This window comes from Stenotrophomonas sp. LARHCG68 (genome assembly GCF_052871705.1).
On the sequence record NZ_JBIXJV010000001.1, the window covers coordinates 454,948 to 510,067 of the forward strand.

Sequence of the window (55,120 nt, forward strand, 5' to 3'; positions counted from 1 at the left end):
GCGCTGGCGCCGCCCAGGGTGGTGAAGTACGCGCTGAGCGTTTCAGGATTCACGACCGCATCGAACACCGCGCTGACCGGCTTGGCGACGCGTGCGGATACCCGGAATTCAGGCTTCATGGCACTGCTCCTCTTGCACTGGGTGGCTATGTGTTATAAATATATAACATGATGGATGGCGATGCGGAAGACGCGGTTTTCAAGGCGCTGGCCCACCCCCGGCGGCGGGCGCTGCTCGACTGCCTGAAGGCGCAGCCACGCACCACCGGCATGCTGTGCGAGGCATTCGACGACATGGACCGCTGCACGGTCATGCAGCACCTGAAGGTGCTGGAAGCGGCCGACCTGGTGATCGTCCAGCGCGAAGGGCGCGAACGCTGGAACCACCTCAATCCGCTGCCCATCAAGCACATCCACGAGCGCTGGATCAGCCAGTACGCCACCCATGCGCTGACCCTGCTGGACCGGCTCAAATCCGGGTTGGAAGGCTGAGGGTCTCAGCCCGCGTTGAACCGCCGCCGGTACTCGCCCGGGGTCAGGCCGACGATGCGGTGGAACACCTTGCGGAACGAGCCCGGGTCGCTGTAGCCGACGTCCCAGGCCACGCGTTCCAGTGGCAGCCGCGTGGACTGCAGCAGGTCGCGTGCATGGGCCACGCGCACGCGCTGCCCGTACTCGGTGGCGGTCATGCCGGTGGCCTTCTGGAAGCGGCGCAGGAAGGTGCGCTCCTCCAGCCCGGCGCGGCGCGCAAGCTCGGGCAGGGCTGCCGCCTTGGCATGTGTTTCGTGCAGCCATTGCTGTACTGCCAGCACCGCTGCATCGCCATGCGAGACGCGGGGCGCGAAGCTGCTGTAGTAGCGCTGCTGGCGTCCGAGCGGATCAACCAGCAGGGTGCGTGCGGTGTCCAGCATCACCGCCACGCCGAAGTAGCGCTCCACCAGGCGCAGGCCCAGGTCGATCCAGGCCATCGCCCCGCCGGCGGTCAGGATGTCGCCGTCGTCGATGACCAGTTGGTCGGTGTCCAGCCGCACCGCAGGGAAGCGGCTGGCGAAGCTGTCGTTGAACGCCCAGTTGGTGGTGATGGTGCGGCCATCGATGCGCCCGGTTTCGCCCAGCAGGTAGGCCCCGGCGCAGACCGAGGCGAGCGTGCTGCCGGTGTCATGCAGGCCACGCAGCCAATCGAGGTAGGGCGCGGCCGCCTCGGTGGTGAGTGGTTCCTCCAGGCTCGGCGGCAGGATCAATACGTCCGGTCGCAGGCTGCACTGCGCGGGGGAAGGTGCGTCCGGCGCTGGGCGCTGCCCCGGTACGGCGATATGCCATTGCGTGACATGCAGCTGCGGCGGTCCTGCGGGCGCGTGACGGTGGGCGATCCTGCCGGCCAGGGCGAGCAGGTCGGCCAACCCGAGTACGGCTGCCAGTTGTGCGCCGGGGTAGCGCAGTATCCCGATCTCGATGTGGCGGTCGTGGTGCATCTGTCGGTGCAGCCCTCAAGAATGTCGGTGACGCCCCTTCGCTGCGTGCGGCCGGCGGCGGAAAATTCTCCCACGTTTTCCATACGTGAACCGGAAGCCCCATGCACAAGCGCGCCATCATCGTCATTGATCTGCAGAACGAATACCTGCCCACCGGCAAGCTGCCGCTCACCGGCATCGACGCCGCCGTCGCCCACGCGGTGACGGTCATCGCCGAAGCCCGCCGCACCGGCATCCCGGTGCTGCATGTCCGCCACGAATCGGCCAGCAACGAAGCGCCAATCTTCGTGCCGGGCTCGGATGGGGTGGAGATACAGGCCGCCGTCGCCCCGCGGGAAGGCGAGCCGGTGATCACCAAGCACTTCGTCAATGCGTTCCGCGACACCGATCTGAAGCAGCAGCTGGATGCCCGCGGCGTTGACGAGGTGGTCGTCATCGGTGCGATGAGCCATATGTGCGTGGACGCCTGCGTGCGGGCCGCCGCCGACTTCGGCTACACGGTCACCGTGCTGCACGATGCCTGCGCCACGCTGGACCTGGCGTTCAACGGCGTCACCGCCCCGGCGGCGCAGGTGCATGCGGCGATGATGGCGGCCTTCGCCTTCGGTTATGCGCGCGTGACCTCGACGGACGCCTGGCTCGCTGGCTGATCCCAGTGAGCGCGAATGCGGTGCAACCGTTTGATTGGAAACGACTTCATTAATCTTCATCCGCACATCAGGCATTTCATTCGGGGCCATGGTCGGCTGGGCGCTCCCTACCTGGAGCGCCTCCATGCCCCGCCTGATCCGCCTCGCCCTGCTTGCCGTCCTTGCTTCCTTCGCTCCCTCCCTGGCCGCCTACGCCGCGGCCTCCACGCCCCCTGACTGGGCCGTCGCCGACCCCGCCAGCCAGGGGCTGGATGCCACCCGCCTTGCCGCGCTGGATGTCGCGATCCGTGGCGGCGAGGCGCCCGACACCACCAGCGTGCTGGTCGTCCACCGCGGCAAGCTGGTGCACGAGGCCTACTTCAACGGTGCCGACCGCACGACCCTGCACAACACCCGCTCGCTGACCAAGAGCGTGACCGCGATGCTGGTCGGGGCGGCCATCGACCGTGGTTTGATCGCCGGGGTCGATGCGAAGGTGCTGGGCTTCTTCCCCGAGCGCACGCCCGCGCACCCGGGCAGGTTCAAGGACGCCACCACCGTCGAGGACCTGCTGAGCATGAGCGCGCAGTGGGAATGTGATGACAACAACGAATACTCGGCCGGGCATGAGGAGCGCATGTATGTCAGCGCCGATTGGACCGGCTTCACCCTGGACCTGCCCGAACGCGGCTACGCGCCGTGGGTGAAGCGACCAGCGGACAGCCCGCACGGCCGTGCGTTCGCCTACTGCACCGCCAATTCGTTCCTGCTCGGCGCCATCGTCGAGCGCGCCAGCGCGATGCCATTGGAGCGCTTCGCGGCAGACGCGCTGGAGCGCCCGCTGGGCATCAGCGGCTCGGTCTGGCAACACGCCTCCGAAGGCGTCGGCATGGGCGGCGGTGGCACCGAGTACCGCAGCCGCGATCTGGCCAGGCTCGGCCAGTTGTTGGCCGACGGTGGTCGCTGGAACGGACGACAGGTGCTGTCGCCGGGCTGGGTGCAGGCGATGATGCAGGTGCGCGCACAGACCCCGTTCGACGCCGATTACGGCTACCAGATGTGGCGCTTCACCATCACCATGGGCACGCAGGAGCTGCATGCGTGGACGATGTCAGGCAATGGTGGCAATGCGGTGTTCGTGGTGCCGGACAAGCAACTGGTGGTCGTGGTCACGCGCACCCGCTACAACCAGCGCGGCATGCACCAGGAAACCCGCAAGCTGCTGCAGGACTACATCCTCAGCGCGTTGCCGTGACGTCCTTGGCGTCGGCCGGCAACCGCCCGGACGCGTTGATGCGTGCCCGCTCGGCGGCGACGGCGGACGTGATCGTTGCCAGCACCGGCGTGAAGCCGGGGTCGCTGCGCAGGCCCGCGAGCAGCGGTGACACGCGCAGGTAGTTGGCATCGCGGTAGCCCGCGGCAACGGCTGCCTGCAGCGCTGCCAATGCAGCGCTGCGGTCACCGGCCAGATCAGCCAGCAGGGCGGCGTCGATGCCATCGAAGGCATCGCTGCCCTGCAGGCCCTCGCGCAGGGCGTTGGATTGCACCAACAGTTCGGCCGACGTAGGCCGGACGGCGGCACCGGTGATCCAGGCGACCGTCCGCGGCAGGCTGGCGTGCGGCTTCAGTGCCCGTGCCTTGCCTGCTTCCACCTGCGCGCCGTGGGCATCGCCCTGCAGCAGTGCCAGTTCCGCACCGAGCAGGTGCAACCCGGCATGCGCGGTGCCACGCGCCCGTGCTTCGGCCAGTGCCGCACGGGCCTCCTCCATGCGCCCATGTTCGAACAGGAACGTGGGCCAGGCCTGGTTGGAGAACACGTTGTCCGGGTACAGCTGGAAGCTGCGCCGGTAGCGTGCTTCGGCTGCGGCGGCGTACCCGAGCAGGTCGAGGTTTGAGGCCACCTGCAGCTCCCAGAAGCGCACCTGCCCGGGATGCCGCACGGCGAGATTGGCGTCGAGTGCATCGGCCAGGCGACCCTGCCGGGCGTACAGGTAGGCCGCCGAGGCGCGACTGGCATCGGCGTCGGGATCCAGTTGCACGCTGCGCTCGTAGCCGGCGATGGCCGCATCGACCGCGCCGCGGCAGTCATGGGCATAGGCCAGCACCGCATGCGCGGCAGCCAGCCGCGGCTGGCGGGCGATCACCGCTTCGGCCATCGCCTGGGCCTGGTCGGCATCGTCGCGGCTGCCGCTGTACAGGCACAGGCGCGCGGCAAGGGTGCGTGCCGCGCCCAACGTGGCCAGGGCGTCATCCGGCGCTTCCTGCAGGCGTTGGCGGTACAACGCAAGCGCGCGTTCGTTGTTGTCACGCTGGCCGATGCCGGCGTAGTAGTCGGCGCGCTGCAGCAGCGGGGACTGCACTTGGTTGCCGGCGTTGGGCCATTGCCACCAGGCGATGCCTGCTGCCGCCAGCAGCACGATGGCACCGGCAATGATCAGGCCGCGTCGCGCGTGCGCGGGGGCCGGCGGTGGTGGTGCATCGAGCGAAGGTTCGCTGCACAGCTGGTAGCCCTGGCCGCGCACCGAGCGCAGGTAGCGCGGTTGCCGGCCGTCCTCGCCCAGTGCCTGCCGCAGCAGGCGCACGCGCTGGGTCACGGTTTCCTCGTTGACATGCGCCGGTGCCCAGACCTGCGCGATCAGCTCATCGAAACCCACCACGCGCGTGCCCTGCGTGATCAGGTAGTGCAGCAGGCGGAAGCTGAGCCCGCTCACGTCCAGCAGCTGCCCGTCCTCACGCGTCACCCGCTGGCGTGCCACGTCGATGCGCAGGTCGTCGAGCCGGTACTGCGGGGGCGGGGCGTCTGGCATCGGGAGCGGTGGGGTATCCGGGAGCGGCAAGAGTATCAGCAGCGTGGTGGCGCTTCGGGCAGGTACATGCAGCTTGCCCGGTCGGCATCGATACCCGGCATCCGCGGGCATCCTGTCGTGGTTGTCGCAGTACCGGGTCGCCAACCCCGGAAACCCCGGCGTATTGCACGCGGCACTGGCCTATCATCGGTCGACTTGCCCGGGGCACGCGCAGTGGGCCGGTACCCATGTCGATACACAGGATGACAATGCAGTGCTCAAGGTGATTGCCCAGGACTTCATCAAGCCCGAACACATCGCGACGGTCGCACCGCTCTATCGCGAGCTGGTCGAGCGCACCCGCCAGGAGCCACTGTGTATCTCCTACGCGCTGTACGTCGACGAAAAGGATCCGGGGCATTTCGTCTTCATCGAAGAGTGGCCGGACCGTGCAGCGCTGGACGCGCATTGCAGTACGGAGCACTTCCGGCGGCTGGTGCCCTTGATCGACCAATACCAGCGTGCCCCGGGAACCTATCTTCTGATGGACGCGTTCCGGTGATCCCGCCAGGTGCGCCACCCGGGCATGCGTGCTTGCAGGCCGGTGCGCCACATCAGGGGATGGGCGCCCGGTGGTGCCTGCGTGCGGTGGGCGGTTAGTCCTTCTTGCCCCCGAAGTCGATCGGTTTGTCATCTTCGGCACGATTGGACGACCAGACCTGCGCGGAGCGGCACTTGCTTTCCCGGGCGGCGACCTGGGGCGGGAGGTCCTTCACGAAAACCGAGTCATTGCAGGCTTGGTTCATTGCTGAGTCGTCGTAAGTAGCACAGGCCACCGACGCGCTGGAAAGGGCGATTGCAACGATGCAGTTGACGATAGCGGCGTGCTTCATGCGGTGTTGTTCCGGACGGAGAGGGCTGATGCACCAGGTCAGCGCGGTATGACGTGCCAACCATGTATATCCCGCGCATTTGTCGGCAGGAATGTGATGGAAGTCATGTTCTACCGGTGACATGGCAGCCCGGATCCGCGGCCCGGCACGCATGCCAGCCCACGGTGCACGCGGCCTGCGCCAGGAACGGATGCGATTCCGGCAGCGGCGTGGACGGGCACACGCGCCCGGCCCAGCTGATTACTTGCGTTTGTGCGACCTGGCGGGCGTGGCGCTGTCACCGGCTGCGGTGGGCGGCGCCTGCGGGTTGGCCGCGGATTTGTCCGGCGAGGTCTTCATCCGGAAGGGCGTATTGCCGAGCACCTCGATCTTTCCACCGGCGCTTCGGAATGCGGCCATGTCTTCGGCGATGCGCTCACGACTCAGGTCGTGCTTCTGCACGTTCGGGCTGAAGAACGGAGTGGTCTTCACTGCGGGGTAGCGGGCCGACTTGCGGGGAGGTGTCGCCATGGAGTGCTCCTCATATAAGTTGCAATGCGATCGTGCGAGCGCCCTGCCGGGCATGTTCGTCGCGCTCGGCGCGACAGTAGGGGCCGCCCATCACGAAGGATCGGCAGGCGGTTGGCCTGCTGGCGTAGATGCGGCACTGCATGTGCAGCCCGTCCAGGGCAACGCACCACCCCTCCTGATCCTTGGCCATGACATGCAGGCCGCCGGGAAGATGCGTGGTCAGGTGGGCGGGCACGTCATCCTTCTCATCCAGAACCACGGTGAGCTGGCAGCACAGCGCATCGCATGTGGCGCAGGTGATCTTGGCGCGCTTCTCGCGCTCGACCCGGTTCATGTCGCCACCGCGGTCATGCCGCGCGAGTAATGAAGCAGCTGTCCGCGGAAAGGCTCGGTATCGGCATCATCCATCGGGCATCTTGTCGACAGGAAGGCGAAGCCCTGCTGTTCCAGCATCCGGCTGAAGCGTGCGCTGTTGCCCCGGCCGGGGTCGGTGATGACCACCTCGGCGCTGGGTTTGGCATGACGCAGGATGACATCGGCCATCAAGTCGGTCTGCGCGCGCTCGTAGAGCACGTCGCTGGCGATGATCAGGTCAAACGTGCCAAGCGCGGGCAGTTCCCTGTCCCAGCGTAGTTGGCGATAGTGCACGGCAGGTAGTGCGTTCAGTGCGGCGTTGTAGGCGAGGAACGGTTCGGCCAACGGATGCATGTCCGAAGCAATCACATCGGCACCTCGCTGCATCAGCACGATGCTGGCCAGGCCAATGCCACAACCCAGCTCGAGTATGCGTTTGCCCTGGATGTCGAAGCGGGACATGGCCTGGGCAAGCACGTGTCCGGATGGCCACAGTTGGCCGAACAGGCTCCATTGCGCCGAGGAAATGCCAAGGCGTTCGCCATGGCCGTCCGGATCGCTGAATTGCTGCTTGTCGCTGAGGATGCGCAGCAGGTAAGACTGGCCACCGACGGTGACCTTCACATTGCGTGTCGTATAGCCGGGCATCGCGCACTCCGCCGAGCGACCGCCCATGCATCTGGGCAGGTAACGCATGAAAGGGAGCGAAGTGGGCAACAATCCAGACAGTTGCGCAAAGCGCGCGTAGCGGGCCATGCCAGCGATTTCATGCTAGCACGTCACGATGGATGCAGGCCGGCAATCCACGGATGGGAAGCTGAATCCGTCAAGGCTGTTTCTGTACATGATGCGACTGATGGGTGTTGGCCATGAAGGATTCCTGCTCGGGCATCATCCGAAGGGGGCCGACGTTTGGAGGAGGGCGGGCCTGCGCACTGGATCAGGCAGCAGGTGCACGGGCCCTACGGGCGAGGAGAAGAGCTCCGCGAATGAGACCGACCTCGGGGCGCATACATCCATGGAATCGGGTGTCGATTCCGGGCCCTCTCATTCGTCGAGGAAGAAGAAGCACGGTCAGGTCCGCCAACGGGGTGGATCGCCGGCCTCACCACAACAGCGAGGAGCGTTCATGACGACAGATACCAAGGTCAAGGGCCCGGCGTCCTACTTCCCGTCCATCGAGAAGACCTACGGAAAGCCGGTGGCGCATTGGCTCGCGCTGCTGGATACCGTCCAGGACCGGAAGCACATGGAACAGGTGGCCTTCCTCAAGGCCGAGCACAAGCTTGGCCACGGCCATGCCAATGCGCTTGTCGCGTATCACAAGGCCGGGAAACCGGCCTGATCGGGCAGGGGGGGGCGTCCCGGTAGCGTCAGCCTTGCTGGGGGCGCTTGCCGATGACTGCAGCCAGCCAAGAGGTCATTGGCATTCCCGGGGTCACCTCAATATACTATCCCCCAGTACAGGATAGGGGCCGGCCGGTGCCGCACTCGCCCGAGGAAAAGAAGAAGGTGCTGGCCCGGGTCAAACGCATCCGTGGCCAGTGCGATGCATTGGAGCGCGCGCTGGAGGCCGGGGCGGACTGCAACCCGGTGCTGCAGCAGATCGCCGCCATCCGCGGTGCCGTCAACGGGCTGATGTCCGAGGTGATGGAGGCGCACCTGCGTGAGGAATTCGGCCAGCCCGCGCAGTCCGATGCGCAGCGCGCCACGCGCGTGGCCGAGATGTCCAGCCTGATCCGCTCCTATCTCAAGTAACCCCTTCAAATCAGTGCGCGGTGCGTCGTGCCGCGCTCCATCATTGCGCAGGAGAACCCCATGAAATCACGTGCCGCCGTCGCCTTTGGCCCGGGCCAGCCGCTGCAGATCGTCGAGATCGACGTCGCCCCGCCCAAGGCGGGCGAAGTGCTGGTCAAGATCACCCATACCGGTGTCTGCCACACCGATGCCTTCACCCTGTCCGGCGATGATCCGGAAGGCCTGTTCCCGTGCGTGCTGGGCCATGAAGGCGCCGGCATCGTGGTCGAGGTGGGCGAGGGGGTGACCTCGGTGAAGCCGGGTGACCACGTCATCCCGCTGTACACCGCCGAGTGCGGCCAGTGCCTGTTCTGCAAGAGCGGCAAGACCAACCTGTGCACCGCCGTGCGCGCGACGCAGGGCAAGGGCGTGATGCCGGACGGCACCAGCCGCTTCTCCTATAACGGCGAGCCGATCTACCACTACATGGGCTGCTCGACCTTCTCCGAGTACACCGTGGTGGCCGAGGTGTCGCTGGCCAAGGTCAACCCGGAAGCCAATCCGGAGCACGTCTGCCTGCTGGGCTGCGGCGTCACCACCGGTATCGGCGCGGTGCACAACACCGCCAAGGTGGCCGAGGGTGACAGCGTGGCCGTGTTCGGCCTCGGCGGCATCGGCCTGGCGGTGATCCAGGGCGCGCGCCAGGCCAAGGCCGGCCGCATCATCGCCATCGACACCAACCCGTCCAAGTTCGAGCTGGCCAGGCAGTTCGGTGCCACCGACTGCGTCAACCCGAAGGACCATGACAAGCCGATCCAGCAGGTGATCGTGGAAATGACTGGCTGGGGCGTGGACCACAGCTTCGAGTGCATCGGCAACACCCAGGTGATGCGGGCGGCGCTGGAATGCGCGCACCGTGGCTGGGGCCAGAGCGTGATCATCGGCGTGGCTGGCGCAGGCCAGGAAATCTCCACCCGTCCGTTCCAGCTGGTCACCGGCCGCAAGTGGCTGGGCACCGCGTTCGGTGGCGTGAAGGGCCGCAGCCAGTTGCCGGGCATGGTCGAGGACGCGATGAAGGGCGACATCGAACTGGCGCCGTTCGTCACCCACACGATGGAACTGGACAAGATCAACGAAGCGTTCGACCTGATGCACGAAGGCAAGTCGATCCGTTCGGTCATTCATTACTGAGATGAGCACGATGTTGAACAAAGAGGCATTGGCCGCCGCGCTGGCTGACACGGGTGACAACCAGGAAGCGCGTGAGGCGATCGAGCGACTGCAGGCGCAGGACCTGGTGAAGATCGATCAGTCGATCCTGTCGTCGTTGGGTAACACCTGGAAGAATGCGGGCTTCGTCGCCGCAGGTGTGTTGATCGCGGCACCCGACGAGTACGAGGACATCCCGGAGTCGTTCTATGTACTGCGCATCGGCAGCCTGGCCAGCGAATCACGCATCGAGGTGAAGGGCAGCCTGGAGGCGTTGAAGACCTGCGAGATCCGGTTGCCGTCGGCATCGGGAGATAACTGAGATGGCGGCCGAACGCATCGAACACCGCGCCTGCTTCGGTGGCTGGCAGGATGTCTACCGGCACGCATCGGACGTGCTCGGCTGCGAGATGACGGTCGGCGTGTACCTGCCGCCGCAGGCCGAGCACGGCCCGTGCCCGGTGCTGTATTGGCTGAGCGGGCTGACCTGCACCGAGCAGAACTTCATCACCAAGGCCGGCGCGCAACGCTATGCCGCCGAACACGGGGTGATCATCGTCGCCCCGGATACCAGCCCGCGCGGCGAGGCGGTGGCCGATGCCGAGGGCTATGACCTCGGCAAGGGCGCCGGCTTCTACGTCAATGCCACGCGCGAGCCGTGGTCGCGGCACTACCGCATGTACGACTACATCGTCGACGAGCTGCCGGCCTGGGTGGAAGCCAACCTGCCGGCCAATGGCGCGCGTGCGATCAGTGGCCATTCGATGGGCGGGCACGGCGCGTTGACCGTCGCGCTGAAGAACCCGGGGCGCTACCGCAGCGTGTCGGCGTTTTCGCCTATCGTGGCACCGTCGCAGGTGCCGTGGGGGCAGAAGGCATTCACCGCCTACCTCGGCGAAGACGCGATGGCGTGGCAGCAGTACGACGCCGCCGCACTGGTGGCCGATGCAGCCGAGCGCCTGCCGTTGCTGGTGGACCAGGGGGGCGCGGATGAATTCCTCCAGACCCAGTTGCGTCCGCAGCTGCTGCAGGCGGCATGTGCCGCCGTGGGCCATCCGCTGACCCTGCGCCTGCAACCCGGTTACGACCACAGCTACTACTTCATCGCCAGCTTCATCGGCGAGCACTTCGCCCATCACGCCCGCGCGCTGAAGGGCTGAGAGGCGGGGACCCGAGGTCCCCGGCGGTACATGGGTGCCGGCCGTTCGCCGGCACGCCATTCGGGGGTGTGGATCACGCGGTCGTGGCGACGGCCGCGCTATCGTCCGTGCATGCGGCCTGGTCGACGGGGGATGCATGCCGGTGGTGCTGGTTCTGCTGTATGTGGCCTGTCATGCCCTGGTCATGACCCTGTGGCCGGGGGAGACCGGCGCGGGTTCGTTCGTGTTCCTGACGCTCGCACCGCTGCTGGCTGCCGGCGCCTGCCTGTGGCGGGCACGGCGTGACCGCGCGGCACCGGGTTGGCGCGCCACCGCACTGGCGTTGCTGTTGTGGGCCGGTGGCATGGCCCTGAACATGGTCGATGCGCTGGGCGCGGGCCGTGCTGACGTCACCCCGCGCGCCAGCCTGCTGCTGTATGTGCTGTATGGCGTGCCACTGGTGTTCATCCTGGCCCGCGCGCGGCGTGAGCGCCTGAGCATCAGCCTGATCGACGCAGCGATGGCGGCACTGCTGGGCGTGCTGTTCTTCGTGCATGCCGGGTTCTTCGCCGGTCGCATCGATGTCGACGAACACGCGATGGCCAACATGCGTTACATGTTCGACATCCAGAACCTGTGCATCGCCGGCTTCGCGGTGGTGCGGTGGCTGGCCGGCGACGTGCCCGAGCGGCGCAGCTTCTTCCGGGCGCTGGCCTTGTACGCGGTGGCCTATCTGCTGGTGGCCGGCTACATCAACCACTTCACGTCGGACGACGCCTTCGGCGCCTACAACGACCTGCTGATCGACCTGCCATTCCTGCTGCTGGGGGTGCTTGCGCTTGCGCCGGCGCCTGCACTGGTACCGGCGCCGGCACGGCACTCGCGCCTGTCACGGCTGGTGCAGGCCGGTGGCCCGATGATCCTGCCGCTGTTGCTGCTGGTGGTCGGCACGCTGGTGGTGGACCATGCACGGCCGCTGGCCCTGGCCGGCTTCGTGGTCGCCACGCTGGGGTTCGGCCTGCGCAGCATGCTGCTGCAGATCCACCTGTTGGAGCGGCAGGCGGCCTTGGACCAGCTGGCGCGGCAGGACGGTCTCACCGGCGTGGCCAACCGCCGCGAGTTCGATGCGACGCTGCGCAATGAATGGAACCGCGCCCGGCGCAGCGGCACCGAACTGGCGCTGCTGCTGGTGGACATCGATCACTTCAAGGCATTCAACGATGCGCATGGCCATCCGGCGGGAGATCGCTGCCTGCAGGCGGTGGCGGCGCAGTTGCAGGCGACCGTGCAACGCGCGGCCGACCGCGTGGCGCGCTATGGCGGCGAGGAGTTCGCGGTGATCGTGCCAGGGTGCGACCTGGTCGGCGTGCTGGCGTTGGCCGAACGGCTGCGGGTGGCGGTACAGGCCCTGCGCCTGCCGGAGGGGCCGGTCAGCATCAGCATCGGCGTGGCATTCCTGCATCCCCCGGTCATGCCGGACAGCGGGCAGTTGCTGGCCGATGCCGACGCCGCGTTGTATGCGGCCAAGCATGCGGGCCGCAACCGGGTGATGGTGCGCGGGGCGCTGGGCGGGCCGGTCGCCTGTTGATGGAAGCCCCCGTGGCGCCGTGCGGTCGCAGACGGCACCGGCCAGGGCGGCGCTAGCGGTGGAAGTCGGTATAGACGTAGCGCGCATCGCGCAGCACGGTCTGTCCTTGGTGCAGGGGGAGGGGGTGCCGGAACATCGGCCCATCGCTGACGCAGGTGTGGAATTCGCCGTTCTCGCCACAGGCGTCGACCGTGCCGGGCAGGGCATCGAGCAGGGCGACATCAAACGCCCGGCCGGCGAACCCGGGGTCGAGCCGCTGGCTGTCCACGCAGCACAACCGGGCGCGCAGGCCGCCGGCGATCATCTGCCGCGCCAGCTGTGCGGTGTGGCGGCCGAACAACGGGAACAGCGTCTGCCAGCCCAGCGGTGCGTATTGCTGTTCGCGCCACCGCCGGATGTCCTCCAGCAACAGGTCGCCGAACGCCAGGGTATGCAGGTCGGGCCAACGTGCTTGCGCCTGCAGCAGGGCATCGGCCATGCGCTGCAGGTATAGGGTATTGTCGCAGGCCTGTGGGATCCACGCCTCCAGCAGGGGCAGCCCGGCCGCCTCGGCCTGGGCCTGCAGCACCTCGCGGCGCACGCCCTGCATCGACGCGCGGTCATACCCCTCGGTCAGCGTGCTCAGCAGCGCGACGACCTCCACCTCGTCGCGCTGGCGCAGTTCGTGCAGGGCCCAGGCGGCATCCTTGCCGCCGCTCCAGGACAACAGGACAGGCGTGCCCAAGGCTCAGCGCACGTCGCGCAGTTCCCAGTTGCTGCCGGCCAGCAGGCGCAGGCGATGCTTGAACAGATCGCCCGCCAACGTGGTGGTGGCCTGCAGGTTGATGCGCAGGTCGGCCTGCTGGCCGGTGACCGTGGCGGCCGGATCCGTGGCGCCCAGGGACGGATCCACGTCATCGGGCTCGTCCTGGGTGGCCTTCCAGCGCTCGAACAGCTCCGGGGTGCGCAGCGCCGCCTGCAACTGCTCGGCGAAAGCGTCGGCGCCGCTGGCGGTGAAGGACAGGCGCGGATCGCTGCCGCGGGCCTTGCTCGGATCAGGCAGCGAAATCGAATACACGGGCATGGGAGTCTCCTTTCAGGTGCCGCAGTCTTGCACGAACGGCGTCGTGATTCCGTACACGATTCGCGCCGGATCAGGCCGAGAAAACATGTGGTCCGTCGGCGAAGCCGATGGTCACCGCGCCCTTGCCGACGTTGACCATGCCGGTCAGGCTCATCAGCGCTTCCATCAGCGTCACGCCGTGCTGGTCGCAGGTGTCGCGCAGCTCGCGGTAGCCGGGCAGGGTGCGCAGTTCTTCCAGCGGGCCGCCGTAGCTCACGCATACCACCGGCGTCATCAACCCGGCCGCCACGCGCTTGCCGACGAAGCCGAACAGCGACTGCACCGCGTTGTCGAAGCCCTTGATCTTGGCCACCGGCTCGGTGTTGCCGCGGTAGCCATGCAGCACCGGCTTGATGTCCAGCGCGCTGCCCAGCGCCGCGCTGAACAGCCCGACGCTGCGGTCCCCCTTGTGGCGGGCGCGGGCGCGCATGTAGTACAGGTCGCGGGTGATCATGTAGCCGTGCACGTTGGCCGCGACCAGTTCCAGCCGCTCGCGCATCTGCGGCACGGTGGCGCCACTGTCGCGCAGGCGCACCGCCTCCACCGCGCTGACCGCCTGGGCGGCGAACAGGTTCTGGGTATCGATCACGCGCAGGCTGAAAGGCGAGTTGTAGCCGGCGGCCTGGCGGATCGGCTTGTACTCGCTGAGGATGGCGTAGCTGGCCTGCACCGCGTTGTCATGCAGCGGGCTGCGGGTGCGGGTGATGGTCATGCAGAAGACCTGGTCGAAGTCCGTCACCAGGCGGTGCAGGAACAGGTCGCGGATCTGCTCGGAACTGTAGGGGGTGGTTTCGGCCTCTGCGCCCTGGTCGCTGAGCGGGCCCTTGATGAAGGCCAGGGTGGCCTCTTCGTCGCGGTTGTCCGGCAGGATCGTGTCGCCGATGCGCACCGTGATGGGCAGCAGGACGAGATTGTTGCGTTGCAGGTATCCAACGGGCAGGTCGCAGGCAGAGTCGACCACAATTCCGATGCGCATGCAGGCCCCCTCCGGGTCCGTATGTTCTCAAAGGTTAGAACCCTATCTCAAAATTTGCCGTCAAGTTGCCCGGTTATGCGGCGTACGTCTCAATCCCGGTTCGGTTATTTCACAAGTTGGTCATACCCAGCCCTGCTGCGGGCCATTAAGCTAGCGACCACGTCGGCGCGGCCTCCGGCCAAGGCGACAGGGTTATGGCAGGGAACACCGCTGCCTGAATACGGGCAGGGTTCTGGGGAAGGAAATGGAAACGGCAAAGTCTGTGGTGGAGTTCTGGCGTGCGGCCGGGCCGAAACGCTGGTTCACGCGGGACGATGCGTTCGACGCCGAGTTCGGCCAGCGTTTCCTCGACCTGCATTGGCAGGCTGCACGCCGTGGCTGCGAGGAGTGGCTGCAGACCGCCGAGGGCGCGCTGGCCCTGCAGGTCCTGCTCGATCAGTTCCCGCGCAACTGCTTCCGTGGCACCGCGCACTCCTATGCCACCGATGGGTTGGCTCGGCATTACGCCATGCGCACCATCGAGGAAGGCCTGGACCGCGAGCTGACCCCGCAGTTGCGGGCCTTCATCTACCTGCCGTTCGAGCACTCGGAAGACCCGCATGACCAGGAGCGCTCGGTGGCGATGTTCGAAGTGCTGGGCGACCTGGAGTACCTGAAGTACGCCGAGCTGCATCGCGACATCATTCGCCGCTTCGGGCGTTTCCCGCACCGCAATGCGGTGCTGGGCCGCATTCCCACGCCGGAAGAACTGCATTTCCTGGCCGAGGGCGGTTTCGCCGGCTGACAGGTGCGCGCCACCGGCTATGAAAAACGCCGGCATTGCCGGCGTTTTCTGTCGTGCAGCCTGATCGCGGTGATCAGTACTTCGGCACGCTGTTGTCCACGTTCTCCGACCAGGCATCGATGCCGCCGGTGACGTTGAACACGTTGCTGAAGCCCAGGCCATGGAAATGGTCGGCAGCCTGCGCGCTGCGGCCACCGCGGTGGCACAGGAACGCCAGCGGGGTGTCCTTGGGCAGGGCTTCGAGCCGGGCGCGGTTGTCGCCGTCGAAGGTTTCGAACGGGCCGTTGATCGCGGCGATCGCGCGCTCGTCGGCCGGGCGCACGTCCACCAGGGTGATGGCGCCGGCACGCAGCTGGTCATCGGCGCTGCGCACGTCCAGCTCCTGCACCGGCCGGGGGGCGTTCGGGTTGTTGATCGCCAGGCCCTGGCCACGGATGTCGTCCACCCAGTCGATGGTGATGCCGTTGGCGCGGCGGGCGCTGGAAACGTCGAACTGCACGCGCAGGCCGTTGGACTCGGCGGCGATGGCGTTGGCGTCGAACGGGGCCAGCTGGAAGTTCGGCTGGAAGCGCGCGTCGATGCTCAGCTGCAGGGCGCTGCCCGGGGCGTCGGCCAGCGCGCCCTTGAGCATTTCCACCGCCGCCGGGGTGACGGTGATGGTCGGCGGGGTGCGGTCCGGTGCGGCCACGCCCAGCAGGCTGCTCAGCTCGCCGCTGTTGGCCATCTGCAGGATGATGTCGCTGCCGCCGACCAGTTCGCCGCCCACGTACAGCTGCGGGATGGTCGGCCAGTCGCCATAGGCCTTGATGCCTTCGCGGATTTCCTGGTCGGCCAGTACGTTGACGTGGGCGAACTCCACGCCCAGGTCCTGCAGGGCGCCGACGGCCTTGGCCGAGAAACCGCACTGCGGCATGGTCGGCTGGCCCTTCATGAACAGGACGACGCGGTTGGCGCCGAGGATGGATTCAATGCGCGAACGCAGGGCGGGATCCAGGGACATCGTGAACTCGTGGAAGTGGTCTGTGACAATGTCCGATTCTACGCTGTGAGGCACCCCCGGGCATGACCGCCAAGGAAACCCTGTATCGCGTTCCCGTGCGCCCCTGGCGCTGGGTGCCGTGGCTGGTGGTTTCGCAGGGGCTGGTGGCACTGGCCTGGTGGGTGCTGGGCTGGGCCTGGGGACTGCCGCTGCTGCTGGCCAGCCATGCGCTGTTCGTGGTGCCGGTGTTCCTGCCCAACAGCCGTTTCTACGCCCCGGTGGTCAGCCGCGTGGCGGGCGCGGACGTGTGGCTGACCATCGACGATGGCCCCTCGGACGACACCCTGGCCGTGCTCGACCTGCTTGATCGCTACCAGGCCAAGGCCACCTTCTTCATGGTCGGCGAGCGTGCGCAGGCACGGCCGGCGCTGGTGCACGAGGTGCTGCGCCGTGGCCACGGCATCGGCAACCACAGCCATTCCCACCCCCAGGCGCGGTTCTGGGCACTGGGCCCGGCGGCGATGGCGGCGCAGATCCAGGGATGCCAGCAGGCACTGGGCGAACTGGCTGGCAGCCCGCCGCGCTGGTACCGCTCGGTGGTGGGCATGACCAACCCGTTCGTCGCCGCCGCGCTCAAGCGCCACGGGCTTACGCGGGTGGGCTGGAGCGCGCGCGGTTTCGACGGCGTGGCCTGCCAGCCGCAGGACGTGGTGCGTCGGATTGCCGCCGACCTGCGGCCCGGCGCGATCGTGTTGCTGCATGAAGGGTCTGCGCACGGGCACAACCTGGCCATCATCGAGGGCGTGCTTGAGCAGTTGCAGGCGCGAGGCCTGCAGGCACGCCTGCCACGGGCAAGCGCGTAGACTCGCATCCCGTCTTTTCCCGGAATCCCGTTCGATGCCTTTCTCCCAGCTCGGCCTCTCGCCCTATGTGTTGCCTGCGTTGCAGCAGGCACTGCAGCAGGCCGGCTATGCCGCACCCACGCCGATCCAGCAGCAGGCGGTGCCGCTGATCGTGAAAGGGCGTGACCTGGTGGCGTTGGCGCCGACCGGTTCGGGCAAGACGGCGGCCTACGTGCTGCCGGCGCTGCAGCGTTTCGCCATGGGCCAGGCGCGCAAGCCGCGCCCGCTGCTGCAACTGGTGCTGGTCCCCACGCGCGAACTGGCGTTGCAGGTAAGCGATGTGTTCAACACGCTGGGCCGGCAGATGGCGCGTCGGCCGCACCTGGTGTGCGCGGTGGGCGGGGTGTCGATCAATCCGCAGCTGATGGCATTGCGCGGCGGCGCCGACATCGTGGTGGCCACGCCCGGGCGCCTGCTCGACCTGGTGGCGCACAACGCGCTCTCGCTCGGGCAGGTGCAGCTGCTGGTGCTGGACGAAGCCGACCGCCTGCTCGAGCTCGGGTTCGGCGACGAGCTGCGGCAGATCCTGGCCGAGCTGCCGGTGCGCCGGCAGACGTTGCTGTTCTCGGCGACCTTCCCGCCGGATATCGCGGCGCTGGCCGCGGCCGGCCTGCGCGATCCGCAGCGGGTGGAAATCCGCGACCAGGCACAGCCGGAGATCGCGCAGCGGGCGATCCGCGTCGATGCGGGCCGGCGCGGTGAGCTGCTGTTGTCGCTGCTGGACGACCCGGGTTGGACACAGGTGCTGGTGTTCGTCGGCAGCCGTCGTGACAGCGACCGCCTGGCCGCGCAGCTGCGTGCCGCCGACATCAGTGCGCAGGCGCTGCATGGCGACCAGTCACAAGGACGGCGCGTGCGCATGCTGCAGGATTTCAAGGACGGCCAGCTGCGGGTACTGGTGGCCACCGACGTGGCGGCGCGTGGCATCGACATCGCGCGTCTGCCGGTGGTGGTGAATTACGAGCTGCCGCGCTCGCCGGCCGATTACCTGCACCGTATCGGTCGAACCGGCCGTGCCGGCGAAAAGGGCCTGGCGGTGAGTTTCGTCGATGCCGATGCGCTGGCGCATTGGCGCCTGATCGGCAAGCGCAACGGCATGCAGGTGGCGCTGGAGGAACGGGACGGCTTCGCGCCGAAGGACGCACCGGTGCAGGCCAGCGTGGTGGCCGCCGACAACGGCGGCATCAAGGGCCGCCGGCCGAGCAAGAAGGACCGCCTGCGCGCGGCGGCGAATGCCAGGCCGGATCCAGCCCCGAACCCGTAGGGCGGAGCCATGCTCCGCCGGGGCGTTGCCGGGCAGGGCCCGGCACGACCGGTTTCAATCCTCGAAATCGCTTTCCGGCGAGGTTTCCGGGGTCGGCTCGGGCTTCGGGCGCGGGGTGCGCTTGCCGGGCCTGCTGACCACCTCGACGTAGAACTGCGTGTTGCCGGCGGCCACCAGTGCGTCCACCGCGCGGATCAGGGTGCCGAATTCCACCGGTTCGGCGCTGGCTTCGTCGACGCCGGCCTTGCTGTCGAACTCCCAGACATCGGCACCGGCGGGCAGGGTCTTGCCGCGCTCGCGCTTGATGTACTTGCGGATGTCGTGCTTGCTGGCTTCCAGCAGGCGGTCGGGATGCTTGCCTTCGATGTCGAGGCGGTAGGTTCTCTTCACGTGGATCTCGTTGGTGTGCCGGCCCGGTCGGGCGGCAGGAATGGAATGGGGCGATTATCGGCGCAAACGGCTGAGTCGTGCCTCAACTGCGTTGCGCCACCACCAGCCAGTTGTTGAACGGGGTACGCCCGTACAAGGGGGTGATGCGCACCGACAGCCCGGCCTGCTGCAGTTGTGCCTGCAGGCTGTCGGCGTCGGGGTAGTGGCGGGGACGGAACTGCATCCAGCCGATCAGGTGGGCGGCACGGTCGCCCAGCCGCGAGATCCGCCCGCGCCGGGTGTGGTCGGCCAGCGCCATGCGCATCACCAGCCGGCTGTCGTCATCGAGCATGGCCGCGGCACGTTGCAGCAGGTGGGCCTGGGCCGCGGCCGGCAGGTACTGCAGCACGTCGAGGATGGCCACGCTGCCGCGGTGCTCGGGCAAGGTGGTGGCCAGGTCCATCCGTTCGAAGCAGGTGGCGCCCAGGCCGCTGCGTGCGGCTACGTCACGGCCGCGGTCGACCTTGGCCGCGTCGTTGTCCACGCCGCGATAGGGCAGGTGCTGGCCGTCACGGCGCAATGCGTGGGCCAGCAGGCCCAGCCCGCAGCCCATGTCCAGCACCGGCGCGCGGGTGCCGCGCAGGGCGTCCAGCACGCCGGGATACAACGGGTCGCTGCGCAACTTGGAGAGCGTGTAGTAGTAGTCCCAGCGGTTGCCCCAGGGCCTGACGGGGGCGAAGGCGCGGGCGATGGCGCGGGCATCCTCGGCCGACAGGGCTGCCTTGGCACCGTGCCCGGTCACGCGGCGGGGGGCGCCTTGAGCAGTGCGCTGGCCACCGGCAGGGCCTGTTCCATCCAGCGCCGGTACATCCGCGCGGAAGGGTGCAGCCCGTCGTCCGCCAGCATCGCCGGTTCCGCGCCGCCGTCGCGGCTGGCCGGGGTGATGTCGACGAAGGCCACGCCGTAATCGCCGCAGCAGGCATGCGCGGCGGCGTTGAAGTCATCGATCTCGCGGGCGACCTGCGCCGCGTCGCGGCCGTTGTGCTGCGCATACGGGGTGAAACCCCAGTCCGGCGTGGACAGCACCAGCACCCGCGCCGGATTCTCGTCGGCCAGCGCGATCGCGCGCTGCAGCAGTTGCTCGAACTGCTGCCGGTACTCGGCTAGCGGGCGGCCGCGGTACTGGTTGTTGACCCCGATCAGCAGGCTGACCAGGGCATACGGGCCCTGCGGCGCGGCGGTGTCGATGGCCGCGGCCAGCTCGTCGGTGGTCCAGCCGGTGGTGGCGATCACCTCCGGGTCGGCCAGCGCGATGCCGTCCGCGCGCAGCGCGGCGGCCAACTGGAACGGCCAGGTGCCTTCGGTCGGCACGCCTTCGCCGATGGTGTAGGAATCGCCCAGCGCCAGATAGCGCGGTGCGGCCGATTCGATGCTGGCCCCGGAGATTCCGCTCACGCGGCTCACCCTGCGCGGGCGACGGCGGCGCGGCCCTTCAGCGGGACCACCTTGGTCACCGCTTCGGCACGGCGGGCCAGCAGCTTGTCGATGCGGCCGAATACCTCGCGCATCACGCCGGCCTCCGGCAGCAGGGTCACGCGGAAGTGGTTGCGGTAGGGCACGTTGAAGCTGGAACCGGGCACCACCAGCACGCCTTCCTCCTCCATGAGCTGCAGGGCGAAGTCGTGGTCGTCGAAGCCCTGCGCGGCCGGGCCGACCACCGCCGGGAACGCATACAGCGCGCCGGACGGCGCGACCAGTGACAGGTGCTCGCTGGCGGCGCAGGCGTCGATCACCGCACGGCGGGTCTCGTACAGGCGACCGCCGGGCGAGCACAGCTCAGTGATGGTGTCCGGGCCGTTGACCGCGGCCTCGATGGCGTACTGGCCGGGCACGTTGGCGCACAGGCGCAGCGCGCTGAGCAGGTCCAGCGCGGCACGGAACTCCCCCAGGCGCTCGGCGGCGCCGGACAGCAGCATCCAGCCCACGCGCCAACCGCAGGCGCGGTGCACCTTGCTCAGGCCGCTGAAGGTCAGGCACGGGTGGTCACCGGCCAGCGGTGCGACCGGCTGGAACTGCGCGCCGTCGTAGAGGATCTGGTCGTAGATCTCGTCCACCATCAGCAGCAGGTTGTGCTTGCGGGCGATGGCGACGATCTTCTCCAGCAGCTCGCGCGGGTAGCTGGCGCCGGCCGGGTTGTTCGGGTTGATCAGCACGATGGCGCGGGTGCGCGAGGACACCAGCGTCTCGATCTCCACCGGGTCGGGCAGGAAGCCGTTCTCCGGCTTGCAGCGGTAGTAGACCGGGCGGCCGTCATTGAGGATGGTGGCCGCCGACCACAGCGGGTAATCGGGGGAAGGCACCAGCACTTCGTCGCCCGGGTTGAGCAGGGCACGCAGCGACAGGTCGATCAACTCGGACACACCGTTGCCCAGGAACACCCGGTCGGCCACCGCATCGGGGGCGCCACGGCGGGCATAGGCGGCAGCGATCGCCTCGCGTGCCACCGGCAGGCCCTGCTGGTGGGTGTACGGGTCGGTGCGGCCCATGTCGTCGGCGATGGCGTGCTGCAGGTGTTCCGGTGCACGGAACCCGAAATTGCCGGGGTTGCCGATGTTCAGCTTGATCAGCTTGCGGCCCTGGGCCTCCAGCTCGCGGGCTCGCCGGGCCAGCTCACCACGGATCTCGTAGCGGACTTCGGACAGGCGTTCACGGGTGGCGAGCGGTTTGGCGGGGCTTGACATTTCTGCAGGGCCATCAAGGGCATGGAGCCTGCATGGTAGCGGAATTGTTGCGTTGCGGGGCGAAGGTTCCAACGCGAACCAACGCCCCGTGCCGCAACCGTTCCGAAGGGCTTCCCCCTCCCTTGCAGCGCAGCGGAAGGGGAGGGCCGGGGAGGGGGCGCTCTGGCCGTGGCCGTCGCCGTTCCCCCTATCTTCCAGCGCAACGGAAGGGGCGGGTCCGGGAGCGGTCGCTCTGGCCTTGTAGAATTGCCCGATGACAGAAGCCTTCGATTTCACCCCGCTCCGCAGCATCGGCTGGCCCTGGCCCGGCGCTCCCGAGGACCCGGCCTGGCAGGCCGCTTTCGCCGCGCACCCCCAGGCCCGGCCGGGGCGGGTGATCGAACAGCATCGTTCCGGCTACGTGGTGGCCGACGCGCCGGAGCACAGCCTGAAGACCGAATCGCCGCCGGAATGGCAGCGGCCGCGCTTCCCCAGCCACGAGCGCGCGGCGGTGGGCGACTGGGTGCTGCTGGACGGCATCCGCATCGTCGCGCTGCTGCCGCGGCGCACCTCGATCAAGCGCGGCGCGGCCGGCGAGCATTACCACCAGCAGGTGATCGCGGCCAACATCGACACGGTGTTCATCGTCTGCGGGCTGGATGCGGACTTCAACCCGCGCCGCATCGAGCGCTACCTGTTGCTGGTGGGCGGTGGTGGCGCGGCACCGGTGGTGGTGCTGACCAAGGCCGACCAGACCGAGTACAGCGAAGACGCGCTGGCCGTGCTGGAAGACCTGGCCGCCCAGCAGATCCCGCTGCTGGCGATCAACGGCAAGGACCCGGCCAGCGTGGCCGCGCTGGAGCCCTGGCTGCAGCCGGGCAACACCGTGGTGCTGGTGGGCTCGTCCGGCGCCGGCAAATCCACGCTCACCAACACGTTGCTGGGCGAAGACCGGATGAAGACCAACAGCGTGCGCGAGAACGATTCGCGCGGCCGCCACACCACCACGCACCGTGCGCTGATGCCGCTGCCGACCGGCGCCTGCCTGATCGACACCCCGGGCATGCGCGAGTTGAAGCCCACCGGCGAGGAAATGCTTTCCGAGGGCGGCTTCGCCGACATCGAGGCGCTGACCACGCAGTGCCGTTTCCGCGATTGCGCGCACCAGCAGGAACCTGGCTGCGCGGTGCGCGAGGCGATCGAGAACGGCGAGATCGAAGAGAGCCGGGTGCTGAACTACTTCAAGCTGCGCGAGGAAGTGGCCATCGCCGCGGCCAAGCTGGCGCAGCGCCAGGCCGAGCAGGCCAGCGAGCGCAGGAACACCGGCCGTGGCGCGCAGTGGCGCCCGGTCGGCAAGGGCAAGCGGCGCTGAGCGTCGCGGCCGGTGACGGGGCAATGTTCGAGGCAACCATGGGCAAGACCATCCGCAACCACGACCCGGCCATCACCCACCACGCGGCACTGGACGCGCGCATGGTGGAGGCGGTGCGCGGCATCCGCCTGCTCGGCCTGACCAGCTGGCCGGCATCGACGCAGGCGCCGTTCCTGCAGAGCGTGGCGCGTGGCCGGCCCGAGCTGCCGCAGGTGGCCTACCCCCGGCTGGATTTCAGTGATGCACGGCGCGAGCTGGACGCGATCCTGGGCCAGTGTGATGGGAGCCACCCGCTCGGTGCCTACGTGCAGGACTCCGCGCGCAGCTGGGACCTGGCCGCGCGCCTGCTCGAAGCGCTGGGAACGCCGGAGGTGGACCGCTACTCCACCGAACTGTTCGGCGTGCCCGAGCAGCCGATGCCCGGCAACGGCCCGACCACGCGCGAGGCCGCACAGCACTTCATCCAGATCGCGCAGGAGCTGGACCACGAACTGCTTGCCCCCGAGGAGCAGGTGCCGGTGTCGTCCATCGCGCTGCAGTTGCAGCTGCAGGGGGACCTGGACGACTTCTTCGGCGGGCGGGTGATCAGCGTCGAACTGGACCCGGCGCTGATCGCCAAGGCCGCCGCCGGCGCCACCCGCATCCGCGTGCGCACCAGTGCCTGCTTCAGCGCCTATGACCGTGCGCAGCTGTTCCACCATGAAGCGCTGGTGCATTCGCTGACCGCGCTCAACGGCCGCGAGCAGGCGGTGCTGCCGAGCCTGGCGTTGTCCTCGCCGCGCATCACCACCACCCAGGAAGGCCTGGCCACGTTCGCCGAGCAGATCACCGGCAGCATCGACATCCAGCGGCTCAAGCGCATCAGCCTGCGCATCGAGGCGATCGCGATGGCGCGCGACGGGGCCGACTTCATCCAGGTGTTCGAGTATTTCCGCCAGGCCGGGCAGACCGCCGAGGAGAGTTTCTCCTCGGCCCAGCGCGTGTTCCGTGGCGTGCCTACCGGCGGGGGCGCGGCCTTCACCAAGGACACGGTGTACCTGCGTGGCCTGGTGGCGGTGCATACCTTCTTCCGGCAGATGCTGCGCGAGGAAAAGCTGCAGGTCTGCCGCTGGCTGTTCGCCGGCAAGATGACGCTGGGCGACGCGCAGGCACTGGCGCCGCTGTTCGAGGCCGGGGTGCTGGCACCGCCGCGCTGGCTGCCGCACTGGATCACCCGCGCCAATGGCCTGGCCGGCGCGCTGGCGTTCTCGCTGTTCGCCAACCGCATCCGCATGGACCAGATCGGCGAACGCTGACGCGGCTCAGGGCGCGCCGAGCAGTTGGCTGACCGCGCGTTCGCCGCTGCCCATCGCGAGGGTCCAGCCGAGCATGCCGTGGCCGATGTTGCAGCCCAGCCCGTCGCCGAGGTTGCGGATGATCGGCGAGGTCCACGGCGTGACCGGGCGCAGGCCCGCCCAGCGGCTTTCGATGCGTGTGTAGTCCGCCGCTTCCGGCAACGAGGCCTCGGCCATGGCGACCAGTTGCGCCATGCGGGTCGGATCAGGCGTCGGGTCCCAGTCGTTGAGGTCGGCCAGGCCGGCCACGCGGATGCGCTCGCCCAGCCGGCAGAACACCAGCTTGCGCTTGGTGTCGGTGATGCTGACCTGCGGCGCGTTGGCCCCGCAGGGCGCGGTGAACGAGTACCCCTTGATCGCCATCACCGGCACGCGCATGCCGGCCGGCCGCAGCAGGCGCGCGCTGTCGATGCCGGCGCAGACCAGCACGCGCGGTGCCTGCGCCCGGCGCCCGTCGGCGGCCTGCAGCTGCCATTGGCCGTCGCGGCGCTGCAGGGCGCGGGTGTCGAAGTCGAACGCGGCCTGCACCGGATACTGTCCGGTGAGGATGTCCAGCAATCCGGTACTGAACAGGTAGGGGTCGCCGGCTTCCTCCTCGGGCGAGTACACCGCGCCGGCCAGCCACGGCGCGCCGTGCAGGGCCGGTTCGATGCGGCGTGCCTCCTCGGCATCGACCAGCCGCTGGTGCACGCCGTAGGGCTGCTTCAGCGCGATCATGCCGGCCGCGCCCTGCACGCCGTCGCTGCTGGGATACAGGTGCAGCTTGCCGGAGACGACGTGTTCGAAGGCGATGGGATGGCGTTGCAGCAAGGCCTGCATGGCCTGGCGCGATTCCAGCGCCAGTTCCAGCGTGGCCAGCGTATTGCGGCGCAGTGCACCGGCATTGGCCTGGCGCAGGAACGACAGGCCCCAGCGCACGAAGTCCAGGTCCGCCGACCAGTGCGTGCGGAATGCGCCGTTGCGGCCGAAGGCCATCTGCGGCAGCTGCCCCCACGTGGCCGGGCCGGCCATCGCGTCGGTGTAGACGTAGCTCAGCTGCGCGCCGTTGGCGAAGGACGTGCCCAGCGCAGGACCGGCGTTGCGGTCCACCAGCAGCACCGATGCGCCGCGCCGTGCAGCGGCGTAGGCACTGGCCAGGCCAACCACGCCGGCACCGATGATGATCAGGTCATGGCCGGTGGCAAGGGGGGCAGCGGATGCGGTCATCGGGGGAAACGCACGCGGTGGACGGAGTTGGCCATTGTCGCGCCAACCCGCGCCCATGGGCACGGGTGTGGCGCACGGAACCGGCCGCTCAGTGCGGCCAGAAGTTCAGGAAGCCGGTGATGATCAGCGCGTTGATGAAGTCGATGAAGAACGCGCCCACCAGCGGTGCCACCAGGAATGCACGCGGTGCCGGGCCATAGCGCTGGGCCAGGCGGCGCATCACCGCCATCGCGTTGGCGGTGGTGCCGAGCATGAAGCCGATGAAGCCGCCGCCCATCACCGCCGCGTCGTAGTCGCGGCCCATCAGCCAGTAGATCGGCACCGCGAACAACGCGACCACGGCCACCTGGATGACCAGGTTGACCAGCAGTGGCAGGCCCATGCCGGCCAGTTCCCACAGTTTCAGGTCCATCAGGGCGATGGCCAGGAACAGCGCAAGGCAGATGTTGCCGATCAGGTCGGTGGTCGGCACCGACAGCTTGACCCAGCCGGTGTAGTCGTCCACGTTGCGGATCACCGCGCCGACCAGCATCGCGCCGATGTAGGTGGGCAGGGTCAGGCCGATGCCTTCGAAGCCCTTGCCGACCCAGACGCCCAGCCACATCGCCATCAGCAGCACGACGATGCTCTTGAGTGCGTCGAACTCGCGGGCCGATTCACTGGGGTAGCGCACCACCACCGATTCCTCGGCCAGCTGCTCGGCTTCGGTGACCTTCTTGTTCGGGTGCTGCACCTTGAAGCGTTGCATCAGCACGGTGATCACCGGGCCACCCACCAGGCCGCCGCAGATGATGCCGGCCATCGCGGCGGTGACCGCCAGGCTCTCGGCACCGGCCAGGCCTGCCTTCTCGAACAGGGGCGCGAACGCCAGGCCGGTAGCCGGGCCGCCGGTCAGCGTGGCCGAGCCGGCCAGCACGCCGAACATCGGGTTCAGGCCGAACAGTTTGGCCACGCTGATGCCGATCAGGTTCTGCAGCACCGCGAACACGCTGCCGATCAGCAGGAACAACATCACCTGCTTGCCGCTGACGCGCAGCAGGCGCACGCTGGCATTGATGCCCAGGGTGGTGAAGAAGGCCACCATCAGCGGTGTCTTGAGCGTGGTGTCCAGCTCGAACAGCGTGGTCTGTTGTCCATGGGCCCACCACACCGCCAACGCGACCAGCAGGCCGCCAACCACCGGTTCAGGCAGGTTATAGCGGCGGAAGAAGGGGATGACGCGGCACAGCGCATATCCCGCGAACAGCGTCAGGCCCGCGAAGGCCACCGTCTGTACGGCATCAAGATGGATCATGGGCAGGCCCCTCAACCAGACAATCCGCGACTTTGTCGTGACTGGCGGCCAAGATCAACCCGGGCCCGATGGCACTGGTCCCTCCCGTGCCGGCGTGTATACCGGTACGGGCAGCGGATTCAGCGTTGCGGGCGCTTGTAGGCCACGCAGTCCACTTCCACCTTGCAGTCCACCACCATGCGGTTCTCCACGCAGGCGCGGGCGGGCGGGTGCTCGCCGAAGTAGTGCTTGAACACGCCGTTGAAGGCGTAGAAGTCGCGGGCATCGTCCAGCCAGACGCCGCAGCGGACCACGTGCTCGGGGCCATAGCCGGCCTCGGCCAGGATCTCCAGCACGTTGCCGATGGCCACGTGGGCCTGTTCGGTGACGGTGCCGCCGACCAGTTCGCCGTTGCGCATCGGCACCTGCCCGGACACGTACAGCCAGCCATCGGCCTGGACCGCGCGCGAGAACGGCATGTGCTGCTTGCCCTGGCCGACGCCGCCTTCGGCGCCATAGCGTGTGATGTCACTCATGGGGGGTTCCTCGGTTGGATTGCAATCAGGGGGCCGGCGCCGGCTCGGGGCGGATGAAGCGGCCCGGCCGGGCGACGACCTGCCGGCCGTCGTAGGCCAGCTGGCCGTTGACCCAGACCGCGGCGATGCCTTCGGCCGCGCGGATCGGGTCGTGGAAGCTGGCGGTGTCGCGGATGCGGGCCGGGTCGAACAGCACCAGGTCGGCCCACCAGCCGGCACGCAGCTGGCCACGCGCGCCCATCGCGAAGCGCGAGGCGGGCAGGCCGGTCATCTTGTGCACGGCGGTATGCAGCGGGAACAGCTGTTCGTCGCGTGCGTAGTGGCCGAGCACGCGCGGGAACGTGCCCCACAGGCGCGGGTGCGGTCGGGGATCGCGCGGCAGGCCGTCGGAGCCGATCATGGTCAGCGGGTGGGCCAGGATGCGGCGTACGTCGGCCTCGTCCATGCAGTGGTAGACCGCGCCGGCCGGCTGCAGGCGGATCGCGGCGTCCATCAGCGACAGGTTCCAGTCGGCGGCGATCTCGGCGAGCAGGCGTCCGCCCTGGCCGGGCTCGGCCTCGGACCAGGTGATCAGGATGTCGTAGGCGTCGGTGACCTGCTTAAGGTCCAGCGTCGAGGCGCTGGCCGCATAGGGATAGCAGTCGCAGGCGACATCCTGCGTGGCCGAGGCGGACTGCAGGGAATCGAGCACCTGGTGGCTGCGGCCCCAGTTGTCGATGCCGGCGCACTTGAGGTGCGACACGCGCACGCCAGCCTGCGGGGCCCGCGCCGCGTCGAAGGCTTCCTCCATCGCGGCCAGGATGCCGGCGAATTCATCGCGCAGATGGGTCGCATACAGGCCGCCGGCCGGCAGCTCGGCGGCCAGCTCGGCCACTTCGGTGGAGGGGGCATCGAAGGCGGAGGCATAAGCCAGGCCACTGCTCAGGCCCAGTGCGCCCTGCGCCAGGCTTTCGCGCAGCTGTGCGCGCATGGCGCTGATCTCGGTGGCGCTGGCGGCACGGTCCAGCCGGTCCATGTGGTTCTGGCGCAGCGCGGTGTGGCCGACCAGTGCGGCCACGTTGACCGCCGGCCGGGCGTGCTGCACGGCATCGCGGTAGCTGGCGAAATCGGCGTAACGGAAATCGTCGGCCTCGCCGAGCAGGTTCATCGGGTCCGGCACCTCGCCGTGGATGCGCACCGGGCTGGCGCTGATGCCGCAGTTGCCGACCACCACGGTGGTCACGCCCTGGGACAGCTTGCTGCGCATGTCCGGGTTGCGGATCACCTCCAGGTCGTCGTGGGTGTGCACGTCGATGAAGCCGGGCGCTAGCGCCAGCCCCTGCGCGTCGATCACCTCGCGGGCCGGGGCATCGAGCTGGCCGATGGCGGCGATGCGGCCATCATGGATGGCCAGGTCGGCGTGGACGCCGGCGGTGTCGCTGCCATCCAGGACCAGCGCGTTGCGGATCAGTACGTCATGCATGGATCAATCACCCAACGGCAGGCGCGAGTCGCCGCCACGGTGGCGGTCCAGCGCCAGCTTGATGCGGCGCAGGTGCTCGTGGTTGGCATTGGCGCCATTGAGCGCGGTGGTGGTGGAAAGCACGTCGATGGCCAGCATCATCGCGTAGCGCGATGCCGAGGGCTTGAACACGAAATCGGTCTCCTCGATCTGGATCGGCAGCAGCCAGTCGCTGCGTTCGGCCAGCGCGGTGTCGGCCTGGGTGATGGCGCCCACGCGCGCGCCGTAGGTACGCGCGATGTCCACCGCCGAGACGATTTCCGGGGTGATGCCGCTGACCGACAGGGCCAGCACCAGGTCGTCCGGGCCGAGCGTGGCGGCGATGATCTTCATCATCAGCGCATCGCTGCACGCCGACACCGGCCGGCCGAAGCGCACCAGCCGGCTCTGCAGCTCCTGCGCGAACACGGTGGAACAGCCGCCCAGACCGAAGATGTGGATCATGCGCGCGCTGCACAGTGCATCGGCCAGCGCCTGCACCACGTCTTCCTTCAGGTTGGCGATGTTGTGGCGCAGGCTTTCCTGGATGTCGTCGCAGATCTGCGCGTACAGCGCCGACACCGGCGGTGCGTTCTGCTGTTCGAGGAAGCGCTTGCCGACCGCGCTGGCCGAGGCCAGTCGCGCGCGCAGTTCGCGCACGTGTTCGCAGCCCAGCGCCTTGGCGAAGCGTGAGATGGCCGCGGCGCTGACTTCGGCGCGTTCAGCCAGTTCGCTGACGCCGTACTGCGCGGCGGCATCGACGTCGGCGAGGATGGCGTTGGCGATGCGGGCTTCCACCGGGCTGAACTCATGCAGCCGCTGGCGCAGTTCGTAGACGATGTCGAAGGTGTTCTGGGACATGGTTCAAAGCACCATGGAGAGAGCCATCACCAGCAGCAGCGCGGTGACGGAGATGAGGGTTTCAAGCACGGTCCAGGTCTTGAAGGTCTGGGCCACGCTCATGTTGAAGTATTCCTTGACCAGCCAGAAGCCGCCGTCGTTGACGTGTGACAGCACCACCGAACCGGCGCCGGTGGCCAGCACCAGCAGTTCCGGGTGGGCGTAGCCCATCGCCGCGGCGATCGGGGCGACGATGCCGGATGCCGTGGTCATGGCGACCGTGGCCGAGCCGGTGGCGATGCGCATCAGCGCGGCCATGGTCCAGCCCATCAGCAGCGGGGACAGGTCAAAGCGCTGTGACAGGCCGATGATCTCGCTGGCCACGCCGGTGTGGACCAGGATGCCGTTGAGGCCGCCGCCGGCGCCGACCAGCAGCGTGATCGCCGCGGTCGGGGCCAGGCACTCCTGCGAGAACTTCAGGATCTGGTCGCGGTTGAAGCCGCGCAGCAGGCCCAGGGTGATGAAGCTCATCAAGGTGGCCAGCAGCAGCGCCACCACCGAGTGGCCGATGAAGCGCAGGCCGTGGTTGAGTGGCGAGCCGGGCGTGGCGATCTGGTCGGCCCAGCCGCCGAGCAGCATCAGTAGCACCGGCAGCAGCAGCGTGGCCAGGGTGATGCCGAAGCCGGGCAACTGGTCATCGGGGATGCGGCTGTGGCCTTCGTCCAGCAGTGCCGCTTCCATCGGATTGTGCGCGGGCAGCGTTACCCGTGGCGCAACGAACCTGGCGAACACCGGACCGGCCAGTGCCGCGGTGGGCAGGCCGACCAGCAGTGCATAGAACACGGTGCGGCCGACGTCGGCGCCGTAGGCATGCACGGCCAGCATCGCGGCCGGATGCGGCGGCACCAGCCCGTGCACCACCGACAGCCCGGCCACCATCGGCAGGCCGACCAGCAGCAGCGGCACGCCGGTGCGGCGGGCGACGTTGAGCGCGATCGGGATCAGCAGCACGAAACCGACCTCGAAGAAGATCGGCAGGCCGATGCAGAAGGCGATCAGCATCATCGCCCAGTGCACGTTCTTCGGGCCGAAGCGGGCGATCAGCGTGCGCGCGATGCGTTCGGCGCCGCCGGACTCGGCCATCATCTTGCCGAGCATGGTGCCCAGCGCGACGATCAGCGCGATGTGGCCCAGCGTCTTGCCCACGCCCTGCTCGTAGGCGGGCAGGATCTCCGGGGCCGGCATGCCGGCCAGCAGGGCCAGGCCCACCGAGACCAGGGTGACGCTGATGAAGGGGTTGAGCCGGAAGCGGGCGATCAGCACGATCAATGCCAGGATCGACAGGCCGGCGTAGAGCAACAGCAGGTTTCCAGCGGTCATGCAGGCAAGCTCCCCCGTGGCGGCACTCAGAACTGCGTGGAAACGGCGCCGACGACGCGCTGCGCGTCATCGACCACCAGCAGGTGGCGCCACTTGTCGAAGGTCAGGCACGGATGGGAGATGTCGAAGCAGAGCAGGTCGCCCACGCGCAGGTCGTCGTCGGCCTGCACGTCGAGGAAGGCGTGCTGGTCCATCATCGCGCTGATCCGCCAATGCACGGCGGCGGCGCCGGGCGCGGTGTCGCCGGGGCGGTGGTGCAGGGCAGGGACCGGGAAGCCGGCATCGAAGGCGGCATCGCGCTTGCCCAGCGCGATGATCGCGCGGGTGGGTTCGGGGCGTGACTGCACGCAGGCCCACAGCCGCAGCGCCGGCTGCAGGCTGCTGCCGATGTCACGCGCCACCGGGTTGCTGGCCTGGATGCGGGTGATTGCCTGCTGGTAGATGCCCACGTCATGGCTCAGGTAGCAGCCCGGGCGCAGGACCACCTGCGCGTCGGGGCGGCCGGACAGCGCCGAGAACTCCTCGGCCACCACGTCGAACCAGGCCGAGCCGGCGCCACTGAGCAGGGCCGGGCTGGCCGCGAAGCCGGCGTCGGCATCGATCACCTGCCACTGCGCCAGGCTGCGCTGCAGCAGGGCGCGTACGCCGGCCTCGTCCTTGGCCACGCCTTCGTAGACCTCCACGCCGACCAGCGCCACCGCATCGGGCCAGCGGCGGATCTCGTCCAGCACCGCCTGCGCCTGGGCCGGGTCGCGCACGCCGGTGCGGCCACCGGCCATGCCGATTTCCAGCAACACCTTGAGGGTCTGCCCGCGTTGGCGGAAATAGCGGCCGAGTGCGGCCACGTTGTCGGCCGAATCGACCACGCAGGCAAACCAGAAGTCCGGGTCCTGCGCCTGCAGCTGCGCGATCAGGTCGAAGTTGCCGCGACCAACCAGCTGGTTGGCCATCAGCACGCGGCGCACGCCGTGCGCGTAGGCGCTGGCGGTCTGCGCGGCGGTGGCCAGGGTGATGCCCCACGCACCGGCGTCGAGCTGCATCCGGAACAGGGCCGGGCTCATCGTGGTCTTGCCGTGCGGCGCCAGCTGGCAGCCATAGGCCAGGCAGAAGCGGCGCATCCATTCCAGGTTGTGCCGCAGCGCCGGTTCGCTCAGCACCGCCACGGGCAGGCTGACGTCCTCATCCAGGATCGACGCGCCCCGTGCAGCGAGGCTGGCCGGTGTCCACGGACCTCCGGCAGGCAGGCCCTTGCCTTCCAGGGGTGCTTCGGAATGAAAGTAATTTTCTTTGGACAACGTCCTTTCCCCGTGCTGGCGCGCCCGATTCGCGGCGGCCTATTGTGTATCACAGGAAGGGTTGTGTGAAAATTATTTTCTTTACAGCAGTGTGCGGGCGACGGCCGTGGCTCAGAAGTCCAGTTGCACGCGCCCGGCGAGCACGCCGGTGTGGTCCAGGGTACGCGCGGCCAGTTCATCACGGCGGCGGGTGTCGGTCCAGTCCACCATCACCCGCAGGTGCTTGACCGCATACCAGTTCACGCCCACGGTCCAGGCATCGGCAGCCTGGTCGCGACGGGTCTGGGGCCATTGCTCGCCCTGGATGTGGTCATAGCGTGCCACCAGCTCCCAGGCGCCGCCCTCCCGGGCAGGCTTGAGCTGCACGAAGCGACCGGTGCGGGCGTCGTAGCTGCGTGGTTCGCCGGTCAACAGCCAGCTGCCCTGCACGTAGCCGGAGCGGACCCTGGCCTTCTGCTGGCCGTCGTCGTAGTGGGCGGCGCCATACTCGGCCTGCCAGGACCAGGCCTGGTGAACGCCGGCGGCCTCCAGCCCGTACTTGTCGACCTGCACGTCGCGGCCGTTGCGGAAGTCGAGCAGCAACAGGCGGCTGTTGTCACCGAAGTAGCCGGCCACGCGCGGCTGCACGCGCAGGGCCGCCGCGCCGCTGCGGCCGGGATTGTCGTAGTCCTCGCGGGCGACCGCGGCGGCCAGGTGCAGGACGTGGCCAGGCTCGCTCCACGGCACGTAGCCGGCGCGCCCGCCCAGGCCGCGGCCCTTCACCTTCCAGGCGTCGATGCTTTCCAGGCTGTAGGCGCTGCCGCTCCAGAACACGCCGTCCCGGTAACCGTTTGCGCCCACGCCGAGCCGGTAGGTCGGGGCCAGCGTCTGCGCCAGGTAGCTGCGCTCGAGCGTCGGAATGTGGTTGGCGCTGGCGCGGTCGTCCAGGGTGAAGAACTGCTTGAACTGGCCCACCGTCACCGTGGTGGTGCCGAAGCGGCGCGCCAGGTAGACATCGCGCGCCACCGGGCGTTGGCCGGCGAAGTCGCCCTCGAACTTGTAGTCGACGCCGTGGAAACTGCCCGAGGCGGCCAGCCACGCGGCACGCAGGTCATCGTTGTCACGCTCGCGGCTGCCGCGGTCATCGTTGTCGAAGCGCGCCACGTCGTAGTACAGGCGCCCGCTGAACTTGATGCTGACATCATCACTGGCATGCGCGGCCGGTGCGAGGGCCGGCAGCAACAGGGCGGACAACAACGGGATGCGGGAGCGTTGCATAGGCTGGCTGTGCCTGTGGGGATACCGGGTCGGGAGGCGGACCATAGCAGCCTGGCCGTGGCGGCCAATAACGCATTGGTAGTAGGGCGAGCGGCCGGGGTGCGTGCCACACTGGCGGCATGAACCTGGCCAAGGTCCTCGTCGCCGATGATCACCCGCTGTTCCGCGCGGCGGTGCTGCATGCGCTGCGCGATGGCGTGGCGGTCGGGCAGACCCTGGAGGTGGCCAGCGCCTCGGCCCTGACCCAGGCGCTGGACGAGCACCCGGAGGTGGACCTGGTGCTGCTCGACCTGAGCATGCCCGGGGCACGCGGCTTCTCCTCGCTGGTGTGGTTGCGCGGCGAGCGCCCGGACATCCCGGTCATCATCATTTCCTCCAACGACCACCCGCGGGTGATCCGGCGCGCGCAGCAGTTCGGTGCGGTCGGCTTCATTCCCAAGTCGGCGCCGGTGGAGGCCATCCGCAACGCGGTCACCGCGGTGATGGCCGGCGACACCTGCTTCCCGCCGCTGGCGGCCGAGCGCTCCGAGCGCGATGCGTTGCTGGCCGCGCGCCTGGCCCGGCTGACCCCGCAGCAGTTCCGGGTGCTGGTATGCGTGGCCGATGGCCTGCTCAACAAGCAGATCGCCTACGAGCTGGGGTTGGCCGAGAACACGGTCAAGGTGCATGTCACCGCGATCCTGAAGAAGCTCGAATGCAACAGCCGCACGCAGGCGGCGTTGCTGGTCAAGGCGCTGGAGCCGGAAGGCGACCCCGGCCTGCCCGACGCGGGCGCCTGAGCAACGAGCACCGACTCAGCGTGCGCGCTGGCAGGCGTGGGTCAGCAGGGCGCGCAGCGCCGAGGTGCGCGCCTGCTTGGACAGGAAGTGCCAGCCGTTCTCGCGGGCGAGTGCACGCAGCGCCGGGTCCTGTTCGGCGGTGTACAGGATCACCGCCGGGGCCTGCTGCCAGCGCTGCTGCAGCAGCGGCAGCAGTTCCGGCCCGCTGAGTGCGCCCAGGCGCACGTCGAGCAGCAGCAGGTCCGGCGCGCTGCCCGGCTCGGCCGCTGCCAGCGCGTCATCGGCATTGCCGGACAACAGTACCTGGCAACCCCAGCGTTCCAGCAGCACGTGGGTGGCGCGGCTGACCAGCGGGTCGTCGTCCACGCACCAGACCCGGCAGCCGTCCAGCAATGAGTCACCCCGCAGCTCCTCGGCCGCGGTGACGGAAGCGGGCAGGGCGGTGCCGGCATGTTCGCCGCGTGGCACGCTGACCGAGAACACACTGCCGTGCTCCAGCACCGAACGCAGCCGGATCGGGTGGTCGAGCAGGCGTGCGATGCGCTCGACGATGGCCAGGCCCAGCCCGGTGCCGCGCTCGCTGGCGTCGTTGCCGTCCAGTCGGTGGAATTCCTCGAAGATTTCCCGGTGGCGGGCTTCGGCGATACCCGGACCGCTGTCGTGCACCTCGATGCGGATGCGCTCACCTTCGCGGCGGCAGCCCAGCACGATGCGCCCGCGCGGGGTGTAGCGGATGGCGTTGGACAGGAAGTTCTGCAGCACGCGGCGCAGCAGGGCGCGGTCCGAGCGCACCACCGCGTGGGTGCGGACGTAGTCCAGCCGCAGCCCGCGCGCGCTGGCCAGGATGCCGAATTCCTTGGCCAGGGCATCCAGCAGCGGGTCCAGCGCGAAGTCGTGGATCCGGGTTTCCAGCGCGCCGGACTCCAGCCGCGAGATGTCCAGCAGGCTGTTGAGGATGCCGTCCTGCGCGGTCAATGCGCTGTCGATGTGTTCGGCGATCTGGCGCGTGCCCTCGTCGGGCAGGCGTCCGCGCAGCGCCGACAGGAACATGCGCGCGGCGTTGAGTGGCTGCAGCAGGTCGTGCACGGCCGCGGCGACGAAACGGGTCTTGGAGCGGTTGGCATCCTCGGCCTCGCGCTTGGCGCCGGCCAGGTCACGGGTACGCTCGTCCACGCGCTGGGTCAGTGCATCAGCGAGCGAGCGCAGGTCGCGCGCGGCGTTCTTGTAGGCGGTGATGTCGGCGTAGCTGGTGACGAAGCCGCCGTCCGGCAGCGGGTTTCCGCGGATCTCGATGACGCTGCCATCGCTGCGTTCGCGCTCATGCATGTGCGGCTTGCCCGAGCGCAGGTGGTTGAGCCGGCGCTCGATGGCCTCATCGATGGGGCCGGGACCGAGCAGGCCACGGCGCGCGTTGAACAGGAAGACATCGGCGATCGGCCGGCCGACGTGGATGAAGCCGGGCGGGAAGCGGAACAGCTCGACATAGCGGCGGTTCCACGCCACCAGGTTGAGCTGGGCGTCCACCACGCACACGCCCTGCGGCAGGTGCTGCAGGCTCGGGCTTTCGCCGTAGTCGGCGGCGTGCGCGGCCTGTACCAGGCCATCCTGGGCGGTGCGCAGTTCCTGCGCGTGGTGCTTGACCATGCGTTCGAGCTCGACGCGGCTGCGCTCGCGCAGCTGGGCAAGCCGGCGGCGTTGCCACAGCACGAAGCCGAGCAGTGCCAGTGCGAGCAGACCGGCGCCGATCAGCGCGGCCTGGGTGCGCGCGGTGGCCAGGCTGTCGTGGCTGGCGCGCAGCAGGTTCAGGGTCCAGCCCTGGCGTGGCAGCGGCTGCGAAATCCAGATGACGTCGCCGGCGTCGGGCAGGCGCACCCGGCGCACGCCATCGCCGAGGTCCTCGATCAGGCGGTACTCCAACTGCTCGCGCGGCACTGGCCCGTACTGGCGGGTGTTGGCCAGCCGGCCACGGATGGCGGCATCGAGCTGGTGCAGCACCCGGTAGCGCCACGTGGGGCGGCTGGACAGGAAGATCACGCCATTGCCGTCGTTGGCGAACACGGTCTCGGGCATCTCGCCCCAGCTGGCTTCCAGCGGACGCAGCACCACCTTGACCACGACCACCCCGACCGGCACGCCCTGGGCGTCGCGGACTGCCTCGGACAGGAAGTAGCCGGGCACCGCGGTGGTCACGCCCTCGGCGTAGAAGGTGCCGCTGCCTTCCTGCATGGCGCGCTGGAAATAGGGGCGGAAGCGGTAGTTGTTGCCGACGTTGCTGGACCCGGGGATGCGCCAGTTGCTGGCGGCCACGGCCAGCCCGTTGCGATCGAGCAGGGTCAGCGTCGAGGTGGTGGCCGCGCCATTGACCGCTTCCAGCTTGTGGTTGAGCGAATCGAAGACGCCGGCCGGGGCGTCCGGTCGCAGCAATGCGGCGCGGATGTCAGGGTCCAGCGCCAGCACCGCCGGCAACACGCCGTAGCGTTCGATCAATGCCTGCATCGCATCGGCCTTCAGGCGCAGCTGTTCGCGCGCCTGCGCCGCGTCGGCCTGCAGGCTGCGCCGCTCCAGGTGGCGCATCACCGCCAGGCTGACCAGGGCGACGAGCACGGCCAGGCCGGCCAGCAGCAGCCAGGTGTGGACACGTCGTCGTGGGCGGCGCAGGAAGGGCATGCACGGATGGTCACGCAGACCGGCGGGTTTCTCCAGCGCGGCATCTGCGACGTTGACGTGCGGCCGCTGGCCCATCCGGCAGGGGCGCCGGGCGGGAACGTGCGGCAAGTGCCCGTGGCCATTGGGATTGGTGTGCAGGGTGCGGTCGAGGCGGGTGCCGGAACGTCGCCAGGAGGGAAAAGCGGCCTAATACCAATGGATTAGCTAGTACCAATGCGTTATCGGCGTGCCCGCCGCCCGCGCGTACAACACCGCTCGAAGCCGTTCTCCTTCGAGGTGTCGCATGCACGTTTCCACCGATGTCGTCGCGGCCCCGGGTGGTCGCACCCCGCTGTACCGCCAGCTGTACTTCCAGGTGCTGGTCGCCATCACCCTGGGCGTGCTGCTCGGACATTTCGAGCCGGCCTGGGGCGCGCAGCTCAAGCCGCTGGGCGATGCTTTCATCAAGCTGGTGAAGATGATCATCGCACCGGTGATCTTCCTGACCATCGTCACCGGCATCGCCGGCATGACCCACCTGCGCAGCGTCGGCCGGGTGTTCGCCAAGGCGATGGTCTACTTCCTGTTCTTCTCCACCCTGGCGCTGGTGGTGGGCATGGTGGTGGCGCACGTGGTGCAGCCCGGCGCCGGCATGAACATCAACCCGGCCGACCTGGACCAGACCGAGGTCAACAACTACGTGGCCAAGTCGCATGAGCTGACCCTGGTCGGCTTCGCGATGGACATCATCCCCAAGACCCTGCTCAGCCCGTTCGTCGGCGACAACATCCTGCAGGTGCTGTTCGTGGCGGTGCTGTTCGGCATCTCGCTGGCGATGGTCGGGCAGAAGGGCCGCCCGGTGCTCAACCTGCTCGAAGCGCTGACCGAGCCGGTGTTCAAGCTGGTGCACCTGCTGATGAAGGCCGCACCGATCGGCGCGTTCGGCGCGATTGCCTTCACCATCGGCAAGTACGGCATCGGCTCGCTGGTCAACCTGGCCTGGCTGGTGGGCTCGTTCTACCTGACCGCGCTGCTGTTCGTGGTGGTCATCCTAGGCACGGTGGCCCGGATGTGCGGTTTCTCGGTGATCAAGCTGGCCCGTTACCTCAAGGCCGAGCTGCTGCTGGTGCTGGGCACGTCCTCCTCCGAATCGGCGCTGCCCTCGCTGATGGAGAAGATGGAGCGGGCCGGCTGCAGCAAGTCGGTGGTGGGCCTGGTGGTGCCGACCGGCTATTCGTTCAACCTGGATGGCACCAACATCTACATGACCCTGGCCGCGTTGTTCATCGCCCAGGCCACCAACACCGAGCTGACCCTGGGCCACCAGATCATGCTGCTGCTGGTCGCCATGCTCAGTTCCAAGGGCGCGGCGGGCGTGACCGGCGCCGGCTTCATCACCTTGGCGGCCACCCTGGCCGTGGTGCCGGAGGTGCCGGTGGCCGGCATGGCGCTGATCCTGGGCGTGGACCGGTTCATGAGCGAATGCCGTTCCTTGACCAATTTCCTCGGAAATGCCGTTGCAACCGTGGTGGTCTCGCGCTGGGAGGGTGCACTGGACAGCGAACGCCTTGCCCAGGTGCTCGATGGCGCCACGCCCGAACCGGTGGGCGAGGTCGCGGTGCGCTGAGCAAGCCTGCCAGTGCGTGGCGCGGGGCCTGCCCGGGACAGGGTATGGCCCTGCGAGTGCTTTCCCGATCCACCTGTTGTCATTGCAGCGACCCGCAATGCTCGGATCATGTCCACCGGACGCCTCCGGATTGTGCGGTTGCAGCATGACCAGTGACAGCTGCGCGACAGGTCCAGACAGCGCAACGCGGTATCATCCCGAGTCCCTTCTGCCCATTCATGCCGAACAGATCGATGTCCAACGAAGATTTCAAACAGGCCGCCCTCGATTACCACCGCATGTCCCCGCCGGGCAAGATCAAGGTGGTGGCGACCAAGCCGATGCTGACCCAGCGGGATCTGTCATTGGCCTACTCGCCGGGCGTGGCGCATGCCTGTGAAGCCATCGTTGCCGACCCCTCGCAGGCAAGCGAACTGACCGCACGCGGCAACCTGGTCGCGGTGATCAGCAACGGCACCGCGGTGCTGGGCCTGGGCAACATCGGCCCGCTGGCCGGCAAGCCGGTGATGGAAGGCAAGGGCGTGCTGTTCCAGAAGTTCGCCGGCATCGATGTGTTCGACATCGAAGTGGACGAGAACGACCCGGACAAGCTGGTCGACATCATCGCCTCGCTGGAGCCGACCTTCGGCGGCATCAACCTGGAAGACATCAAGGCGCCGGAGTGCTTCATCGTCGAGCGCAAGCTGCGCGAGCGCATGAACATCCCGGTGTTCCACGACGACCAGCACGGCACCGCGATCATCGTCGGCGCCGCCGTGCTCAACGCCATGTGCATCACCGGCAAGAAGATCGAGGACGTCAAGCTGGCCACCACCGGCATGGGCGCGGCCGGCATCTCCTGCGTCAACATGCTGGTACAGCTGGGCCTGAAGCCGGAGAACATCCTGGCCTACGACCGCGAAGGCGTGATCCACACCGGCCGCACCGACCTGGACCCGGAAAAGGCGCGCTACGCCCGCGACACCGACAAGCGCACGCTGGCCGAGATCGTCGACGGCGCGGACATCTTCCTGGGCCTGTCGGCCGGCGGCATCCTGAAGCCGGAAATGGTCGCCACCATGGCGCCGAACCCGGTCATCTTCGCGCTGGCCAACCCGTACCCGGAGATCCTGCCGGAGGACGCCAAGGCGGTGCGCCCGGACGTGATCATGGGCACCGGCCGTTCGGACTACCCGAACCAGGTCAACAACGCGCTGTGCTTCCCGTACCTGTTCCGCGGCGCGCTGGACGTCGGTGCCACCGGCATCAACGAGGAAATGAAGGTGGCCTGCGTGCGCGCCATCGCCGCGCTGGCCCGCAAGGAGGCGTCCGACATGGGCGCCGCCTATGGTGGTGATACCCCCAGCTTCGGCCGTGACTACGTGATCCCGCGCCCGTTCGACCGCCGCCTGCTGGTCGAGCTGTCCTCGGCGGTGGCCCAGGCGGCGATGGATTCGGGCGTGGCCACGCGCCCGATCGCCGACATGGCGGCCTACCGCGAGAAGCTGGCCCAGTTCGTCTACCGCACCAGCCTGTTCATGAAGCCGGTCTACGACCGTGCCCGTTCGGACAAGCAGCGCGTGGTCTACGCCGAGGGCGAGGAAGAAGTGGTGCTGCAGGCGGTGCAGAACGTGATCGACGAAGGCGTCGCCGCGCCGATCCTGATCGGCCGCCCGGAAGTGATCGAGTCGCGCATCGAACGCCTGGGCCTGCGCATGAAGCCCGGCGTGGACGTGGAGATCACCAACATCAACGACGACCCGCGCTTCAACGAGTACTGGCAGTACTACCACGAGATGACCGGCCGCAAGGGCGTCACCGTGGCCGCCGCCAAGAACCTGATGCGCTCGCGCCCGACCCTGATCGCGGCGGTGATGGTGGCCCGTGGCGAGGCCGACGCGATGCTGTCCGGCCTGGTCGGCCGCTTCCACAAGAAGCTGGGCTACGTGCGCAGCGTGATCCCGCTGGAACAGCGGGTCAGCTCGACCTCGGCGATGACCGGCGTGATCAACTCGCAGGGCGTGTTCTTCTTCGTGGATACCCACGTGCAGGAAGACCCCAGCGTCGACCAGATCGTCGAATCCACGCTGCAGGCGGCCTACCGCATGAAGCTGTTCGGCATCGAGCCGAAGATCGCGCTGCTGTCGCACTCCAACTTCGGCAGCCATGATTCCAAGGACGCGCTGAAGATGCGCCAGGTGCGCGAGCAGCTGCTCAAGCGCAACCCGCGCCTGAACGTGGACGGCGAGATGCAGGGCGACACCGCCTGGGACGAGGCGCTGCGCGAGAAGCTGCTGCCCAACAGCACGCTCAAGGGCCGTGCCAACCTGTTCGTGCTGCCCAACCTGGAAGCGGCCAACATCGCCTACAACCTGGTGCGCGTGTTCACCAACGGCGTGGCGATCGGCCCGATCCTGATGGGCATCTCCAAGCCGGTGCACATCCTGACCAGCAGCGCCAGTTCGCGCCGCGTGCTGAACATGACCGCGATCGCGGCCGTGGACGCGCAGATCCGCAAGCAGATGGAAGCCGACCGCGCCGGTTGATGGCGGGGTCCGGATGCAACGAAGAAAGCCGGCGCAAGCCGGCTTTCTTCGTTTCCGAGGGAAGGTGGGGCCAGCCTGGCTGGCCCCGGCGGTCAGAGCGGCGAGGCGCGCTGGCCTTCCACGATCTGCAGGACCAGCTTGCGGGTGGCGGCGCGGCTGGTGCGATAGCCCACCAGCAGGCGGCGTTCGTGCGGGTCGTCGACCAGCTCCATGCCGGCCGGAGGCGGGCTCGCCGGGACGGCCTCGAGCCCGGTACGGCCGGTGGCCAGCCATTCGAAGGAAACATCGGTGACCAGGGCGATGGTGATCATGCGGGTAGTGCACGGCATGATCCCGGTGGGGCTTTCCCAGTTGCCCACCGCGCTGCGGCTGACCTTGAGCAGGGCGGCCAGCTCGGCCTGGGTCATGCCCTTTCTGCGACGGGCACGGCGAATGCGATTAGCCAGTTGGTTGGGCATCCAGGTTCTCCTCCATGAGGTTGCTGCGTGAGTGCCCGGGGACTATATCGCAAGCGGGATACAATGTGCGAACAAGTGTGAGAAATTGAGACAATGCAAGGAAAAGTGGGTTTTCGTCAGAAAGTCTGACTTTTCGGGTCAGCGCGGCTGACGCCCGGCCCGCGTCCCCGGTGCCATGGGCAATGGGCGTCTGGTGCCAGTGCAAATGACCCTGCGGAGGCCTTGAACGAAGGCCTCCGCTTCGACACATTCGCGCCTCGCTTTCCGGGGGGCCAGCCATGCCGCAATCATCATGCCGGGAGGTCACGTCGAAGGTGCCGCCGGACCGCATGCCGGCCAGCGCGGGGACGTCGCCGGCGTTGCGCCTGGGCGGGCTCGCCGGCCTGGCGATGATCGCCGCCATCGCCGTGCTGGTTTTCCTGTGCTCGGCCAGCTACACCTGCCGCTCCACCGTCGAGGGCCAACTGGTCCCGGTGCAGGGCATGCTGACCGTGACCGCTCCGGCCGACGGCGTGGTGGCCTGGTTGAACGTGGCTGAAGGCGGGCGCGTCCGCGCGGGCGGCAGCCTTGCGCTGGTGAGCATGTCACGCGCGACGGTGGACGTCGGTGATGCACAGGGCGCCATCGATGCGCACCTGAGCGAGCGCGAACGCGGGCTGGAGGAGGAGCGCCTGGCCGGGCACGGGCGCATGCAGGCGCAGCGGCAGGGCTTGATCCGACGCCTGCGCCGCGCCCGTGACGAACTGCAACTGGTCCAGGCCGAGGTGCAGGTCCGCCAGCAGCAGGTCCGCACCGCCGCCGACAGGCTGCAGCGCCTGCACCGGCTTGAAGAAGGGCGATACGTGGGGCAGCTGCAACTGCAGCAGCAGGAAGCCGCGCTGCTGGACCATACCGCGCAGTGGCGATCGCTGCAGCGACAGGCCAGCGGTGCACGGCGGCTGATCGCGCGCCTGCAGCAGGAGCTGGACGAGATGCCGGCGCAGGCACGGGCCAACGACGCCGGGCATGCGCGTGCGCAGGCGCGGCTGGAGCAGGAGCGCCTGCAGGCCGATGCCGCCGATGGACTGCTGGTGAAGGCTGCGGTCGCCGGGACGGTGGGGATACACCTGGTCAAGCCCGGCCAGGCGGTGCGTGCCAACCAGCCGCTGCTGGTGCTGTTGCCCGGTGACGGGCGGCTGGAAGCGGAGCTGCGTGTTCCCAGTCGCGTGATCGGCTTCATCGCGCCCGGCGATGACGTGCTGCTGCGCTACCGTGCGTTTCCCTACCAGAAGTTCGGGCACCAGCGCGGCCGTGTGGAACGGATCAGCCTGAGCGCGTTGCCCGACGATGCGGCCGGCCGCGGCGGCGAGGTCGCCTACCGGATCACCGTCAGCCTGGCCCGGCAACACGTCGTGGCCTACGGGAAGCCCGAGCCGCTGCGCCCGGGCATGCCGCTGGAAGCGGACATCATGGGTGAACGGCGTCGTCTGTTCGAATGGCTGTTCGAGCCCCTGCTTGGCATGTCAGCACGCTGGGAAGGATGAGCGGTGTTGGCCTCTGCACGGTGTACGCATCGGGATGTTTCTGGAAACATGCCCGTGCAACCGATGCGGTATCTCCACAGAGGGATGGGCAAGGGAAGCCGCGCGGCGACGGGATCGCGCAGGGAAGGTCGGGCGCGGGGAGCTTCCCCCGCCATCGGGCCTGGAAAGGAATGGACGGAATGAACTCAAGGGGAAATGGATGATCGGAGTTTCGCGTTGTGCAGTGGCGCTGGCCCTCTCTTTGGCGGGCGTGGGCGTTGCGACGGCCAGGCCGGCGCCCCCGGCCTTGCCGGCGACGGTGGAGGCCGGGCCGTGCGTGGAGGGGATCTGCCAGTACCAGCTGCACAACGGCCTGCGCGTGTTGCTGTTCCCCGACGCAAGCAAGCCGACGGTGACGGTCAACCTGGTGTACGGCGTGGGCTCGCTGCACGAGAACTACGGCGAAACCGGGATGGCGCACCTGCTCGAACACCTGTTGTTCAAGGGCACCGCGCGCAACCCCGACATTCCCGGGCAGATGCAGAAGCGCGGCATCAGCAAGAACGCCACGACCTCGCTGGACCGCACCAACTACTTCGCCTCGTTCCCGGCCAGCGATGAAACGCTGGAGTGGGTGCTGGCGATGGAGGCTGACCGGATGGTCAACTCCAGGGTGGCCAAGGCCGACCTGGACAGCGAGATGACCGTCGTCCGCAACGAGATGGAAGCCGGCGACAACAGCCCCGTCGGCGTGCTGATGAAGCGCATGCGCTCGGTGGCCTTCGACTGGCACAACTACGGCAACATGCCGATCGGTGCACGCTCGGACGTGGAGAACGTGCCGATCGACAACCTGCAGGCGTTCTACCGCGCCTGGTACCAGCCGGACAACGCGCTGTTGATCGTTGCCGGCCGCATCGACGAGGGCCAGGTACTGCAGCGCGTGGCCGCCCACTTCGGCCCGTTGAAGCGGCCCGCCCGCGTGCTGCCGGTGCTGCATACGGTGGAACCTGCCCAGGATGGCGAGCGCGAGGTCACCGTGCGCCGCAGTGGTGACCTGGCGCTGGTGGCGGCCAGCTACCACGTGCCGGCGCTGGCGCAGGCCGACAGCGCGCCGTTGGCGGTGCTGGCGAACGTGTTGGGCGACAACCCGAACGGGCGGCTGTACAAGGCGCTGATGGAGCCGAAGTTGGCGGCCTTCGCCACTGCCAGCGGGGAAAGCCTGCGCGATCCCGGCCTGTTCACCCTGATCGGTGTCCTGCCCAAGGCCGGTGACGCGGCCAAGGCCGAGGCCGAGTTGCTGCGCCAGGCCGAGCAGGTCGCCGCGCGTCCGGTGAGCGAGGAGGAGGTGGCCGCGGCCAGGCAACGCATCGCCAACGGGATGGAGAAGCTGGCCAGCGACGTCAACGCAGTGGCGATGGCGCTTTCCGAGTACCAGGCGGCCGGTGACTGGCGGCTGCTGTTCGTGCAGCGCGATGCGATCGCCAAGGTCAGCGCCGCCGACGTCAACCGCGTCGCGGCCGCTTACCTCAAGCCCAGCAATCGCACCCTGGGCCGGTTCGTGCCGACGACCACGGTCGATCGCGCCGGGATTCCACCGGCACCGGCGGTGGCCAGCCTGGTCGATGGCTACATGGGGCGTGAAGCGGTCGCCGCCGGAGAGGCGTTCGAAGCCACGCCGCAGAACATCCAGGCACGCACCGAGACCTTCACCCTGGGCGAGGGGCTCAAGGTTTCGCTGCTGCCCAAGAAGAACCGCGGCCAGACAGTGACGGTGGATGCGACGTTCCGCTTCGCTGACGAGAAGGCCATGACCGGCCGCGGCATGGCGGGCAGCCTGCTGGGCTCGATGCTGATGATGGGCAGCACGCATATGGACCGGGGCCGGATCGCGGCGCGTTTCGATGCGCTGGCGACCCAGGCACAGGTGAGCGGGGGCATGCAGAGTGCGCAGATCCGCCTGTCGGGCCGGCGCGACACGCTGGCAGAGGCGTTGGCCCTGGCCGCGGACGTGCTGCGCAACCCGGCGCTGCCGGAAGACCCGTTCGAGCAGCTTCGCCTGCAGGCCGTCACCGCGACCGAAGCACGGCGCCGGGAACCCGGTGCGGTGGCATCGCTGGCGTTGGCCCGCTACTTCGACCCGTGGCCGGAAGGCCATCCGCTGCATGTGGAAACGCTGGACACCGCGCTGGAGCGGCTCAATGCGGTGAAGCTGCAGGAACTGGCCGCCTATCACCGCGACTTCTACGGCACCAGCGTGGGCGAAATCGCCATCGTCGGCGACTTCGACGCCGAGGCGGTGAAGGCGCAACTGCAGTCCCTGTTCGTGGACTGGAAGGCACCACGCGCCTATGTGCCGATCAGCACCCACTACCAGCCGCGCGCGGCGATGCAGCAACGCCTGGCCACGCCGGACAAGCCCAATGCGGTATTGCTGGCACGACAGAACCTGTCGATCAACCTGGCCGATACGGACTTCGCCGCGCTCAACATCGCCGTCAACATCCTTGGTGGCGATCCGCTGAAGGCGCGACTGGCCGACCGCATCCGCCAGAAGGAAGGCCTCAGCTACAGCGTGGGTGCCGCGCTGCATGCCGACGAAAGCCGGGAAGGACGTGACGATGCGGGCAGCATCGCCGTGCAGGCAATTGCCGCGCCGGGGAACATGGACAAGGTCGAGCGCGCGGTGCGCGAGGAACTGGCCCGGCTCGTGGCCGATGGGGTCACCGAACAGGAATTGCGTGATGCGGTCAATGCACGGCTGGTGGTGCGCGAGCAGTCGCGTGCCAGCGATGGCGCGGTGGCCAACCTGCTCACCGACCACCTGTACTACGCGCGTGCCATGCAGTTCGAGATTGACCGGGATGCGGCCTATCGCGCGTTGACGGTCGAGCAGGTCAATGCCGCCATCCGCAAGCACCTGGATCCCAGCCAGCTGAGCGTGTTCGTTGCGGGTGATTTCAAGTAACGACGAAGGAGCGGCCAGGGACGGCCACGGATGAAAACCATTGTCCAATCCGAGGCCGCCGACAGCGGCCTTGCTTCCCTTGCCATGGTGGCCAAGGCGCATGGACGCCCGGTCGGACTGCCGGAGCTGCGGCGACGTTTCCCCGGCTGCGCGAACGGCGCGACGCTCGCTGGGCTGGTCGACGCCAGCCGGCAACTGGGCTTGCATGCACGGCCACGGCAGCCTGGCGCCGCACTGGCCAGCGTGGACCTGCCCTGCATCCTGCAGGGGGAGCGGGGTCATTTCGCGGTCCTGCAGCAGTTGCGGGGCAATCGTGCCACGGTGCTGGACCCGGTCGCGGGGACGCGCCGGATGTCGCGGTCCGAACTCTCCGGCTGCTTCGGTGGCGCGGCGCTGGTATTGGAGCCGGCGGCGATGTTGGCGTCCCCTGAAACAGGGGCCTTGATCAGCCTGCGCCGCCTGGCCGGACCGGTCCCCGGCCTGCGAACGGTGCTCGCGCAGGTGCTGGTGTTGTCGCTGGCGCTGCAGGTGTTCGTGCTGTTGGCGCCACTGCTGATGCAATGGGTGGTGGACCAGGTGCTGGTCGCGGCCGACCGCGACCTGCTCGCGGTATTGGCGCTCGGCTTTGGCCTGGCCCTGGTGCTGCAGGTGGGCATCGATGCGGTGCGAAGCGTGGCCGTGGTTCGCCTGTGCACGCGGCTGGGCGAGCAGTGGAGCGGCAATGTGCTTGCGCACCTGTCGAGGCTGCCCCTGGCCTTCTTCGAGCGACACGGCCCGGCCGGCGTCGTCGCGCGGTTGGCCTCGCTGCGCCAGATCCAGCGGACCGCGGCCAGTGGCGCGCTCGAAGGGCTGGTCGATGGTCTGCTGGTGGTGCCGTTGCTTGGCTTGATGCTGCTGTACAGCCCCGGACTGGCAGGCGTGGCCGTGCTGGCGGTGGTGCTGTATGCGAGCGTGCGCCTGTTGGCTGCGAAGTCACAGCACATGCATCGCGAGCGGCAGTGGGTGGCGGATTCCCGCCAGCAGGCGTACCTACTGGAGACGCTGCAGGGCATGCAGGGCGTGAAGGTGGCAGGCGCGGAATCGCGCAGGCGCGACGGTCATGACCTGCTGCGCTGGGAGGCGGCCCAGTACGAGGCGCGGCTCGCCCATTTCGACGTGGCCTTTCGTGGCACGCGCCAGCTGCTGTTCGGCCTGGCACGCATCGCTTCGATCTGGATCGCGGCCGCGCGGGTGCTGGACGGTGCCTTGACGGCCGGCATGCTGATCGCCGTCCTGGCCTACGGGGAGTTGTTCATGGCGCGGATGAGTGCCCTGGTCGACCAATGGCTGGCGCTGCGCGTGCTTCGGTTCCACCGTGAACGCCTGGCAGGGGTCGTGTCGGCCATGCCGGAGCCGGACCTGCCCGGGCCTGTGGCGGTGCCCGAGGACAGCCGGATCGAAGTGGAGGACCTGTGCTTCCGCTATGCCGATGACGCGCCGTGGGTACTGGAGGGATGCAGTTTCAGCATCGCTGCCGGGGAGTCGGTGGCGATCACCGGTGCGTCGGGCTGCGGCAAGACCACGCTGGTGAAACTGATGCTGGGTGTGTTGACGCCGACCCGCGGCAGCATCCGCATCGGGGGCCATGCGCTGCAGGCGCTGGGACGGCACGAGCTGCGCCGCATCATCGGGGCGGTGATGCAGGGGGATCAGCTGTTCAGTGGCAGCATCGCCGACAACATCAGCTTCTTCGACCCGGATGCGGACCCGGCGCGGATCGAGGTCGCGGCCAGCCTGGCCGCCGTGCATGCGGAGATCATCGCCCGGCCAACGGGCTACCACGGGCAGGTCGGCGATCGGGGCAACGCCCTGTCCGCGGGCCAGCAGCAACGGATCCTGCTCGCGCGCGCCTTGTACCGGCAGCCCCGGTTGCTGTTCCTGGACGAGGCCACCAGCCATCTGGATCCGTGCGGTGAGCAGCAGGTCAACGCGGCCGTGTGCCAGCTGCGCCTGACCCGGCTGGTCGTCGCGCATCGACCCGGGGCGGTCGTCGGCGCTGATCGGGTGCTGCGCCTGGAGGCCGGCCGGCTGAGCCGGGAACCACCGCAGGTGGCCACGGCCGGTGACGGCCGCGCGGGGGAGACGCCGGCGGGCGGTCCGGCACCGGGGTGGCACTGGTAGAATTGGCCGGTCCCTGATTTCGCTGAACGACGCCATGAGCCATACCGCCACCGCACCCGCCAACTCCGAGAAGCGCTACACCGTGCACCGCGCCGACCTGCCGTTGAGCTGCCCGACGCCGGAGATGGCGCTGTGGAACTCGCACCCGCGCGTCTACCTGCCGATCGACAAGGAACCCAACGGCGAAGCCGCCTGCCCGTACTGCGGCTCGGTCTTCGTGCTGGTTGACTGAACCGGACGATGCGCCGCCTGACCGTGGTGCAGTTGCTGCCGGCGCTGCACGCCGGTGGCGTCGAGCGCTCGACCCTTGAGATCGCCCGCGCGCTGGTCGCGGCGGGCCATCGCGCCATCGTGGTATCGGCCGGCGGCCGGCTGGTGCAGCCGCTGCTGGACAGCGGTGCCGAACACCTGACCCTGGATATCGGCCGCAAGTCGCTGTTGACCCTGCGGCACGTGGCCAGCCTGCGCCGCCTGTTCGTGGAAACCGGCGCGGACATCGTGCATGCGCGTTCGCGCCTGCCGGCATGGCTGGGCGGGTATGCCTTGCGCGGCATCAAGCCGCCCCAGCGGCCGCATTGGGTGACCACCATGCACGGCCTGAATTCACCGGGCCGTTACAGCGGCATCATGGCCAGCGGTGAACGCGTGATCTGCGTATCGCAGACGGTGCGTGCCTACCTGCTGCAGCATTACCCGGCCACTGACCCGGGCAAGCTGCGCGTGATACCGCGTGGCATCGACGCCAGCCAGTTCCCGCGCACGCCGCGCGCCGACCGGCGTGCGCGCCTGGAGGTGGCACGCCAGCACCCGGCGCTGGCCGGCGATGCGCCCTTGCTGCTGCTGCCGGGGCGTGGCACCCGGCTGAAAGGCCATGCGCACGCCATCGGGCTGCTGGCGGCGCTGAAGCAGCAACAGGTGCAGGCGCTGCTGTGGATGCCGGGGGCACGCGCGCCTGGACGGGAAAGCTACCTGCAGGAACTGGAACAGCTTGCGGGACGACTGGGCGTGGCCGGGCAGGTGGTCTTCAGCGAGGCCACCGACCGCATGTCACAGGCCTACGCGGCCAGTGACCTGGTCCTGCAGTTGTCCGACAAGCCGGAAGCGTTTGGCCGCACGGTGCTTGAGGCGCTGTCAGTCGGTCGACCGGTACTGGGTTGGGCCCACGGCGGCGTCGGTGAACTGCTGGCGCAGCTGCAGCCCGAGGGGGCGGTGGCGCTGGGTGACGATGCAGGCCTGCTGCAACAGGCATTGCAGATGCTGCGGCAACCGCCGGCATTGCCCGGCCGGATTCCCTTTACCCTGCAGGCCATGCAGCGTGCCACCCTGGATGTCTATGCCGAACTCACGCGCTGATGGTGCAGGTGCCAGTGCCCGTTGGGCACCGGCATGGGTGATTGCCTTCGTCGCCTGCTGGCCGGCGCCTGGGATTGCCGAAGCGGTGCTGGTGCTGGGGGCATTGTTCACCGCGGTGCGGTTGGTGCAGTTGCATCTGCGTGGCGGCATCCGGCCGTTGCTGAGCATCCCGGCATGGGCGCTGACCGGCGTGTTGTTCCTGGCCTACTGGCTGCCCCAGGCGGTGTCCGCGTTCGATGCGGCCGATCCGGGCAGGACCTGGGGCAAGGTAGCCGCCGCGCTGCGCTACCTGCCGTTCATGTGGCTGGTCGCCATTGCCGTGGCCACGCCGCAACGGCGACGGATCACCTTCACCGGCCTGGCGCTGGTGACCGCGGCGTGGACGCTGGATGCGTTGGTGCAGGCCGTATTCGGCACCAGCGCATTGTTCTGGTCGATGGACCAGCTCAAGTGGCTGATCAGTGGACACAGCCTGTGCACCGCACAGGAGATCGCCGCGGCAGATCGCCTGCCGGGCGTGTTCGGCCCGTGCAACCTGAAGTTCGGGCAGGTGTTGGCGGCGGTGTCGCCGTTCCTGCTGTTCTTCGTGGGCCAGCGCATGGGGCGCTGGGGCTGGTTGCTGGCTGCTGCATTGGTCGGCGTGGTGCTGGTGCTGGCCGGTTCGCGTGCCTCCTGGATCAGTTATGCGCTGGTCGTGCTGTTCTCCGGCGGGCGCCTGCTGGGCGCGAAGCGGATGGCACTGGTGGTGCTCGCCGGCGTGGCCGGTACCGTGGCGCTGGGCCTGGGGTCGTCGCAGGTACGCGAGCGCTTTGCCCGCACGCAGATGGCCTTGAGCGGTGATGCCAGCGGCATGGACCAGGCCTTGTCCGGGCGCAGCCAGATCTGGGGAGCGGCGCTGTGCATGGTGCGCGAGCACCCGCTCAACGGCGTGGGCGTGCGCGATTTCCGGCGGGCCTACCCGCAGTGTGATCCGTCACCGCAGAGGACCGCGGCCTGGGGCGACAGCCCGGCCCTGCATGCGCACCAGATCGTGCTGGAGATCCTGGCCGAAACCGGTGTTCTCGGCCTGCTGCTGTGGATGGCGGGCGCGGCGATGGCCATCCGTGCCTGGATCTATGCCTCCCCGCTGGCCCGCGACCAGGCCCGGCCGGCGGCGTTGGCCTTGGCGACCACGGTGTTCCCGCTCAACACGCACCTGGCGTTCTATTCCACGTTCTGGGGAGGCGTGCTGGTGGTGCTGGCGGCCCTGTATGCCGGCGCACTGCTGGCCGACGAACAGGAGTGAGGCTGGCGCGCCGCCGGAGCGGGTGGCGCACGGCCAGGTGACCGGGGATGTACCACGGCGCGGGTGCCAGGCGCCGACGCGGGCTCAGTCCTTGCGCGCGTAGAAGTTGCTCAGGCCTTCAGGCTGGCGCTTGAAGCGGCGGTGGATCCACAGGTACTGCGCCGGCGCTTCGCGGACCATGTCCTCGATGGCGGCATTGACCTTGGCGGTGTCGGCCACGGCGTCATCGGTGGGGAAGTCCGGCAACGGCGGGGCGATCTTCAGCACGTAGCGGCTGCCGACGCGACGATGGAAGTAGGGCACCACCGCACAGCCGGTCATGCGCGCGAACTGATGGGTCGCGGTGATGGTCGAGGCCGGCATGCCGAAGAACGGCACGAACACCGAATCCTTGCCGCGCATGTCCTGGTCCGGCGCATACCACAGGAAGCCGCCCTTCTTGAGGTGGCGAACGGTGGCGCGGATGTCCTCGTTGGCATACATCGCGCAGGCATAGCGCAGCCGGCCGCTCTTGACCGCCCACTCCATCACCGGGTTGCGGTAGCGGCGGTACATGCCGGCCAGTGGTACGTGGTCGCACAACAGCCGGCCGCACATCTCCAGCGTCATGAAGTGGCCGGAGACCAGCAGCACACCGCGGCCCTCGGCCTGCAGGGCACGCAGGTGCTCCAGGCCCTCGATCTCCACCTGCGGGCGGATGCGGTCGATGCTGCCCCACCAGGCACGGGCGAACTCGAACACGCCCACGCCGAGTGCATCGAAGCTGTCGCGCAGCAGGCGCTGGCGCCAGGCGTCGTCCTGCTCCGGGAAGCACAGCCTGAGGTTGACCTCAGCCGCGCGCCGGCGGCTACCGGCCAGATGCAGCGCCAGCCAGCCCAGGCCACGCCCCAGTGCGCGTTGCAGGGTCCAGGGCAGCCGTGCCGCGAGCATCGCGATGCCCAGCCAGGCGAACGTCGGCCAGTGCCGGGGTTGCAGCAACGAGGGCCGGGTGGCGGTGGTGGGTGAATCGGACATGGGGCAATTCTAAGTCACCGGGGGAAATGCAGGGCGAGCGGAGGTGGCAACGCCATCTCCGGCAATCCTCGCTGCGCCGGATGCCAGGCCGGCGTGGGTTCCGGCAGGACCGCGCCGCCGACTGCGGCATCGGCCTGCAGCCGGATCGTCGTGGCGTCCTCACTGGTTTCCATCGTTCTCCCGTATCCTTCGCCGATGCGTAGGGATCCTGTCGAACTTCTGCTGCGTGGCCTGTATTCGGCCGTGCTTTACCTGTTGCTGCCGATCACCGTCTACCACCTGGTGTGGCGCGGCTTCCGCGTGCGCGAGTACTTCAAGCGCTGGGATGAGCGGTATGCGTCGTACCCGGAAAGCGGCGGGCAACCGCGGGTATGGCTGCATGCGGTGTCGGTGGGCGAGGTCAACGCCGCCGCGCCGGTGGTCAATGCGCTGCGCGAACTGCGTCCGGACATCCGCTGGATCATCACCACCATCACCCCCACCGGGTCGCAGCGCGTGCGTGCGCTGTGGGGGGACGCGGTGGACCATGTCTACCTGCCGTACGACGTGCCGGGCAGCGTGAACCGCTTCCTGGCGCATTTCCGCCCGAGCCTGGCGCTGATCCTGGAAACCGAGTTGTGGCCCAACATGCTGTTCGGGTGCCGGGACCGCGGCATTCCGGTGTACATCCTTAACGCGCGCTTGTCGGCACGTTCGTTGAAGGGCTACCGCGTGCTCAAGGCGCTGGTATCGCGGGCCCTGCGCACGGTCACCTGCGTGGCGGCGCAGTCCGCCGATGACGCGGCACGTTTCATCGCGCTGGGCGCGCGGCCGGAACAGGTGCGCGCGCTGGGCAACCTGAAGTTCGAGATCCATCCGCCCGATCCCACCGCCGTGCTGGAAGGCTTCCACCAGCATGTGCCGGACACGCGACCGGTGTGGATCGCCGCCAGCACCCATGAAGGCGAAGAGCAGGCCGTGGTGGATATCCACAGGCGCCTGCTGGAGCGGCACCCCGATGCCCTGCTGCTGTGGGCGCCACGGCATCCGGAGCGGTTCGCGAAGGTGGAAGCGGTGGCACGCGAGCAGGGCTGGCGCGTGGCCACGCGCAAGGCACAGCAGTGGCCGGAACCCGGCACGCAGGTGTTCGTGCTCAATACGCTCGGTGAACTGATGGCGTTCTATGCGTGCGCGCGGGTCGCCTTCGTCGGCGGCAGCCTGCAGCCCATCGGCGGCCACAACCTGCTGGAGCCGGCGGCGATGGGCGTGGCGGCGATCACCGGGCCGCATCTGCACAATTTCGCCGAGATCTCCCGACGCATGGATGAAGCCGGCGCGCTGCGCATCTGCGCCGATGCGCAGGCGGTGGGGGCGACGGTGGAGCAGTTGCTGGAGAACGACGTCGAGCGTGAGCGCATGATCGAGGCCGGGCGCGCGCTGGTCGCCAACGGGCGTGGCGCGCTGGAACGCACGCTGGAACTGATCACCCCGCAGTTGCCACCGCGCAGCTGACCGCCGGGGAGGCAGATGGCAGGCAACAAAAAAGCGGGCATGGCCCGCTTTTTCGCAAGTACTGCAGGACGGTTTACTGGGCCTGCAGCTTTGCGGTGGCATCGACCGTGAGCAGGCGGTTGATGTCCTGCACTTCGGCGATCTCCAGGTCGCCCACGGCCTGGCTCAGGGCCAGGCGTGCCTGCAGGAAGTTGTAACGCGACTGGGCGTAGTCCAGCTGCGCCTGGAACAGGGTCCGCTGGTTCTGGACCACGTCCAGCACGGTGCGGGTACCGACTTCCAGGCCAACCTGCGAGGCGTCGTAGGCGCTCTGTGCCGAGACCACCGCCAGGCGGCGGGCTTCCACTTCGCTGATGCCGGCGACCAGGTTCTGGTAGGCATTGCGGGTGTTGCGGTCCAGGGCGCGCTTCTGCTGCTCGTAGGTGTCCTGCTGGATGTCACGGGTGGCCAGGGCCTGGCGCACGCGCGACTGGGTGGCGCCACCGGCGAAGATCGGCACGTTCAGGGTCAGGCCGATCGAGTTGGTGGTCGCATCCGGGGTGTTGGAGCTGCCGCCGGTGCTGTCGCCCCAGCGGGCGCTCTTGCCCCAGCTGCCGCCCAGCGACAGGGTCGGGTAGTGGCCGGCGCGGGCCGAGGACACGCTGGATTCGGCGGCGCTGACCTGCAGTTCCTGGGCCTTCAGGTCCGGGTTGCGGGACATGGCGTCGGTGACCAGCTGGTCGATGTTGCCGCGGTTGGTCGGGATGGCCGGGCGGAAGTCTTCCGGCAGGCCGCGCACGTCGCGGACCGGCTGGCCGGTCAGTTCGGTCAGGGCCTGGTAGGCGTCTTCCAGCGTGTTGCGGGCAATGATGGTGTTGGCGCGCGCCTGGTCGTACTGGGCGCGGGCTTCGTGCACGTCGGTGATCGGTGCCAGGCCCACTTCCAGGCGCTTGTCGGCGTAGTCGAACTGCTTCTTGCCGGCCGCTTCGTTGGTCTCGGCCGCGCTCAGCGATTCGATCGCCACCAGCACGTTGAAGTAGGCGGTCGCGGTGCGGATGATCAGGTTGTCGTTGGCCGATTCCAGGGTGTAGTCGGCGGCCTTGCTCAGGTCACGCTGCGCGCGCAGGTCGGCGAACTGGCCCCAATTGAACAGGGTCTGGCTGCCGTTGACGCCGTAGGTGCGGGTCTTGCTGGTGGTGCTGCCGCTGACGCCGTCGGCCTTGGTACGGGTACGGTCCAGCGATGCCTCGCCGTTGATCTGCGGCAGCAGTGCCGCGCGTGCCTGCACCTGGCCTTCCTGGGTGTACAGGCGGTTGGATTCGGCGGCCGACAACTGCGGGTCACCATTGCGGGCCATTTCGTAGACCTGCAGCAGGTCGGCGGCGTGGGCCGTCATCGGGAGCAGGGCGACTGCCAGCGCAAGGGTGAGGGATCGGCGGATCATTGCGGCTTCCTTGGAAGGTTTCAGAGTTGGAATTGCGGTGCAGGAGCAGCGCCCTGCAGGTAGTCGATGTCGGTTTCGAACAGCGATTCCACGCTGCCGTCGGCCTTGACGAGCACAGCTTCCATCACCGGGGAGGTGCCCTTGATGACGAACAGGCGGCCACCGGTGCGCAGCAGCTTGAGCAGGTGGGTCGGGACCGTTTCTACCGCACCGGTGATGCAGATGGCGTCGAACTGGCGCTGGCTGTCCCAGTTCAGGGCGTCGGCGACCTCGATGCGGACGTTGCTGCCCAGCTTGGCGCTGTCCAGGTTCTGGCGGGCGCGTTCAGCCAGCTCCGGCTGGATCTCCAGGCTCAGCACTTCGCGGGCCAGTTCGCCCAGGCAGGCGCTGAGGAAGCCGCTGCCGGTGCCCACTTCCAGCACTTCGTCGCTGGGCTGCAGGTCCAGTGCCTGCAGGGTGCGGCCTTCGATGACCGGCTTCATCATCTTCTGCCCGTGGCCCAGC

54 protein-coding genes (2 of these 54 running past the window's edge) are annotated in these 55,120 nt (G+C 68.5%); 25 read left to right on the plus strand and 29 right to left on the minus strand.

The window, feature by feature from the left end:
- Positions 1-119, minus strand: the beginning of a protein-coding gene (locus ACIPR8_RS01970) for an SRPBCC domain-containing protein (RefSeq protein WP_446540005.1). Its footprint begins 376 nt before the window's first position; only the first 119 of its 495 coding nucleotides appear in the window; its start codon is at positions 117-119; its stop codon lies off the left edge, out of view.
- 48 nt (positions 120-167) lie between these two features.
- On the opposite strand from ACIPR8_RS01970, the gene ACIPR8_RS01975 reads away from it, so the two are divergent.
- Complete coding sequence (locus ACIPR8_RS01975; RefSeq protein WP_313252191.1) at positions 168-491, plus strand: ArsR/SmtB family transcription factor; 324 nt, start codon at positions 168-170, stop codon at positions 489-491.
- Positions 492-496: 5 nt separating this feature from the next.
- Here the strand turns inward: ACIPR8_RS01975 and ACIPR8_RS01980 are convergent, their stop codons facing one another.
- The gene (locus tag ACIPR8_RS01980; RefSeq protein ID WP_446540006.1) at positions 497-1,471 is read right to left on the minus strand and encodes a GlxA family transcriptional regulator; all 975 of its coding nucleotides are present in this window, start codon (positions 1,469-1,471) and stop codon (positions 497-499) included.
- A 101-nt stretch (positions 1,472-1,572) separates the two neighbouring features.
- On the opposite strand from ACIPR8_RS01980, the gene ACIPR8_RS01985 reads away from it, so the two are divergent.
- Positions 1,573-2,121, plus strand: a complete 549-nt coding sequence (locus ACIPR8_RS01985) for a cysteine hydrolase family protein (protein WP_446540007.1) — start codon at positions 1,573-1,575, stop codon at positions 2,119-2,121.
- Between the two features lie 124 nt (positions 2,122-2,245).
- On the plus strand, positions 2,246-3,355 hold the full coding sequence (locus ACIPR8_RS01990) for a serine hydrolase domain-containing protein (protein ID WP_446540008.1): 1,110 nt from the start codon (positions 2,246-2,248) through the stop codon (positions 3,353-3,355).
- Here ACIPR8_RS01990 and ACIPR8_RS01995 read toward each other — a convergent pair.
- Positions 3,339-4,907, minus strand: coding sequence for a winged helix-turn-helix domain-containing protein (locus tag ACIPR8_RS01995; RefSeq protein WP_446540009.1), 1,569 nt, complete (start codon positions 4,905-4,907; stop codon positions 3,339-3,341). The two genes, ACIPR8_RS01990 and ACIPR8_RS01995, sit on opposite strands and share 17 nt — an antisense overlap.
- Positions 4,908-5,160: 253 nt before the next feature.
- Between ACIPR8_RS01995 and ACIPR8_RS02000 the strand changes: the two genes are divergently transcribed.
- Positions 5,161-5,448, plus strand: coding sequence for a putative quinol monooxygenase (locus tag ACIPR8_RS02000; protein WP_132865596.1), 288 nt, complete (start codon positions 5,161-5,163; stop codon positions 5,446-5,448).
- 94 nt (positions 5,449-5,542) lie between these two features.
- Here ACIPR8_RS02000 and ACIPR8_RS02005 read toward each other — a convergent pair whose 3' ends face one another.
- The 4 genes from ACIPR8_RS02005 to ACIPR8_RS02020 all read right to left on the minus strand — a co-directional run bounded on the left by ACIPR8_RS02005 (position 5,543) and on the right by ACIPR8_RS02020 (position 7,291).
- Entirely contained in the window at positions 5,543-5,902 is a 360-nt protein-coding gene (locus ACIPR8_RS02005) for a hypothetical protein (RefSeq protein ID WP_446540010.1), read from the minus strand.
- A 117-nt stretch (positions 5,903-6,019) separates the two neighbouring features.
- On the minus strand, positions 6,020-6,289 hold the full coding sequence (locus ACIPR8_RS02010; protein WP_192287953.1) for a hypothetical protein: 270 nt from the start codon (positions 6,287-6,289) through the stop codon (positions 6,020-6,022).
- A gap of 10 nt (positions 6,290-6,299) precedes the next feature.
- Positions 6,300-6,623, minus strand: coding sequence for a YkgJ family cysteine cluster protein (locus tag ACIPR8_RS02015; protein ID WP_132865593.1), 324 nt, complete (start codon positions 6,621-6,623; stop codon positions 6,300-6,302).
- The gene (locus ACIPR8_RS02020; protein ID WP_313252597.1) at positions 6,620-7,291 is read right to left on the minus strand and encodes a class I SAM-dependent methyltransferase; all 672 of its coding nucleotides are present in this window, start codon (positions 7,289-7,291) and stop codon (positions 6,620-6,622) included. The genes ACIPR8_RS02015 and ACIPR8_RS02020 overlap by 4 nt, the downstream gene beginning before the upstream one ends.
- 481 nt (positions 7,292-7,772) lie before the next feature.
- Here ACIPR8_RS02020 and ACIPR8_RS02025 point away from each other — a divergent pair, with 481 nt between their 5' ends.
- The 6 genes from ACIPR8_RS02025 (at position 7,773) to ACIPR8_RS02050 (ending at position 12,316) form a co-directional block, all read left to right on the plus strand.
- On the plus strand, positions 7,773-7,988 hold the full coding sequence (locus tag ACIPR8_RS02025) for a DUF4287 domain-containing protein (RefSeq protein ID WP_313252174.1): 216 nt from the start codon (positions 7,773-7,775) through the stop codon (positions 7,986-7,988).
- Between the two features lie 137 nt (positions 7,989-8,125).
- On the plus strand, positions 8,126-8,401 hold the full coding sequence (locus tag ACIPR8_RS02030) for a metal/formaldehyde-sensitive transcriptional repressor (RefSeq protein WP_192287621.1): 276 nt from the start codon (positions 8,126-8,128) through the stop codon (positions 8,399-8,401).
- Positions 8,402-8,461: 60 nt separating this feature from the next.
- Complete coding sequence (locus ACIPR8_RS02035) at positions 8,462-9,571, plus strand: S-(hydroxymethyl)glutathione dehydrogenase/class III alcohol dehydrogenase (RefSeq protein WP_192287620.1); 1,110 nt, start codon at positions 8,462-8,464, stop codon at positions 9,569-9,571.
- 10 nt (positions 9,572-9,581) lie between these two features.
- The gene (locus tag ACIPR8_RS02040; RefSeq protein ID WP_192287619.1) at positions 9,582-9,911 is read left to right on the plus strand and encodes a DUF3658 domain-containing protein; all 330 of its coding nucleotides are present in this window, start codon (positions 9,582-9,584) and stop codon (positions 9,909-9,911) included.
- A 1-nt stretch (position 9,912) separates the two neighbouring features.
- A complete protein-coding gene (fghA, locus tag ACIPR8_RS02045) occupies positions 9,913-10,749 on the plus strand; it encodes an S-formylglutathione hydrolase (protein ID WP_446540011.1) in 837 nt (278 codons plus the stop codon).
- A 136-nt stretch (positions 10,750-10,885) separates the two neighbouring features.
- Positions 10,886-12,316: a GGDEF domain-containing protein gene (locus ACIPR8_RS02050; RefSeq protein WP_446540012.1), complete on the plus strand. Its 1,431-nt coding sequence runs from the start codon at positions 10,886-10,888 to the stop codon at positions 12,314-12,316.
- 52 nt (positions 12,317-12,368) lie between these two features.
- Here the strand turns inward: ACIPR8_RS02050 and ACIPR8_RS02055 are convergent, their stop codons facing one another.
- From ACIPR8_RS02055 to ACIPR8_RS02065, 3 genes are all read right to left on the minus strand, one after another.
- The gene (locus ACIPR8_RS02055; RefSeq protein ID WP_446540013.1) at positions 12,369-13,040 is read right to left on the minus strand and encodes a Dph6-related ATP pyrophosphatase; all 672 of its coding nucleotides are present in this window, start codon (positions 13,038-13,040) and stop codon (positions 12,369-12,371) included.
- Positions 13,041-13,043: 3 nt separating this feature from the next.
- Positions 13,044-13,379 (minus strand): hypothetical protein, encoded by a 336-nt coding sequence (locus ACIPR8_RS02060; protein WP_132865584.1) that lies wholly within the window; start codon positions 13,377-13,379, stop codon positions 13,044-13,046.
- A 70-nt stretch (positions 13,380-13,449) separates the two neighbouring features.
- On the minus strand, positions 13,450-14,394 hold the full coding sequence (locus ACIPR8_RS02065) for a DegV family protein (protein ID WP_132865582.1): 945 nt from the start codon (positions 14,392-14,394) through the stop codon (positions 13,450-13,452).
- A gap of 244 nt (positions 14,395-14,638) precedes the next feature.
- Here ACIPR8_RS02065 and ACIPR8_RS02070 point away from each other — a divergent pair, with 244 nt between their 5' ends.
- Positions 14,639-15,178, plus strand: coding sequence for a DUF924 family protein (locus tag ACIPR8_RS02070; RefSeq protein WP_132865580.1), 540 nt, complete (start codon positions 14,639-14,641; stop codon positions 15,176-15,178).
- Between the two features lie 73 nt (positions 15,179-15,251).
- Here the strand turns inward: ACIPR8_RS02070 and grxD are convergent, their stop codons facing one another.
- Complete coding sequence (grxD, locus tag ACIPR8_RS02075; RefSeq protein WP_192287614.1) at positions 15,252-16,178, minus strand: Grx4 family monothiol glutaredoxin; 927 nt, start codon at positions 16,176-16,178, stop codon at positions 15,252-15,254.
- 62 nt (positions 16,179-16,240) lie between these two features.
- On the opposite strand from grxD, the gene ACIPR8_RS02080 reads away from it, so the two are divergent.
- Both ACIPR8_RS02080 and ACIPR8_RS02085 read left to right on the plus strand, forming a co-directional pair.
- Positions 16,241-17,020, plus strand: a complete 780-nt coding sequence (locus tag ACIPR8_RS02080; protein WP_446540014.1) for a polysaccharide deacetylase family protein — start codon at positions 16,241-16,243, stop codon at positions 17,018-17,020.
- Positions 17,021-17,054: 34 nt separating this feature from the next.
- Positions 17,055-18,323, plus strand: a complete 1,269-nt coding sequence (locus ACIPR8_RS02085) for a DEAD/DEAH box helicase (protein ID WP_446540015.1) — start codon at positions 17,055-17,057, stop codon at positions 18,321-18,323.
- Between the two features lie 54 nt (positions 18,324-18,377).
- Here ACIPR8_RS02085 and ACIPR8_RS02090 read toward each other — a convergent pair whose 3' ends face one another.
- The 4 genes from ACIPR8_RS02090 to ACIPR8_RS02105 all read right to left on the minus strand — a co-directional run bounded on the left by ACIPR8_RS02090 (position 18,378) and on the right by ACIPR8_RS02105 (position 21,433).
- A complete protein-coding gene (locus tag ACIPR8_RS02090; RefSeq protein WP_132865576.1) occupies positions 18,378-18,713 on the minus strand; it encodes a DUF6172 family protein in 336 nt (111 codons plus the stop codon).
- An 82-nt stretch (positions 18,714-18,795) separates the two neighbouring features.
- Positions 18,796-19,467 (minus strand): class I SAM-dependent methyltransferase, encoded by a 672-nt coding sequence (locus ACIPR8_RS02095; RefSeq protein ID WP_446540616.1) that lies wholly within the window; start codon positions 19,465-19,467, stop codon positions 18,796-18,798.
- Positions 19,468-19,490: 23 nt separating this feature from the next.
- Positions 19,491-20,147, minus strand: a complete 657-nt coding sequence (locus ACIPR8_RS02100) for an SGNH/GDSL hydrolase family protein (RefSeq protein ID WP_446540016.1) — start codon at positions 20,145-20,147, stop codon at positions 19,491-19,493.
- Positions 20,148-20,152: 5 nt separating this feature from the next.
- Entirely contained in the window at positions 20,153-21,433 is a 1,281-nt protein-coding gene (locus ACIPR8_RS02105; RefSeq protein WP_446540017.1) for a pyridoxal phosphate-dependent aminotransferase, read from the minus strand.
- A 253-nt stretch (positions 21,434-21,686) separates the two neighbouring features.
- Here ACIPR8_RS02105 and rsgA point away from each other — a divergent pair, with 253 nt between their 5' ends.
- The gene (gene rsgA / locus ACIPR8_RS02110; protein WP_132865573.1) at positions 21,687-22,784 is read left to right on the plus strand and encodes a ribosome small subunit-dependent GTPase A; all 1,098 of its coding nucleotides are present in this window, start codon (positions 21,687-21,689) and stop codon (positions 22,782-22,784) included.
- Positions 22,785-22,807: 23 nt separating this feature from the next.
- Positions 22,808-24,079, plus strand: coding sequence for a flavohemoglobin expression-modulating QEGLA motif protein (locus ACIPR8_RS02115; RefSeq protein WP_446540018.1), 1,272 nt, complete (start codon positions 22,808-22,810; stop codon positions 24,077-24,079).
- 6 nt (positions 24,080-24,085) lie between these two features.
- Here ACIPR8_RS02115 and ACIPR8_RS02120 read toward each other — a convergent pair whose 3' ends face one another.
- The 8 genes from ACIPR8_RS02120 to ACIPR8_RS02155 all read right to left on the minus strand — a co-directional run bounded on the left by ACIPR8_RS02120 (position 24,086) and on the right by ACIPR8_RS02155 (position 33,385).
- Positions 24,086-25,324: an FAD-dependent oxidoreductase gene (locus ACIPR8_RS02120; protein ID WP_446540019.1), complete on the minus strand. Its 1,239-nt coding sequence runs from the start codon at positions 25,322-25,324 to the stop codon at positions 24,086-24,088.
- Between the two features lie 88 nt (positions 25,325-25,412).
- A complete protein-coding gene (gltS, locus tag ACIPR8_RS02125) occupies positions 25,413-26,618 on the minus strand; it encodes a sodium/glutamate symporter (protein ID WP_192287606.1) in 1,206 nt (401 codons plus the stop codon).
- A 119-nt stretch (positions 26,619-26,737) separates the two neighbouring features.
- The gene (locus ACIPR8_RS02130; protein ID WP_192287605.1) at positions 26,738-27,133 is read right to left on the minus strand and encodes a RidA family protein; all 396 of its coding nucleotides are present in this window, start codon (positions 27,131-27,133) and stop codon (positions 26,738-26,740) included.
- A 25-nt stretch (positions 27,134-27,158) separates the two neighbouring features.
- Entirely contained in the window at positions 27,159-28,595 is a 1,437-nt protein-coding gene (locus ACIPR8_RS02135; protein WP_446540020.1) for an N-acyl-D-amino-acid deacylase family protein, read from the minus strand.
- A gap of 3 nt (positions 28,596-28,598) precedes the next feature.
- Positions 28,599-29,474 carry a MurR/RpiR family transcriptional regulator gene (locus ACIPR8_RS02140; protein ID WP_132865568.1) on the minus strand — a complete coding sequence of 292 codons (876 nt, stop codon included), beginning with the start codon at positions 29,472-29,474 and terminating at the stop codon, positions 28,599-28,601.
- Positions 29,475-29,477: 3 nt separating this feature from the next.
- Positions 29,478-30,833, minus strand: coding sequence for a GntT/GntP/DsdX family permease (locus ACIPR8_RS02145; RefSeq protein WP_132865567.1), 1,356 nt, complete (start codon positions 30,831-30,833; stop codon positions 29,478-29,480).
- A 26-nt stretch (positions 30,834-30,859) separates the two neighbouring features.
- Positions 30,860-32,128, minus strand: coding sequence for an amino acid deaminase (locus tag ACIPR8_RS02150; protein WP_446540021.1), 1,269 nt, complete (start codon positions 32,126-32,128; stop codon positions 30,860-30,862).
- A gap of 111 nt (positions 32,129-32,239) precedes the next feature.
- Entirely contained in the window at positions 32,240-33,385 is a 1,146-nt protein-coding gene (locus ACIPR8_RS02155; RefSeq protein ID WP_446540022.1) for an OprO/OprP family phosphate-selective porin, read from the minus strand.
- A 119-nt stretch (positions 33,386-33,504) separates the two neighbouring features.
- On the opposite strand from ACIPR8_RS02155, the gene ACIPR8_RS02160 reads away from it, so the two are divergent.
- Positions 33,505-34,164, plus strand: a complete 660-nt coding sequence (locus ACIPR8_RS02160; protein ID WP_132865564.1) for a response regulator — start codon at positions 33,505-33,507, stop codon at positions 34,162-34,164.
- Positions 34,165-34,179: 15 nt separating this feature from the next.
- Here ACIPR8_RS02160 and ACIPR8_RS02165 read toward each other — a convergent pair whose 3' ends face one another.
- Complete coding sequence (locus ACIPR8_RS02165) at positions 34,180-36,831, minus strand: hybrid sensor histidine kinase/response regulator (protein ID WP_446540617.1); 2,652 nt, start codon at positions 36,829-36,831, stop codon at positions 34,180-34,182.
- Between the two features lie 283 nt (positions 36,832-37,114).
- On the opposite strand from ACIPR8_RS02165, the gene ACIPR8_RS02170 reads away from it, so the two are divergent.
- A complete protein-coding gene (locus tag ACIPR8_RS02170; protein WP_446540023.1) occupies positions 37,115-38,437 on the plus strand; it encodes a dicarboxylate/amino acid:cation symporter in 1,323 nt (440 codons plus the stop codon).
- A gap of 233 nt (positions 38,438-38,670) precedes the next feature.
- The gene (locus ACIPR8_RS02175) at positions 38,671-40,962 is read left to right on the plus strand and encodes an NADP-dependent malic enzyme (RefSeq protein WP_132865561.1); all 2,292 of its coding nucleotides are present in this window, start codon (positions 38,671-38,673) and stop codon (positions 40,960-40,962) included.
- Between the two features lie 92 nt (positions 40,963-41,054).
- Here ACIPR8_RS02175 and ACIPR8_RS02180 read toward each other — a convergent pair whose 3' ends face one another.
- Complete coding sequence (locus tag ACIPR8_RS02180) at positions 41,055-41,420, minus strand: helix-turn-helix transcriptional regulator (RefSeq protein ID WP_132865560.1); 366 nt, start codon at positions 41,418-41,420, stop codon at positions 41,055-41,057.
- A 278-nt stretch (positions 41,421-41,698) separates the two neighbouring features.
- Between ACIPR8_RS02180 and ACIPR8_RS02185 the strand changes: the two genes are divergently transcribed.
- The 6 genes from ACIPR8_RS02185 to ACIPR8_RS02210 all read left to right on the plus strand — a co-directional run bounded on the left by ACIPR8_RS02185 (position 41,699) and on the right by ACIPR8_RS02210 (position 50,688).
- Positions 41,699-42,943, plus strand: coding sequence for an HlyD family secretion protein (locus ACIPR8_RS02185; RefSeq protein ID WP_192287599.1), 1,245 nt, complete (start codon positions 41,699-41,701; stop codon positions 42,941-42,943).
- A gap of 199 nt (positions 42,944-43,142) precedes the next feature.
- A complete protein-coding gene (locus tag ACIPR8_RS02190) occupies positions 43,143-45,890 on the plus strand; it encodes a M16 family metallopeptidase (RefSeq protein WP_446540024.1) in 2,748 nt (915 codons plus the stop codon).
- A 30-nt stretch (positions 45,891-45,920) separates the two neighbouring features.
- Complete coding sequence (locus ACIPR8_RS02195) at positions 45,921-48,050, plus strand: peptidase domain-containing ABC transporter (RefSeq protein WP_446540025.1); 2,130 nt, start codon at positions 45,921-45,923, stop codon at positions 48,048-48,050.
- 34 nt (positions 48,051-48,084) lie between these two features.
- Positions 48,085-48,282, plus strand: a complete 198-nt coding sequence (locus ACIPR8_RS02200; protein ID WP_132865556.1) for a zinc-finger domain-containing protein — start codon at positions 48,085-48,087, stop codon at positions 48,280-48,282.
- An 8-nt stretch (positions 48,283-48,290) separates the two neighbouring features.
- Positions 48,291-49,403, plus strand: coding sequence for a glycosyltransferase (locus tag ACIPR8_RS02205; protein ID WP_446540026.1), 1,113 nt, complete (start codon positions 48,291-48,293; stop codon positions 49,401-49,403).
- Positions 49,384-50,688 carry an O-antigen ligase family protein gene (locus ACIPR8_RS02210; RefSeq protein ID WP_446540027.1) on the plus strand — a complete coding sequence of 435 codons (1,305 nt, stop codon included), beginning with the start codon at positions 49,384-49,386 and terminating at the stop codon, positions 50,686-50,688. The genes ACIPR8_RS02205 and ACIPR8_RS02210 overlap by 20 nt, the downstream gene beginning before the upstream one ends.
- Positions 50,689-50,772: 84 nt before the next feature.
- Here the strand turns inward: ACIPR8_RS02210 and ACIPR8_RS02215 are convergent, their stop codons facing one another.
- Positions 50,773-51,702, minus strand: a complete 930-nt coding sequence (locus tag ACIPR8_RS02215) for an LpxL/LpxP family Kdo(2)-lipid IV(A) lauroyl/palmitoleoyl acyltransferase (protein WP_313252125.1) — start codon at positions 51,700-51,702, stop codon at positions 50,773-50,775.
- Between the two features lie 14 nt (positions 51,703-51,716).
- On the minus strand, positions 51,717-51,875 hold the full coding sequence (locus ACIPR8_RS02220) for a hypothetical protein (RefSeq protein WP_446540028.1): 159 nt from the start codon (positions 51,873-51,875) through the stop codon (positions 51,717-51,719).
- Between the two features lie 22 nt (positions 51,876-51,897).
- On the opposite strand from ACIPR8_RS02220, the gene waaA reads away from it, so the two are divergent.
- Positions 51,898-53,193 (plus strand): lipid IV(A) 3-deoxy-D-manno-octulosonic acid transferase, encoded by a 1,296-nt coding sequence (waaA, locus tag ACIPR8_RS02225; RefSeq protein WP_446540029.1) that lies wholly within the window; start codon positions 51,898-51,900, stop codon positions 53,191-53,193.
- A 73-nt stretch (positions 53,194-53,266) separates the two neighbouring features.
- On the opposite strand, the gene ACIPR8_RS02230 is transcribed toward waaA, so the two are convergent.
- Together ACIPR8_RS02230 and ACIPR8_RS02235 are read right to left on the minus strand one after the other, a co-directional pair.
- The gene (locus ACIPR8_RS02230) at positions 53,267-54,616 is read right to left on the minus strand and encodes a TolC family outer membrane protein (protein WP_192287592.1); all 1,350 of its coding nucleotides are present in this window, start codon (positions 54,614-54,616) and stop codon (positions 53,267-53,269) included.
- A 20-nt stretch (positions 54,617-54,636) separates the two neighbouring features.
- Positions 54,637-55,120, minus strand: the 3' portion of a protein-coding gene (locus ACIPR8_RS02235; protein WP_132865550.1) for a protein-L-isoaspartate O-methyltransferase family protein. It continues 164 nt past the right edge of the window; only the last 484 of its 648 coding nucleotides appear in the window; its start codon lies beyond the right edge, outside the window — the gene reads right to left on this strand; the stop codon is at positions 54,637-54,639.

Excerpts from the sequence above, each read along its gene's own strand:
- ACIPR8_RS01975 (WP_313252191.1), top strand. The coding sequence starts at position 168 with ATGATGGATGGCGATGCGGAAGACGCGGTTTTCAAGGCGCTGGCCCAC.
- ACIPR8_RS01980 (WP_446540006.1), bottom strand. The coding sequence starts at position 1,471 with ATGCACCACGACCGCCACATCGAGATCGGGATACTGCGCTACCCCGGC.
- ACIPR8_RS01985 (WP_446540007.1), top strand. The coding sequence starts at position 1,573 with ATGCACAAGCGCGCCATCATCGTCATTGATCTGCAGAACGAATACCTG.
- ACIPR8_RS01990 (WP_446540008.1), top strand. The coding sequence starts at position 2,246 with ATGCCCCGCCTGATCCGCCTCGCCCTGCTTGCCGTCCTTGCTTCCTTC.
- ACIPR8_RS01995 (WP_446540009.1), bottom strand. The coding sequence starts at position 4,907 with ATGCCAGACGCCCCGCCCCCGCAGTACCGGCTCGACGACCTGCGCATC.
- ACIPR8_RS02005 (WP_446540010.1), bottom strand. The coding sequence starts at position 5,902 with ATGTCACCGGTAGAACATGACTTCCATCACATTCCTGCCGACAAATGC.
- ACIPR8_RS02010 (WP_192287953.1), bottom strand. The coding sequence starts at position 6,289 with ATGGCGACACCTCCCCGCAAGTCGGCCCGCTACCCCGCAGTGAAGACC.
- ACIPR8_RS02015 (WP_132865593.1), bottom strand. The coding sequence starts at position 6,623 with ATGAACCGGGTCGAGCGCGAGAAGCGCGCCAAGATCACCTGCGCCACA.
- ACIPR8_RS02020 (WP_313252597.1), bottom strand. The coding sequence starts at position 7,291 with ATGCCCGGCTATACGACACGCAATGTGAAGGTCACCGTCGGTGGCCAG.
- ACIPR8_RS02025 (WP_313252174.1), top strand. The coding sequence starts at position 7,773 with ATGACGACAGATACCAAGGTCAAGGGCCCGGCGTCCTACTTCCCGTCC.
- ACIPR8_RS02035 (WP_192287620.1), top strand. The coding sequence starts at position 8,462 with ATGAAATCACGTGCCGCCGTCGCCTTTGGCCCGGGCCAGCCGCTGCAG.
- ACIPR8_RS02040 (WP_192287619.1), top strand. The coding sequence starts at position 9,582 with ATGTTGAACAAAGAGGCATTGGCCGCCGCGCTGGCTGACACGGGTGAC.
- fghA (WP_446540011.1), top strand. The coding sequence starts at position 9,913 with ATGGCGGCCGAACGCATCGAACACCGCGCCTGCTTCGGTGGCTGGCAG.
- ACIPR8_RS02050 (WP_446540012.1), top strand. The coding sequence starts at position 10,886 with ATGCCGGTGGTGCTGGTTCTGCTGTATGTGGCCTGTCATGCCCTGGTC.
- ACIPR8_RS02060 (WP_132865584.1), bottom strand. The coding sequence starts at position 13,379 with ATGCCCGTGTATTCGATTTCGCTGCCTGATCCGAGCAAGGCCCGCGGC.
- ACIPR8_RS02065 (WP_132865582.1), bottom strand. The coding sequence starts at position 14,394 with ATGCGCATCGGAATTGTGGTCGACTCTGCCTGCGACCTGCCCGTTGGA.
- ACIPR8_RS02070 (WP_132865580.1), top strand. The coding sequence starts at position 14,639 with ATGGAAACGGCAAAGTCTGTGGTGGAGTTCTGGCGTGCGGCCGGGCCG.
- grxD (WP_192287614.1), bottom strand. The coding sequence starts at position 16,178 with ATGTCCCTGGATCCCGCCCTGCGTTCGCGCATTGAATCCATCCTCGGC.
- ACIPR8_RS02080 (WP_446540014.1), top strand. The coding sequence starts at position 16,241 with ATGACCGCCAAGGAAACCCTGTATCGCGTTCCCGTGCGCCCCTGGCGC.
- ACIPR8_RS02085 (WP_446540015.1), top strand. The coding sequence starts at position 17,055 with ATGCCTTTCTCCCAGCTCGGCCTCTCGCCCTATGTGTTGCCTGCGTTG.
- ACIPR8_RS02105 (WP_446540017.1), bottom strand. The coding sequence starts at position 21,433 with ATGTCAAGCCCCGCCAAACCGCTCGCCACCCGTGAACGCCTGTCCGAA.
- rsgA (WP_132865573.1), top strand. The coding sequence starts at position 21,687 with ATGACAGAAGCCTTCGATTTCACCCCGCTCCGCAGCATCGGCTGGCCC.
- ACIPR8_RS02115 (WP_446540018.1), top strand. The coding sequence starts at position 22,808 with ATGTTCGAGGCAACCATGGGCAAGACCATCCGCAACCACGACCCGGCC.
- ACIPR8_RS02120 (WP_446540019.1), bottom strand. The coding sequence starts at position 25,324 with ATGACCGCATCCGCTGCCCCCCTTGCCACCGGCCATGACCTGATCATC.
- gltS (WP_192287606.1), bottom strand. The coding sequence starts at position 26,618 with ATGATCCATCTTGATGCCGTACAGACGGTGGCCTTCGCGGGCCTGACG.
- ACIPR8_RS02130 (WP_192287605.1), bottom strand. The coding sequence starts at position 27,133 with ATGAGTGACATCACACGCTATGGCGCCGAAGGCGGCGTCGGCCAGGGC.
- ACIPR8_RS02135 (WP_446540020.1), bottom strand. The coding sequence starts at position 28,595 with ATGCATGACGTACTGATCCGCAACGCGCTGGTCCTGGATGGCAGCGAC.
- ACIPR8_RS02140 (WP_132865568.1), bottom strand. The coding sequence starts at position 29,474 with ATGTCCCAGAACACCTTCGACATCGTCTACGAACTGCGCCAGCGGCTG.
- ACIPR8_RS02145 (WP_132865567.1), bottom strand. The coding sequence starts at position 30,833 with ATGACCGCTGGAAACCTGCTGTTGCTCTACGCCGGCCTGTCGATCCTG.
- ACIPR8_RS02155 (WP_446540022.1), bottom strand. The coding sequence starts at position 33,385 with ATGCAACGCTCCCGCATCCCGTTGTTGTCCGCCCTGTTGCTGCCGGCC.
- ACIPR8_RS02160 (WP_132865564.1), top strand. The coding sequence starts at position 33,505 with ATGAACCTGGCCAAGGTCCTCGTCGCCGATGATCACCCGCTGTTCCGC.
- ACIPR8_RS02165 (WP_446540617.1), bottom strand. The coding sequence starts at position 36,831 with ATGCCCTTCCTGCGCCGCCCACGACGACGTGTCCACACCTGGCTGCTG.
- ACIPR8_RS02170 (WP_446540023.1), top strand. The coding sequence starts at position 37,115 with ATGCACGTTTCCACCGATGTCGTCGCGGCCCCGGGTGGTCGCACCCCG.
- ACIPR8_RS02175 (WP_132865561.1), top strand. The coding sequence starts at position 38,671 with ATGTCCAACGAAGATTTCAAACAGGCCGCCCTCGATTACCACCGCATG.
- ACIPR8_RS02180 (WP_132865560.1), bottom strand. The coding sequence starts at position 41,420 with ATGCCCAACCAACTGGCTAATCGCATTCGCCGTGCCCGTCGCAGAAAG.
- ACIPR8_RS02185 (WP_192287599.1), top strand. The coding sequence starts at position 41,699 with ATGCCGCAATCATCATGCCGGGAGGTCACGTCGAAGGTGCCGCCGGAC.
- ACIPR8_RS02190 (WP_446540024.1), top strand. The coding sequence starts at position 43,143 with ATGATCGGAGTTTCGCGTTGTGCAGTGGCGCTGGCCCTCTCTTTGGCG.
- ACIPR8_RS02195 (WP_446540025.1), top strand. The coding sequence starts at position 45,921 with ATGAAAACCATTGTCCAATCCGAGGCCGCCGACAGCGGCCTTGCTTCC.
- ACIPR8_RS02200 (WP_132865556.1), top strand. The coding sequence starts at position 48,085 with ATGAGCCATACCGCCACCGCACCCGCCAACTCCGAGAAGCGCTACACC.
- ACIPR8_RS02205 (WP_446540026.1), top strand. The coding sequence starts at position 48,291 with ATGCGCCGCCTGACCGTGGTGCAGTTGCTGCCGGCGCTGCACGCCGGT.
- ACIPR8_RS02210 (WP_446540027.1), top strand. The coding sequence starts at position 49,384 with ATGCCGAACTCACGCGCTGATGGTGCAGGTGCCAGTGCCCGTTGGGCA.
- ACIPR8_RS02215 (WP_313252125.1), bottom strand. The coding sequence starts at position 51,702 with ATGTCCGATTCACCCACCACCGCCACCCGGCCCTCGTTGCTGCAACCC.
- ACIPR8_RS02220 (WP_446540028.1), bottom strand. The coding sequence starts at position 51,875 with ATGGAAACCAGTGAGGACGCCACGACGATCCGGCTGCAGGCCGATGCC.
- waaA (WP_446540029.1), top strand. The coding sequence starts at position 51,898 with ATGCGTAGGGATCCTGTCGAACTTCTGCTGCGTGGCCTGTATTCGGCC.
- ACIPR8_RS02230 (WP_192287592.1), bottom strand. The coding sequence starts at position 54,616 with ATGATCCGCCGATCCCTCACCCTTGCGCTGGCAGTCGCCCTGCTCCCG.